Below are 57,671 nucleotides of genomic sequence, written 5' to 3' on the forward strand. Positions count from 1 at the left end.
AAAGAACGCTGTTGGAGGCAGCTTTAGCTCGCGACCGCGGTGTCGCCAAACCTTGGCGATGAGCACCAACGCGGCACTCCCCACCGCCGCTCCCCACGGCCATGACACGGCGTGAAAACGAAACGCCCCTGGCCGCCGTCCATCCACATAAGAAAAGAACGCTGTTGGAGGCAGCTTTAGCTCGCGACCACGGTGTCGCCAACCTTGGCGATGAACACCAACGGCCACGCTCCTCACTGAAGTTTCTTCATGAGCACGCTTCCACCGAGTAACCTTGAACCCACGCTGGCGAGGTCGGATTGTCACCTCCTGTCCCTACGGTAGGGTCATCCGTTGAGCCCGCCCCGATATTTCTGAGCTGCCTGAGCGGCAGTGCACGTGACGCCGCCGGCAACAGTGTCACTCTTGGTTTTCTGAGCTGCCTGGGCGGCAGCGCACTGGTTGAGCACGGAAGCGAGGTAGCGCTTGCTTTTCTGAGCTGCCTGGGCGGCAGCGCACCTGGCGACACTCTACGACCTGCTTCAAGAGAGTTTCTGAGCTGCCTGGGCGGCAGCGCACCTCGGCGGCGGGCTGTGGGACGTGGACAACTGTTTCTGAGCTGCCTGGGCGGCAGCGCACGATCTCGTTGAAGCGCAAGACCTCATCAACGATTTCTGAGCTGCCTGGGCGGCAGCGCACGGGGCGCCTCGCCGAACGGGTAGAGCCGGGTGTTTCTGAGCTGCCTGGGCGGCAGCGCACCTGGGTGTCGATGGTGGCGCCGGGGCCGGCGCTTTCTGAGCTGCCTGGGCGGCAGCGCACATGGGCAGGTTCTGCGCGGTCAGGTGCTCGGTTTTCTGAGCTGCCTGGGCGGCAGCGCACACCCCGACCCCCTGGCGATGGAGTTCAGCTACTTTCTGAGCTGCCTGGGCGGCAGCGCACTCAGAGATACAGGGTGTGGGCGCTGTCGGCTCTTTCTGAGCTGCCTGGGCGGCAGCGCACAACTAATCGCCGCCATCAGCCAGCGGTTGGGAGTTTCTGAGCTGCCTGGGCGGCAGCGCACCGCTGGAACGACCGCCTGCGCCACGCCTGGCATTTCTGAGCTGCCTGGGCGGCAGCGCACCAATGCACAGCCTCACGGCCAGCGGCCCTTGTTTTCTGAGCTGCCTGGGCGGCAGCGCACGGCTTTGGCGACAACAAGACGACGCTATGGCTTTTCTGAGCTGCCTGGGCGGCAGCGCACTAGTCCTTGATGGTTTCAAGATGGCGGTCTCATTTCTGAGCTGCCTGGGCGGCAGCGCACTTGGTCAGGGTGCTCGTCTGCTCGGCGTACTTTTTCTGAGCTGCCTGGGCGGCAGCGCACGCATAGATGAGTCGATGCGCACTACTGAGCAATTTCTGAGCTGCCTGGGCGGCAGCGCACATCGTCTCGGCGCCGTCGTCGCCGTTGCGTCCTTTCTGAGCTGCCTGGGCGGCAGCGCACAGGGTGCGTAGCACATTGGGGTCGAGCGACCATTTCTGAGCTGCCTGGGCGGCAGCGCACAAGTTGATGCGCGATCCGCGCACCACTGATGATTTCTGAGCTGCCTGGGCGGCAGCGCACCCGCCCAGCGCGCTACCGATGAACGAGCCGATTTTCTGAGCTGCCTGGGCGGCAGCGCACTTCCACGCCATGATTTCCGATATCCACTTCCATTTCTGAGCTGCCTGGGCGGCAGCGCACTCGAGCGTCAGGGTGCCCAGTGATCGACTCATTTTCTGAGCTGCCTGGGCGGCAGCGCACTACAAGCCTAGGTCAGGCGACCTGTTGCCGGTTTTCTGAGCTGCCTGGGCGGCAGCGCACAGAGTATGTCAATCTATTTTTGCTCGCATTGTTTTCTGAGCTGCCTGGGCGGCAGCGCACGATGCTGGAGGGCAGCCATCACGCAGCCAACTTTTCTGAGCTGCCTGGGCGGCAGCGCACTCACTCGCTTGTCTTGCCACTCGACGCGAATCTTTCTGAGCTGCCTGGGCGGCAGCGCACCACGAGCGCCGGTTCATGGCGCCAGCAGAGAGTTTCTGAGCTGCCTGGGCGGCAGCGCACCGGGCTTGCCATGGCGCAGCAGCGAATCAGAATTTCTGAGCTGCCTGGGCGGCAGCGCACTGGCCGAGGGTGCGACCACGATGGTGCTGGATTTTCTGAGCTGCCTGGGCGGCAGCGCACTCCCTCTGTTGAAACAGGGCTCTCGCCACCCATTTCTGAGCTGCCTGGGCGGCAGCGCACTTTCATGCAAAGCTCCTCCTTTAGCGATGACTGTTTCTGAGCTGCCTGGGCGGCAGCGCACGGTGACTACTGATACCTGAGCAGCCGCTTGCCTTTCTGAGCTGCCTGGGCGGCAGCGCACGCCGACTACAACGACGAGGTCGCACGCCTCCATTTCTGAGCTGCCTGGGCGGCAGCGCACGGCAGCGCACCCCACTCACCGCGCCCGCCGATTTTCTGAGCTGCCTGGGCGGCAGCGCACATTCCCCATCGACCCCTGCACGCCCAGCCATTTTTCTGAGCTGCCTGGGCGGCAGCGCACGCTGACGAATGCGACTGCGAATAGGAGAATGGTTTCTGAGCTGCCTGGGCGGCAGCGCACACTGTATTTGATGCTGAGACTCTTTCTATCCATTTCTGAGCTGCCTGGGCGGCAGCGCACACCCGCAAGATCGCCGACCAGGTCTTCCTCGATTTCTGAGCTGCCTGGGCGGCAGCGCACGCAGTATTCGGCCTGGGTTGCGAGCAGGTGCTTTTCTGAGCTGCCTGGGCGGCAGCGCACACCTTGAAGGACATCAAGTCCATCGAGGCCAATTTCTGAGCTGCCTGGGCGGCAGCGCACACTCCCCGTTTGTAACTATCTACAAGCGTGACTTTCTGAGCTGCCTGGGCGGCAGCGCACTTTCCATGAACGGACTGCGCCGCAACCTGAGTTTTCTGAGCTGCCTGGGCGGCAGCGCACGGGTTAGGTAATGAGTGATCGTTTCGATGGCTTTTCTGAGCTGCCTGGGCGGCAGCGCACAATGCTTTTGAGGATGCGCTATCTGTTGTGCATTTCTGAGCTGCCTGGGCGGCAGCGCACAGTCAGGGTGTCACGAAACGGCCCTTCGTCCTTTTCTGAGCTGCCTGGGCGGCAGCGCACCAGAGGCCAACGCCCTCACACCGGACGCTGACTTTCTGAGCTGCCTGGGCGGCAGCGCACGAGCTGGCGCCGGCGTTTGCTGAGACGACCCATTTCTGAGCTGCCTGGGCGGCAGCGCACCAGCGCTTCTACGAGAACTCGCACAAGGGTATTTTCTGAGCTGCCTGGGCGGCAGCGCACAGCACCCTGCTGCGCGAGCACGGATGGCCGAATTTCTGAGCTGCCTGGGCGGCAGCGCACATATTGACCGAGCATTTGTCGACGCTTTTGCGTTTCTGAGCTGCCTGGGCGGCAGCGCACGCGCGGAAGTCGTCAGCCGTCTCTGATCCATCTTTCTGAGCTGCCTGGGCGGCAGCGCACACATCAACGCACATGACGCCATGGGAGGCGCATTTCTGAGCTGCCTGGGCGGCAGCGCACGTTAAACTTCCTAACTTCTCCGTTTCCCGCAATTTCTGAGCTGCCTGGGCGGCAGCGCACGTCGAGCCCGGCCAGCGCAGCTCGAAATACTGTTTCTGAGCTGCCTGGGCGGCAGCGCACGCGACGGACATCAGCGCCGGGCGTGTCGAGCTTTTCTGAGCTGCCTGGGCGGCAGCGCACGAGGCCGACGAGCTGCTCGGCACCTTCAGCCATTTCTGAGCTGCCTGGGCGGCAGCGCACGTAAGGGCACGCCATCCATGCGCAAGGCGTCGTTTCTGAGCTGCCTGGGCGGCAGCGCACCCCAACGGCGTTTTCCACAATCACACTCTCGATTTCTGAGCTGCCTGGGCGGCAGCGCACGCCCAAAGGGAGCGGCGCTTGGCGGCATCATTTTTCTGAGCTGCCTGGGCGGCAGCGCACAACTGCACGGCCGAGAGGCTGTTATCCCACTGTTTCTGAGCTGCCTGGGCGGCAGCGCACCCATTGAGTCACTCGAGTACGTTGATCCGGACTTTCTGAGCTGCCTGGGCGGCAGCGCACGCTAGGCACTGGTACGCCACGCAGCCCCGCTATTTCTGAGCTGCCTGGGCGGCAGCGCACAAAACCTATCTGACATGCCCGCTGTTTTCATATTTCTGAGCTGCCTGGGCGGCAGCGCACTAGCGACTGCCTCCCTGTCAAAGCCGACTTTATTTCTGAGCTGCCTGGGCGGCAGCGCACGCGGCCGTAGGCTTCTGCAAGCCATCGAGGCATTTCTGAGCTGCCTGGGCGGCAGCGCACAATTCGTCAACCTCTCGACGGGCAGCCCGGATTTTCTGAGCTGCCTGGGCGGCAGCGCACAACCAGTACGCCCAGTAGCCGGTGATGCCGGCTTTCTGAGCTGCCTGGGCGGCAGCGCACATGACGACGCCCTCAGCCTCGGCCGCCTTGCGTTTCTGAGCTGCCTGGGCGGCAGCGCACACTACCTGCACGAGCTGGGATTGTCATATCAGTTTCTGAGCTGCCTGGGCGGCAGCGCACAGGCGGCGATGAACGGCCTCGCTGCTGTGTCATTTCTGAGCTGCCTGGGCGGCAGCGCACGATAGGGTAGCGAGGGAGGCGGCGAGGCGATTTTTCTGAGCTGCCTGGGCGGCAGCGCACTCAACGCAAAGAGAAATCAACGCCTTTGTGTGTTTCTGAGCTGCCTGGGCGGCAGCGCACTTCGTCATATATGCGGTTAATGCTGCGCCGAATTTCTGAGCTGCCTGGGCGGCAGCGCACTTGCAGAGACCTAAACGCCGGGCCGAGCCCCTTTTCTGAGCTGCCTGGGCGGCAGCGCACCAACATCATTCGTGACACCGATGGCGAGGACTTTTCTGAGCTGCCTGGGCGGCAGCGCACGGTATGAATAAACGAAAAGAAGGTTGGTATTGTTTCTGAGCTGCCTGGGCGGCAGCGCACTTGTGGTGGGCGATAGCGGCACTGTTATTTCTTTTCTGAGCTGCCTGGGCGGCAGCGCACCACTGTTATCACTAGCAGCGACGGCACTAATTTTTCTGAGCTGCCTGGGCGGCAGCGCACCTTCTGAGTACCCTGAGCTAGACGCCTTTGTGTTTCTGAGCTGCCTGGGCGGCAGCGCACCCATCCGTGACGATCTCTGGTCAGGTATCTCGTTTCTGAGCTGCCTGGGCGGCAGCGCACAGTAGTTCGGACACCTACGCGACTGGCGATGATTTCTGAGCTGCCTGGGCGGCAGCGCACTACAATCACTGATATCGGAGTTACAGATTTTTTTTCTGAGCTGCCTGGGCGGCAGCGCACCGTGTGCGCTGTCGGGCCGGTGCGCACCCTGGTTTCTGAGCTGCCTGGGCGGCAGCGCACGATCGGCCAGGCCTCTGGGCCGAATTGTTCGCTTTCTGAGCTGCCTGGGCGGCAGCGCACCCATTGGCAATCGAGCCTTCGTGTCGGCTTCCTTTCTGAGCTGCCTGGGCGGCAGCGCACGCCTCAATGACGCCACCAGCGCGGTGGCCATTTTTCTGAGCTGCCTGGGCGGCAGCGCACGAGCAGGCCACCCACGGCATGCCGGTTGGCCTTTTCTGAGCTGCCTGGGCGGCAGCGCACGTTATCGCGTCGACAATCCAGCGCCTCGAGCATTTCTGAGCTGCCTGGGCGGCAGCGCACGGTTCTCGGGACGGGATGGGTGGCGGGTGGTTTTTCTGAGCTGCCTGGGCGGCAGCGCACCAGTGGAAAGGCAGCCTGCTCACAACGCCCCTTTTCTGAGCTGCCTGGGCGGCAGCGCACATAGGGTGTCTAATGTACCCTCTACAATTTCTTTTCTGAGCTGCCTGGGCGGCAGCGCACTCGTAACGATCGATCAGGCTGCCCACCTTCTCTTTCTGAGCTGCCTGGGCGGCAGCGCACTCTTCGGCGATCAGCCGCTGCAGCGTCGACATTTTCTGAGCTGCCTGGGCGGCAGCGCACCGCCGTGCATACCGCCAACCACCCGGGTAGCGTTTCTGAGCTGCCTGGGCGGCAGCGCACCCCGGCCTGGCCCAGCAGGCTCGCGCCACCCTTTTCTGAGCTGCCTGGGCGGCAGCGCACTGTTGCCCGCGGTCGCCGTAGTGCTTGGCCAGTTTCTGAGCTGCCTGGGCGGCAGCGCACATGATCTGGTTCCACATCGCGTGCGGATTGACTTTCTGAGCTGCCTGGGCGGCAGCGCACGAAGCTCGAAGACTTCATCGGCAAGGCCTGCTTTTCTGAGCTGCCTGGGCGGCAGCGCACGCCATGGAGACATCAGCATCGCCGATCTCGCTTTTCTGAGCTGCCTGGGCGGCAGCGCACGTATTGGAGCAGAATTTTCAAGATGCGAGGCTTTTCTGAGCTGCCTGGGCGGCAGCGCACCGGCCAGCAGCACCGCCGCTATGCTGCTGCATTTTCTGAGCTGCCTGGGCGGCAGCGCACGTTATGACCCACCGACATATAACTGTTATCAGTTTCTGAGCTGCCTGGGCGGCAGCGCACGGCATCAGGAAGAGCGACTGCCTGCGAATCATTTTCTGAGCTGCCTGGGCGGCAGCGCACGGGTCAACAGTGGCGACCTGATCATCACCGATTTTCTGAGCTGCCTGGGCGGCAGCGCACCTTCAGTTCATCGAGACCCGGTTCAGCTACCTTTTCTGAGCTGCCTGGGCGGCAGCGCACGTTCCGTGATCTGGAGCGGTCTGGAGCTTTTCTTTCTGAGCTGCCTGGGCGGCAGCGCACTCTCGAGCAGCGCGATGTGGTCGGGCGATGCGTTTCTGAGCTGCCTGGGCGGCAGCGCACGGTCACGCGCACACGACCAATGATGTCGCTCTTTTCTGAGCTGCCTGGGCGGCAGCGCACGAGGATCGCGACCTCGAGGCGCTCGACGACTGTTTCTGAGCTGCCTGGGCGGCAGCGCACTACTCGGCATTGCCGCCCAGTGACCGCCTGCTTTTCTGAGCTGCCTGGGCGGCAGCGCACTTCTTGTCTGCCGATCTCGCGGGCTCCTTGCTTTTCTGAGCTGCCTGGGCGGCAGCGCACAGCAGATAGCCCGCGGCGGCGAGAAGCATCTTTTTCTGAGCTGCCTGGGCGGCAGCGCACGTGTTGAGGGCGTGGGCGATGTCGCCGGTGACTTTCTGAGCTGCCTGGGCGGCAGCGCACACCAGGTCCTCCAGGGCGGGGCTCAGGCTGATTTTCTGAGCTGCCTGGGCGGCAGCGCACCCGCTGAAACCCACGTGCGCAGATCCCTAGGATTTCTGAGCTGCCTGGGCGGCAGCGCACTAGAACGATATAAAGATAAGCGACTGATTGTTAAAGAGCAATGGCTTGATAGAACAACGCCTCCCTTTTCAGAGAGGCGTTAGTAACTACTTGATTTTGCCAAATCTAATGAATCTCCCAAAAAAAGGGTTAGAACCAGGGCACCGTTGCCTCATTGCTCAATCCATAATGATTGAAGCGCCCAGCGACTGATTCCGATTGGGCTTGGCCATGCTCGATGAATAGCGCGAAGCGCTGCCCGCTGGAGCGGCTGCTGACCTGCACGAAAGGCAGGGCGATCTGCCGCGCGGCAGGCGTTTCCATCAAGCGCTGAGCCTCTTCGATTTCGATGCCATGCCGCTTGGCATAACGCTTCGAACGGCTAGGACTCCCGGTATTGAACTGTCGACGACGAACGATCCGATGCTGTGCCTCGGCAGGTACTCGCTGAGCGGCTTCAAGCGTTACGTGATCACGCATGCCGGTGAGCCACGAAATCGCCATCAACTGCTCAAGCCGAGCCTGCTCGCCATGCAACCGAAGCCGGTCGCCTGGCGTGCGCGCACGTACTCCGGTCTTGTGGTCGGGGAAACTCACGCCAATGTCATTGGCCGATAGATCATGCAGTGCCCGATGCAGCTTGCTGTAGAGCGCTCCCATCAAAATGGACGCCGGAAAGTCCGGATCGGGCCGCAGACGAATATCGAGATAGTGATCCATGATGGCTTACCCCGCATCGCCGAAGACGCCACCGCGGATAAGGGTTGCCATGACAAAGTGCTGCTGTTCGGTAGAGGGCACCTGATCCTTGAGCAGCCAGTTATCAAGCAGGTTGTAGAAATCCACCTTCTGTTTCGGCTGTCGGTAGGCGCTACCCTGGGTGGTGACCGAGCCATAGGGCTCAACGGCGATTGGGCCGAGGTCACTGCCGTCTTCCGGTGCCGGATACCAGGTATCGATGGTGCGCAGGGCATTGCCCAACTTCTGAGAGTGAATGGCAGCGATTTTTTCATCTCCGATGCTGTATAGCGTCTTGCTCTTGTCACCTCGTGAGCGGTCGAGAATCAGCTCCTGTGAAGGGAACACCTCTTGACCGGCACCAACCCGGGCAAAGGCCACCACATCCAGCAGCAGATAACGCTCGCCAGACAGCGCCTCGTTCATGAGGCTGCCTAGCTCACGAGTGGCCTTGCTGCCTTCAAAGTCACGCAGCGAGTGCTCGAGAGCGTCGAAGGTCCACTGCTTTTCCGCTTGCCCATCCTTCATCTGGCTGATGACAACTTCGATCTCTTCAGCGCCGACACGATTGCGCCACAGGAAGCGACCATTGGCGAGATTACAGGCGTATCGGTGAGCAAGTTCGCCAAAGCCGTACTCGCTGATATAGCTCGCCACGGTTTGCTTCAGCTTGTGCTGATACTCGGCATTGTTACAGGCCGATGGCTTCCCAGCACCCGCCAGCACCCGCAAGGTAAAGTGCACCGCTAGGGTATCGACATCGTGGGGAAGCGCTGCAACATCGACCGTCTGCAGATTGGGGTTTTCGATGGCAGCATCTAGCTTGGCCGGATCCTGGTCCTTGGCCTTCAGCCGGTTAGAGATGGTTCCACGGACCGATTTTTCGCGCACCGGGATACCACTCCACTGTGTATATTGAGCTCGGTCATCCCAGGCACCGGTGCTAAACAGCGCGTCGGATGGGTCGAGCTTGCGCTCGAAGGCGAGGACGGAAGCAGTCTTGAGGGTATCGTTCTTGGCCATGATTGGTTTCCCTGTCGTTATGCGGTTGTTGAGCGATTGTGATAGTCGTTATTGAGTCGATAGAGGCCGGCATCGAGATCGTTGTCTACATACCAGAGCAGCTCTTCGGGACGCTGCAGCCGATGCGGACTGATCCACTGCCCGATGGAGTAAAGGCTTTCGACAAAGCGGAAAGGCGTTTCGGCATCGCGTGAATTGGCGACCGTACCCGGCTCGAAGACCTCGGACAGCGCGCCATAGCCGATCGGGATCGGCACGATCCAACCAGGCGGTCGGCGAATCTCCCAGCTCACTTCGTCATATATTTCACCCTGGGCGCTCTCCACCGGCTTGAGGTGGCATTCATGGTTAAGACGTGACAGATCTAGCCAGGCGTCCAATATGGTGGCAACGGGGCTGGCCTCACGCATTTCCTCAAAGCGCTGCGCCAGCAAGTCATCGCGGGACACCAGCGTGAAACCCGGTAGCCAGCGCCGCTTGAGTCGCCTGAACTGTTCATCGCGCTCCTCACCGGCTTCCCCCAGAGGAGTCAGTGCCGGGCGTGAACGGGAGATTCGGCCCGGCAGCGCCGGGATCACGCTCCCACCGGCGATACGCATGCCCGCGACGATCTCGGCCACCTCCTTGGCCAGAGCACCACGCTCGGCTTCGTTACCACCGCAGGCGTCCCCGCGAACGGCAAAGACCAGGGTAATATCGAGGTGAACTCGCCCCTCCTCGACAATGGCCGCAGTGCCACCGCTCCGGTCGACCGGGTTTCGTGTCAGATGGAAAGTGCGGGTAAAGCCTCCCTCTGTCGCCTGAGCCTCGAAGTCGTGACAAATGACACCGACACCGTCGAACAGCAAAGCAACTTCGCTGGCCGCCAGCTTGCGCTCCAGCGCATGCATCAGACCGACGAAGGCGCTCATGGCAGGGAAGCCCCAGGTCATCTGGCTGGAGATGGTATTGGCGTTCTGCACCCGCAGGCGGGGCAGTATCAGAAGATTTTGAACCTCACTCATGGCCAAGGCCTCCCTGCCAGTCATCCAGTTCGTGATCGAGCGACTCAGCCCAGCGGCGGTCACGTTCCAGCCAGCGCTGGTAGGTCTCATCGCGCTCCAGCTCCCGAGACCAGTGGCGATGCTCGGTATCACCCAGAGGCAACTTTCGACCGAGCGCATGATTTAGCCAGTTGGCGAAGCGCTGCCTGATGTCGCTCTCCCAGTCCGTCGACTCACGTGCCTCACGAAACGCCTCGTCGGCTTCCGCTCGGCCGGGGTCTAGCCAATAAGTCTCTTCAGCAGGCAGGCGGCATTTATCGTCATCGCTCCATCCAGGCGGCAGGCCATGGAGCTGCATGGTGAACAACATCAGCTCATCCATCAGCGCCGCGTTCAGGTCATCGCGTAGATCACGGGTCTGGTAATCGTTCGATGGGGTGGACTCAAGGAAGCGTCTTAGATCGCTAACCAAACGCTTGACCTCACGTCGCCGACCGAATCGTGGAAATACCGAATCGGTCAACAGCGGCGCCTTGATACCCTGAGAAGCCCAGCGCGGCGGCAGCGAGGCCAGCAGGTAGTTGTTACCGCCCCGCTCGCTATTCAACTGGGATATGTTCTGTGGCTTGGTTCCCCCCAGCTTCTGCACCGCCAGACTGGGGTAGTCGTGATATCCCGCCTCAGAAAATTCTCCTTCACGACGCGCCTTACGCGCCGCCTTGGCCGCTTCGCCAAAACGGTCCTCATTGATGACCAGGAACACCTTATGCGCCAAGGATGTGGCATAGAGCGGTGCCAGTAGGTGGTAATCGCCGTTATCGGCAGGGTCTTCGCCCACCAGCCAGTAGAGCTGCTTGGCTCGGGTATGCGAGGTCTCTCCGCCGCGTTGCTCAGTAATGGCAGCGAAAGCTTGCATCCAGCCTTGGGCCTGATCGGCATCGTCGCTTAGGGCAGCGGCAAGTTTGGCGTCGTTCTCCAGCACTCGCTCCAGAAGCGATTTCCCCTGGTATTCGAGCTTGAGAAACTTGTAGACATCCAGCGCGGCGGCATTGCCAACCACATCGCCCAGGAAATCCGCTGGTAGCACATGACTGCCCACCGCTGGATGAGCGGATAGCGACTCTGGAGGTACGTAGAGATTGGTGCCCTTGGCATCAGGATGGATCGGCTTCAGCGAGTGAGTGACAACCTGAAGCTGGCCGACTCGCCGCGCGGCATCGTTGATCCAGGTATCGAACTGAAATTGCGCGACCAGCTCATCACGCTTGGGGGCATCGGGCGCAAGCTTTTCGGCCTTGGCATCGAAGCGTTCCTGAAGGAAACCTTCGATCAAGGCGCGAAGGCCGGCGGGCGCCCCTGAAGGGGGAGAATCAGCAGGCATATCGCATCCTTCTTGATCCCCTCTTGGGAATCGGTACGGTTCATGTAGAATATGCCCCGAAGCAACGCTGCCTCGGGACGTAAGGTAGGACGGGCAAAGCCCGTCACTCGACTAATAACGTCACGTGGTAGCCAATCACGCTTCGCAACCTCCTATCTGCTCAGGCCTGGCAGATTCAGGTGACTCAGGACTACCCGAGGCCAACGCCTGTGGTGGTGTGGCACCACCACCACAGGCACCTTTATAAGGCTAGGCGCCTTCACTCATAAAGTCAACCCTAGCTGCTTGAAGCCATATCAATACAAACAAGCATTCAAAATGCACAGCAGAAAACTTCTGTCGAGAAAGCTTTCGGTTGTTACCATCACGTAGTTACCTACAAATACTGCAACTAACGGTTCTGCTGAATAAGCAGCTCAGAAACTAGCGGCTTGTAGCCAACGCAGTAGATATGCTGCTGAACAAGCAGCAGGTGGGCCGGCCTACGCCGGCCCACCTTACTTGCGCTTGGTGAACCCCAAGGCAGCGTGATAACGCCATCCTTGCCGGTTCTCGGGTACCGTCACGGTGCCGAACTTCCGCGCGGCTACCTCCAACGGCAATTCCAGTTTGTCGGCCAACTGCACCAATGCCTCCATATAGTCCGCTTCCCCCCACGGCTGGATGCGCTCGCCCCCCACGGTGTCCAGGTCGATGCGGGTCAGCAAGCTCTCTTCGACCGGCACATAGAGACTTTCGCCGCGTCTGGCTCCCTTGTGGACGCGGTGTAGAACCCACTCCTCACCGCTCTCGTCCGGCTTGAGTATGAGTTCCTCCTGGAGTGTGGTTTGCTCACGAAACGGCTGGCACTGCGGCATCACCCCCAGCAGGTGGACGCGTGGCATGGCGTACCAGGTATAGGCACCCAGTGATGGCGGCGGCGGCTCCTTCATGGCACGCAATTCACGCTTGCTCAGTACCTTGGCGGGAGGTTCGACCATGGCGGCCTGCAAGCGCGCATGCTCGAGATCAACAAGGCTTTCATGCGGCTTGAGTGCATCCTGTGTGACGATCCGCGGCCTGGCGTCGATGACCTGCCACTCCTCAGGCTGCAGCAGTTCCCGCAGGGAGTGGCTGCTGAGCGCCCACTCCTGAGACGTCTCGAAACCGGGGCGGCGAAATGCCAAGTCGCCCGGGCTCTCCAAGTGCTTCAGGTTGGTATCAAGCAGCAGGATATTGGGCGTGGCGCACTCACCCTCGCGATGGCGCCGCACCCGCCCGGCGAGCTGAATGATGGATCGCATGGAGGAGGGCTCGACGATGGCCCAGTCGTAGTCGTGGTCACGGCCAACCTCGGTCACCGGGGAGCCAAGCACGATAAAGATCTGGTCCGCTTCCACTGAAGCCTCGAGGCAACGGCGCACCTCCGGCAGATCGAACACGGCATCGGCATAACGGCGGTCGAGAGTACGGTCGAGGCGTCGTTCGATAGCCGAGCGAATCAGCAGCGGATGCTGGGAGTGGTAGACACACAGATGGATGCGCTGCCCTTCCATAGCGCCCAGACGATAGAGCGCCAGAGCCACATCGAAGATCGGCTCGATATTGGCCAGGCGAATCAACCCGAAACTGATACGCTTGCCGCTATGCGGGTCGATGCTGTGGTGGCGCTCATGCAAAGCCGTGGCATGCTCACGCAGCCGTTCGGCCAATGCTTGCCTTATCCCCTCTGGGGTCTTGCCCAATCCATCCATAGGCACCAGCTCGGCGCGGCGCCTTATAGCGTCTGAGGCCAAGCGCCCGTATCGCCGCACCGCGAACTGCCGATGCGCCTCAGCGAAGGCTTCACCGTTGGCACAGTCCGCATGCTGTCGATCATGCTCATCGAACCAGGCACAGCAGATATCCACCGGCAGACCGGGCACGCCTCGATTGCGCTGGTAGTGTTCGCGCCCATTGCGATAGGCCTCATACAGCCCCCGTACCAGCGCCGGCGGCAGAGTGGCTGAGGAGAGCAGTACCCGCGACCCCAGCAATCCCGCCCAGTGCACCAACCGGGTTAGCGCGGGCAGGTCGTTGACATCGAAATCGTCGATCTCATCCAGCACCAGATCGCTGCTCATCAACCGCAGCATCGGCGCAATCTGGCGACCACCTCGGGTACTCTCGGTGGCCGGCATCAGGTGGTCGACGGTGCATACCAGGATCGGGGCGGCAATCAGTGGCCGGGTGCCGAAATCATCGTTGAGCCGCCGCAGCACCGGGTGGCTCTCGAAATTGCCATCGAAAACCACATGTCCGTCCTCCTCGATCAACTGCTGCACGGAGGCCGATCCACTCTTCTCGGCCTCCCGTTCGTAGTGTTCAAACAGAGCACGGTTGGCGCTACCGCCGACCCGTACCGCCAGCTCGTCCTCGCCCAGATTGAGCCGCTCGCGGTAGGCCTGACCAGTCTGCAACGTCAAGGTGCGCAGGCCCAGTGCCACACTGAAACGCGCACCCTGTTGCGGGTCCGCCAGGGCATAGAGAATCCGCCCGTTGGCCAAGGTCTTGCCACAACCTGTCGAGGCCATGTTGATACCGAAGAACCCTTGCCGCTCACTGCGCTCACGTAGCCCCTGGGCGAGATCATAGGCTCGGTCCTGCCAGCGGAAGCGTGGGTGATCGCTGCGCTTGCGAAAACCCTTGTGGCGAGCCAGTCTCGGAAGGTGGCTGGTGAGGCTTGGCAGCGCCCTGGCGACGGCCGCGGCATGCTTCTCGACGCCCAATATATGTTCGTCGAGCGGCTGGTTGAGCTGGCCTGTCTTGCGAATGGTATTGGCGTGCAGAGGATACCCCGCTTCCCCTCTGACCCGGTGGCGCAGCTCTTCCAGGCTGGAATAGTAGTGATCAGCCAGCATCAGGCTAAGCCGAGCCAGGTGGATGGCATATGGATCATCCAGCCAGGATCGATCAGGCAATGGACGCTTCAGGAGTCGCTGTGCCAGATGCCGCGCACGCTCACGCCACTTGTCCGTGGTCACTGGCAGGCCGTGCTTGAAAGTCCAGTAGAGTGCCTGTTGCTTCTTGTCCTGGCTGTCGGCGATCTCGTTCCAGTCAGCAGAGATCGTGGCAGGCAGGTCTCGTAACTGGTCCGCCCGGAATACGGGCTTCTCTCTCCCCCAGCGAGCTGATTCAGGACCGGAATGGGACTTGTCCCCCGGCATCAAGGGTAAGCGGTGATGGGTGACGATCAGCCAACCAATGGCCGCGGCCAAAGGGGGTAGGCTTTGAAATGGCGACTTGGGGATGCCATCCAATCCATCGCGCTCCAGTCGCGCCAGCCAAGTCGATTCGTCCGCGGTTCTACCCTCCTCCGCCAAGCGAGTCAGCCAGCCCGTATCGTCATCATCACCTACGAAGGCCTGGAACAGGCGGAGTGAGATCCATTCATGGCGGTAGAGGTTACGTCCCTCAAGCTTGCCTAAGAGCCGACGCTGAAAGGCCTCGCATGCCTTACCCAGATCGTGCAGAAGCGCGGCCATGGCAGCCAGCAACAGGATGTCTTCGCCGGTATGCCAGTCGTTTTCATCGCTGCGGCGCAGGATATCCCGGGAAGTCGTGTTGGTGGGTACCGCTCCCTGTGGGTTGAAGCGGTTGGCATCACCGACGATCCAGATCAGTTCGCTATGGTCGCGCCCCCGAATCCAGTGGCAGGCCACGGCGGTATTCTTGCGCGCCTTCTTGCGGAGTAGCCTCCTGAGCGTATCTAGCCCTGCCTGGGTAATCGGCGTCTGCCATGTGCGATCGCCTCGCCGCTCGGCAAACTGATCGAGAATCCGACGCGTCTCCTTGAGCGCGTTCTTGCTGCACTGGGAGACCAACAATACATTCATGCGCCGGGCCCACCAAGATCGAGCGCAATGCCCTTGAGAGAATCGATCATGAAGTCGAGCGACTCAGTGCGCGTCAGCCGTTCGATACACGCCTGACGAAACTCCTGCTCCTCGTCTCCCTGCATGGCAGAGATAAACGCCTGGGGTAGGATCACGGCATCCTTGACCAGGTCGGCGACGTCAAACACGAGCCCACCTCGGCGTGTCTTGCCATGCAACACGGCCAGACCATGCGGAATGCCGAGAACCCAAGTGGCACTTGCCGCCAGGCCATAGGCCAGATAGTTACCGTGATCGAGGAAGCGGTTAGCGGGATCAGTGCCGCTTCCACGCTTAGCCCGAGTGAAATCGCCGTAGTTCACTGCACGAGTCGCCAGCTTGAAAAGAAACTTGGTCAGGCGCGCTTCCAGGGTAAGCAGATCAGTCGTGCTGGGCGACATGGCAATGGCATCGCGATGCGTTGCCAACGCCTGATGGAGCGCATCCGCCGAGACGGTAAAGCCGGCCTCCGTGAGAAAACGGTCCGCCCACAGCGCTTCGATCCTCTTCAAGCGCGCTAGTTGGAAGGCCTTCGCTGCCTCCAGGCGTTTTTCATCATCGAACCAGAAACGCACCCAGTGCTGCAGATATTCGGTGGGGCGATACTCGCTCTGCGGTGTCAACCAGGCAACATCGACATCTATCTCATTGGCGGCGAACAGGGGTGTACCGCCGCCGCCACAGAAGCCCACCAGCACACCCGCCTTGGACAGTTCCCGCATCGCCGCCTGGGTAATCGAGGTACCGGTTCCGAGCAGCAACGACGTCGTATTGGCTATCGGGATATTCCAGTAGCGCGACCGGCTGCCTTCATCGGTGACGTACTCGACACGCCCGCCGTTCACCAATACACGGCAATGTTGCAGGTAGTAGAGATTGGCGCGCTTCGAGTGGAGAATAGTTTTCAGGTCGGAAGGTGACAGATCATCCATGCGGGCTCCCTGCGCCTGTATATTGTTTCTAATTTGTATCTTATCTAAGCACCCTATCCTCACAGCCACCACCACTGTCCAGGAAACCAGCATCTTTTTCAGGCCGGTGTTGATAGAGATCACAGCTTCAAAGAGCAGCACGAGGAGTTGACATGCTCGATATTGCGCCACTGCCCTGGGACACTCTTGCCCGCTACCGATTGATCGAAATTCTGGCTCTTTGGGAGGGCCGAGTGGCCTCTTCACAGCTGGGAAAGGCCTTCGGCATCGGGCGCCAGCAGGCGCAGAAAGTTCTCAAGCAATATCGGGTACTTGCGCCGGACAACCTGACGTATGACGAATCCCGCAAGGGGTTTTTGCCGGCCGATGATTTCTCGCCCCAATTCACTCGTGGCCGGGTCGAAGAGTACCTACATCTACTGGGTTCGGATCACAATCTCGATTCGCCCTTTGCGGGGCTAGGGCTCGGCGCGGCCGATACCGAGTCGCTGCCTTTACCCAGCCGCGAGGTATCACCACAGGTTGTGCGTGAGCTGGTCAAGGCGTCACGGCAGGGCGTTCGTCTGGAAGTCAATTACGCCTCATTTTCCAGCCCGACTGGAGAGGACCATATTATCGTTCCCCACACCCTTGTATTCGCCTCAAGGCGTTGGCATGTAAGGGCTTTCTGCGAGAAAAATCTTGCGTTTCGGGATTTCGTGCTGAGCCGGTTTCGCGGCATTCCGGAACCCTGTGGCGACATGCTTGGTGAACATGGCGGCAATCAGGATTCGCAATGGCATGCCTATGTGGAGGTGAAGCTGATTCCGGACCGGCGTCTACCCCAGGCAGAGCGGGAGCTGGTGGCCAGAGATTATCGTATGGAGCATGGCGAGCTGCTGCTGCGCTGTCGCGGCCCGCTGGTGCTCTATGCGTTACGTGAGCTTGGCGTCAACCCGAACCACTCCGAAGTCGATCCCCGCGCTCAGCAGATCGAGATCGCCAATCGCGAGGCCTTGGCCAAGTGGATCCGATGGACCTAGCTCAGCGAACCGACCGACTCCCTACTTCGCTCTTACCTATGCAAGCCGTCCACACCAAGCCGCGGCAACCTCCGCCTGACGCGAGCTGAAGCTACCTCCAACAAGCGTCGATGCACTCGATGGTGGCTGTTTCGGCTCGTCTCCTGCCCTTCCCTCAACCCTAAGCAAGCGGCCGATCCCAAGCCGCTCCCACCGGCCCACGGCAACCTCCGCCCGTCGCGAGCTAAAGCTACCTCCAACAAGCATCGATGCACTCGATGGTGGCTGTCTTGGCTCCTCTCCTGCCCTTCGCTCAAACCTCCGGCAACTGCCGATACCGAGCTGCCTTCACCGGCCCGCGGCAACCTCCGCTTGTCGCGAGCTGAAGCTACCTCCAACAAGCGTCGATGCACTCGATGGTGGCTGTTTCGGCTCGTCTCCTGCCCTTCCCTCAACCCTAAGCAAGCGGCCGATCCCAAGCCGCTGGCAACCTCCGCCCGTCGCGAGCTGAAGCTACCTCCAACAAGCGTCGATGCAATCGATGGTGAGCTACCCCAGCAGTCGTTGATGCCACCGATGGTGACTGTTTCGGTTCACCACCTTGCGATGCCCCACCCGCCCTCGGCATGATGAGGCATTACCGCCGCCGGCCCTGCTGTGCGCCTTCCCCCTGCCACCCACAAGGATCACCATGTCGACTCTCTTTGATCGCCTCAAGGACGTTGCCTCGCCCCCCATTGGCCTGGGCTGCATGAACCTCTCCCATGGCTACGGCAGCCCCGTACCCGAGCCCGAGGCAATTCGTGCTCTGGAAGAGGCCTTCGACATGGGCTATCGACACTTCGATACCGCGACGCTTTACGGGGCAACGGCCAACGAGAAGGTGGTGGGCCAGGCCCTGGCGGGCAAGCGCGACCAGGTGATGCTGGCCAGCAAATGCGGCATGGCCATCGACCCGGAGCTGGGCAAGCGTGTGATCGACGGGCGTCCCGAGACGCTCAAGCGGCAGTGCGAGGCGAGCCTTAAGCGCCTGCGTACCGAACACCTGGACCTCTATTACCTCCACCGGCTGGACCCTCAGGTGCCCATCGAAGAGAGCGTCGGTGCGTTGGGTCGGCTGGTGGACGAGGGCAAGATAGGCGCCATCGGGCTCTCCGAGATATCTGCGGCCACCCTGCGCCGCGCGGTAGCCGAGCGCCCCATTGCGGCGGTGCAGTCGGAGTATTCCCTGTGGACCCGCAACCCCGAGATCGCGCTGATCGCGGCCTGCCGGGAGGCAGGCACGGCGCTGGTGGCTTTCAGCCCCCTGGGCAGGGGCTTTCTGGCAGGCGCCGTGACAGACCCCGCGCAGCTGCAGGAAAACGACGTTCGCCAAACCATGCCGCGCTTCAGCGCCGAGAACCTGCCACACAACCTGCGTCAGCTGGAACAGCTCCAGGCCGTCGCCAAGGCGCTGGACGTGACCTCCGGCCAGTTGGCTCTGGCCTGGCTCAGGGCAAAAGGAGAGGACGTGATTCCGATTCCCGGCTCCCGCTCGATAGCCCACATCCGCGAGAACCTGGCGGCGGGCACGCTCGACCTGGATGCGGCCACCGTCACCCGGCTGAACGCCATGCTGACCCCGGATCAGGTAGCCGGCGGCCGCTACGGCGCGGAGCAGCAGGCGGATATCGATACCGAGGAATTCGAACTCGAGAAGCCCTGAGTAGCGAGCGTGCATAGCCATACCTTGCTGCCAGCCGGACTGCCACCTAGCCTGATAGTTGCCACTGTCGTTTTTCAAGGAGGTAAAACGCCATGAAGCAACTGTTGATATCCGGTTTTCTCGTCGCCCTTATGGCAACGGCTGCCCACGCCGATGACCATGGGCAACAAGGAGCGGGCCAGGCAGCGACCGACCTGGAAACGGCCATGGACCTGCTGGTGCTGGAGAATGCCAGACTCGACGTGCTGCTGGAGAAGGAGCAACTGAGCGAAGAGGAACTCGCCCTTATCGAGCAGATGAGCATTAACCTGGCCAATGCCCTGGCGCTGATCCATGAGGAAGTGGGTGAGATGGCCACCCTGATGGAGGAAGTACAGAGCAGCGCCGCCGAAGGCGACGGCCAGCGTGTCCGTGAGAGCGGCCGAACCTACCTGAACGCCATCCAGCCACTGGTGAAAGAGCCGGTCGCACCGCGCTTCCACCTGGAAGACAATGGCGAAGAAGCCGCGCGGCAGGAGTAAGCCCAGGCCCGACTGGTCGGTCTCAGACCACGTAGGCCACTTCGTCGAACGCCAAGCGCGGGCCTCGGGGGCGCAGGCTCTCGGGGTCGCCAATACCCAGGTTGACCAGGAAGTTGCTCTTGTAGCGGCCGTCGGGGAAGAACTCGGCATCGACCATGGCGTTATCGAAGCCACTCATGGGTCCCACGTCCAGCCCCAGCATGCGGGCGGCGATTATCAGGTAGCCACCCTGCAAGGTGCCGTTGCGCCAGGCCGTTTCGCTGGCCGTCTCGGGATTGGCCGCGAAGCGATCCCGTGCGTTGGGTGAGCTGGGAAACAGCGTCGGCAGGTGTTCGTGAAAGCAGGTGTCGATGGCCACGATCACGGTAGTAGCGGCCTGGTAGGCCTTGTCCCGGTTAGCTTCGGAAAGTGCGGGCAGCAGCCGGGACTTGGCCTCCACGCTGGTCACGAAGACATAGCGCGACGGCTGGCAGTTCATGGAGGTCGGGCCCCACTTCAGCAGGTCGTAGAGACGGCGCAGAAGTGCCTCGTCAATGGGCTCATTGCGAAAGCCGTAGTGGGTACGCGCTTCACGGAAGGCAATATCCAGCGCGGTATCGTCGAGCGGCGGTCGCATTGGGTTCTCCAGATGACATATTCTCAGGCCTTGCCTAAAAACTGGCTGCGCTTGGCCATACGGCGTTAAAAATTGACTCAAAGTACTCATTTACACCGCGTAAACTCCGTCTTTTCGTCAATTTTTGCCTAGTCTGATCTTCGCTCGCCGCCTTTTTAGACAACGCCTAGACTCTACGGTATCGCTTCATGCCGGTCACTGTCGGTAGCTCCGCTTTGGTCGAAAAAAATAGCAACACTCGCCATTGGAGATGTCCATGTCCTCGTCACGCCTGCTTGCCTGCCTGGTCGCTGTGCTGTTGGCCGGTTTCGCCCCCTTCGCCGCCGCCCAGGAATTCCAGGCCTACGAAGACGCCCTGGCCCGGGGCGAGCGGCACGCCAACTACTGGCAATACGGCTGGGCGGGGGTGTATGCCACCACACTGGCGGTGAACGCCTATCAGGCCAGCGAATCGAGCAGCCGCGACGATCGCTACGATGCCCGGGTGGGCGTGGTGAAGTCGGCCCTGGCGCTGGGCGGCACCCTGATGGATCGACAGCCGCACCCACAGGCCTACCGTGAGCTGCGTGATGGCGATCAGGATATCGACCGGGCCCGGCAACTGATGCACTCGGTCGCCGATGAGGAGCGTCGTCGCCGCAGCCTGGAAGCCCGACTGGGCTCGCTGGCCGTGAACACGGCCTCGGGGCTGCTGATCGGCGTGGGTGATGGGCGCGGTCGCGACGGCGCGATCAACTTCGCGACCGGCATGTTGATCAGCGAACTGCAGCTGCAGAGCCAGCCGCGCCAGGCAACCGCGGCGATCAACCGCTTCCAGCCTGCCCGGGTGTCGGTGGGAGACATGCACCTGAACGGCGAATACGCCCTGCTGGTGACGCCGAACCAGGTCGGGGTAGCACTGCGCTACTGAATTCATGCCGAGCCAGGGCGAGACGGACCTTGCCCTCGGTTTGCCAATGCCCGGCCCCTTGCCTTGTAGACCCCTTGCCTTGTAGACCCCTTGCCTTGTAGACCCCTTGCACAATAGCCTCGCTCTCGTTATTGTTATGTTATAACATTTCTTGGAAATCCTGATGATCGATTCGCTCCTCTGGTGGGTCATCTCGCCGCTGGACTACACCTTCATGCGCCGGGCCCTGGTGGCCTGCATGGCGCTGTCACTGACCGCCCCCATCCTCGGCGTGCTGCTGATGCTGCGCGGCATGAGCCTGATGGGCGAGGCGCTCTCCCACGCGATTCTGCCCGGCGTCGCAGTAGCCTTCATGCTGGCCGGCTTTTCGCTGCCGCTGATGATGCTGGGTGGCGTGGCAGCGGGGCTTGTCACCGTGGCCACGGCCAGCAGCGTGACCCTGTTCAGCGGCCTGAAGGAGGACGCCGCCATGGCCAGCCTGTTTCTCGTGGCCATGGCCGCCGGGGTCATGATCATCTCGCTCTCGGGCAGCGCCCTGGACCTGGGGCATGTGCTGTTCGGTTCGATACTCGCTGTCGACGGCCGCACCCTGCTGCTGGTCTGCCTGGTCAGCAGCCTGGTCCTCGTTGGTCTCGCCATCAGCTTCCGGGCGCTGGTAATGGAGTGCCTGGACCCGCAGTTCCTGACGCTTCAGGGCAGGCATGCCGGCTGGACCCATGGGCTGTTCATGTGCCTGGTGGTGCTCAGCCTGGTGGTGGGCTTCCAGTCCCTGGGTACGCTGATGGCCGCCGGCCTGATGCTGCTGCCGGCGGCCACGGCGCGCTACTGGAGCCAGCGCCTGGAGGGAATGATCGCCATCGCCATCGGCTGGGCATTGGCCTGCAGCATCACGGGGCTGCTGGTCTCCTATCACGCCGGGCTGCCCAGCGGGCCCACCATCGTTCTGCTGACGGGCGCGGGCTATGCGCTCTCCGTGCTGTTCGGTCCCTGCAACGGCGTGCTGGTTCGCCGGCGCACGCCCCAACGGGTTTTGCGTCACGAAAAAGGGTGAGCCCCTCCCCGCCGGCCGTCTTATTTGTTATGTTATATCCTAGATTATCGCGCCGAGAGACCAACCCCATGGCACATAGTTCACGTTCACACCGACACCGCCAGGAAGGGCCTTGCCATTTCTCTCTGATGTCGCTTTCCGCCACGCGCCGACTGCTGCTGGCCGCCGCACCGCTGGCCGCACTCTGGCTAGCCGTCTCCTGGGCGGCAGGGTGGTGGGGCTGATGGAGCAGGAAGCCACTTCCCGACTGCAGTTGCACGACCTACAGCTGGCCCAGGCCAATCGCACCGTGCTCGAGCATGTGGACGGCCGCTTTCGCGACGGTGCCATCACTGCGCTGGTGGGTGCCAACGGCACCGGCAAGAGCACGCTGATCCAGGGGATCATGGGCATGCTCAAGCCGGTGGCCGGCCGCGTGGCGTGCTCGGTGCCCAAGGAGCGCCGCGCCTGGCTGCCACAGCAGCTGGCCCTTGACCTCACCTTCCCCATGAGCGTGGAAGAGCTGGTCATGACCGGCAGCTGGCCAAGCCACGGGGCGCTCGTCGGGTACTGCGCCCGCCACTATCGCCGCGGCCGCGAGGTCATGGCACGCCTGGGCATTTCGCACCTGGCGCACCGCCCACTGGGCGAGCTCTCCGGCGGCCAGCGCCAGCGCGCCCTGATCGGCCGAACCCTGATGCAGGAAGCGGAGCTGCTGCTGCTCGACGAACCCTTCGCCAATGTCGATAGCGAAACCGTGGATGTACTGATGACGGTGCTGCGTGACATGGCCGCCAGTGGCGCCACCCTGATTGTGGTGCTGCACGACATGGAGCAGCTCTCGCGGCTGGCCGACGAGGTCGTGGTACTGGCCAACGGCCACGCCCACTGGACCTCGCCTCAGGCGATTGTCGAGGGCCATGCACCCGTTGCCGGCACTGCCCGGCTGACGCTGGGCATCCCGGGAGTCAGTACATGCTAGCGCTGCTCTACGAGTGGCTGATCGCCCCCTTCGACTACGGCTTCATGCGGCGCGCTGCCGTGGGCAGCCTGGCCCTGTCGCTGGCGGCGCCCCCCATAGGGGTCTTCCTCATGTTGCGGGGCATGAGCCTGATCGGCGATGCCATGGCCCATGCCATTCTTCCCGGCGTGGCGCTGGGCTTCCTGCTCGCCGGCTTCTCGCTGCCGATCATGAGCCTTGGCGGCGTGCTCTCGGGGCTGCTGGTGGCCATGCTGGCGGGTAGCGTGTCGCAGATGACCGGCCATCGGGAAGACTCCGCCATGGCCAGCTTCTTCCTGATCTCGCTGGCAGCCGGGGTGATGCTCGTGTCACTGGGCGGCAGCAGCGTCGACCTGACCCATGTGCTGTTCGGCTCGATCCTTGCCGTTAACACCACCGCCCTGATCCTGATCGCGGCAATCAGCAGCGTGATCGTGATTACCCTGGCGCTCATCTTTCGCGCCCTGGTGGTGGAGTGCCTCGACCCGCTGTTCCTGCGCGGCCAGGGCATGCATGGCGGCCTGGTTCACGGGATCTTCCTCGGCCTGGTGGTACTCAACCTGACCGCCGGCTTCCAGACCCTGGGTACCTTGATGGCCGTGGGCCTGATGATGCTCCCGGCCACGACGGCGCGCTTCTGGAGCAAGCGCCTGGAGGGGCTGATCGGCACCGCCATACTGCTCGCCATGATCGCCAGTATCGGCGGACTGCTGCTGTCGTATCACCTGAGCATTCCTTCAGGCCCCGCCATCATCCTGCTGGCCGGTGTGGGCTACATGCTCTCCGCCCTGCTCGGCCGCCACCACAGCCTGACTGCGCGACTGCGCCGACGCGCGGCGCCGCTTGGCGCTCCCGAACCTCACTGATTGCTGCATAAACCCCGACAACAAGCCAAGGAGTTCTCGCATGCGTAATATCAAGCCCTCCGCCCTCATGATCGGCGCCACGGCCATGCTCGCCTTGCCTGCCGCCTTCGCCGCCGAACGCGTACAGGTCGTCACCAGCTTCAGCATCCTGGCCGATATGGTTGAAAACGTGGGTGGCGAACACGTCGAGGTGACCTCGCTGGTCGGCCCGGACAGCGATGCCCACGTCTTCTCGCCCAGCCCCCGTGACGCCCGTAACCTGGCCGATGCGGACCTGGTGGTTTTCAACGGCCTGCTCTTCGAAGGCTGGATGGAGCGCCTGATCGATTCCAGCGATTACGCCGGCCCGCTGGTGACGGCTACCGACGGTATCGACAAGCTCGACTACCATGGCCACGACCATGACAAGGCACATGGCCATGACGATCATGATGAGCATGGACACGATCACGGCCATGACGACCATGGACACGATCATGACGATCACGGCCACGACGACCATGGACACGATCATGACGATCACGGCCACGACGACCATGGGCACGATCATGACGATCACGGCCACGACGACCATGGACACGATCATGACGACCACGGCCACGATGACCATGGACACGATCATGACGACCACGGCCACGGCGATCATGACAACCATGACGACCACGGCCACGATGACCACGACCATGCGCATGGCGAACACGATCCCCATGCCTGGCAGGACCTCGCCATGGGCCAGGTCTATGTCGGCAATATCCTCGAAGGCCTGATCGAGGCCGACCCTGACAACGAAGCCGCCTACCGCGAGAATGCCGAGCGGTATATCAACGAGATTCAGGCCACCGATGACGAGATTCGGCAGCTGATCGGCGAGATTCCCGCCTCTACCAGCGTGATCACCGGCCACGACTCATTCGGCTACTTCTCCAATGCCTACGGCCTGCGCTTCCTCTCCCCGGTGGGGCTCTCCACCGAAGCCGAACCCAGCGCCGCCGACATGGCGCGGTTGATCGACGTGATTCGCGAGCAGAACGTCAAGGCACTGTTCCACGAGAACATGACCAGCCCGGCGATCATCAACCAGCTGTCGGAGGAGACCGGCCTGCCCATCGCCGGCACCCTCTACGCCGACGCCCTGGCCGCCGAAGGCGACGCGAGCACCTACCTCGGCATGATGCGTCACAATGCCCAGGTGCTGCATGACGCCCTTGCCGAAGAGGGCCATGATGATCATGGGCACGGCGACAGCCATGACGACCATGACCATGAACATGAACATGAACATGAACATGACGACGACCATGGGCATAGCCACTGACCGGCGATACCAAGCGCGCCGCTAGCGGCAGCGTAAACCACAGCGGGGGCGCCAACGGCGCCCCTGTTGCTTTCAAGGCTTGCCAGGCCATCCCTTCCTTTCAAACAGCAATTTCGCTCTTGCTACATGCCACGCGCTTTCAGAAAACTGGCATGTTTTGTAACGCTGCCTTTGCCATGGCATCGTACCCCTTCCCAAAAAATTCACTCAACATATTGATTCTCAATATCTTACTGAGCAGAAAGCCGCACGCAGCATGATGATCACCATTAAGACCAAAGTCTTAGCACTTCATGTTGCCGAAAAAAATGGCACGAAATGCAAAAAGAGTGGCGTGATGCGTAAAACCGCAGCGTGGGTTTCCTCCTACCATGAAACAGCGCCGGATCGGCCGGAATGGAGCCATCCACATCCAGCCAACACCTTACGCACAAAAGTTCACACGAAAATACACAGGTTATCCACAACTTGAATCCAGCACCGTCGATAACCGACGGCTCGTACAACAACAACTCACAAGGCAACAGAATGCACGCTACCCACCGCTTCGCCATGGGCGCACTCGCCGCCTCCGTCATGCTCGCCGGCCACGCCGGTGCTGCCGAGATCACCGACAACGAGATTCGCATCGGCTACCTGGCCGACATGTCGGGCCCGTACCGCGACCCCATCGGCCCCCAGGGGCTGGATGCCATCGAAATGGCCATCGAGGACGTCGGCGGCAGCGTAGCCGGTGCCGATGTCGTGGTATTCAGCGCCGACGACCGCAACAGCCCCGACGTGGGCTCGAGCATCGTGCGCGAATGGATCGACGAGCGAAACATCGACATGGTCACCGGGCTGGTCGCCTCATCGGTCACACTTGCCGCGGTCAAGCTGCTGGAGGAACAGAACCGCCTCGGGCTGGTCAACGGTGCCGTCTCCTCCGGGGTCACCAACGAGAGCTGTTCGCCCAACCATATCCACTGGGTCTACGACACCTGGGCCATGTCCAACGGTACCGCCAAGGCGATCACCCAGGAGGGCAACGCCAGCTGGTACCTGCTCAGCGCCGATTACTCCTTCGGCCACGCCCTGGAGGGTGACGTGGAGCGCGTCGTCACTGAGAACGGCGGCACCATCGTGGGCAAGGCGCGACACCCCTTCCCCACCAGCGATTTCTCGTCGTTCCTGCTGCAGGCCCAGGCATCGGGCGCCGACGTGATCGCGCTCAACAACGCCGGCGCCGACACCGTCAACGCCATCGCCACCGCCGGTGAATTCGGCATCACCCAGGCGGGGCAGATACTCGCCGGCATGGTGCTGTTCAGTACCGACGTGCGCAGCATCGGGCTCGAGGCCGCCCAGGGGCTTCAGTTCACCAAGGCGTGGTATTACGACCTGAATGACGAGACCCGCGCCTGGGCCGAGCGTTTCCGCGAACGCACCGGCAGCATGCCGACCATGGTTCATGCCGGGCTCTACTCCAGCACGCTGCACTATCTCCAGGCCATCGACGCCATCGGCACCGACGAGGCCCAGGCGGTGCGCCAGCAGATGGCCGAAACCCCGATCAACGATATCTTCGCCACCGATGGCTATATCCGCGAGGACGGCCGCATGGTCCACGACATGTACCTGGTGGAGGTGAAGTCGCCGGAAGAGTCGCAGGACGAGGACGACCTGTTCCGGATCGTGCGTACCATCCCGGCCGAGGAAGCCTTCCGCCCGCTGTCAGCGAGCCAGTGCCACCTGGTTAACAACGATGCCTGAGCGCCGTGACCGGAGACGTGACATGAGCGTTTCTCGCCCTGGTTCACCATCGCGTGCCAGCGCCTCCCTGCTGTGGGTGCTCTGCGCCGATGAATCTCCCATGCCCCCGGCTGAAGCCGGGGGAAGCGCCGAGGCATCGTCACGACGGCCGAGTCGGCCAGCCCCAGCCGACGTTTCGATACGACCCACGATGCCTGATAGCTCCAGGAACCGATCAACATGACAACGACAACATCATCACGCATCCAGCAGAACACCATCGGTGCCGCCCTGAGCCGCAGCGCCCGCAAGCACCCCACCAGGCTGGCGCTGGCCTTCGATGAGCGCCGCTGGCACTACGCCGAACTCGACCGGGCGGTGAACCGGGTCGCCAACCGGCTCCTCGCGGCGGGCCTTTCTCCCGGCGATCGCCTGGCGGTGTACGGCAAGAATTCCGACGCCTACGTGATCGCCTGGCTGGCGGCCACCCGCGCCGGCCTGGTGCACGTGCCGATCAACTTCGCCCTGAGCGCCGACGAGCTGCGCTATATCCTCGAGCAGTCCGGCGCGGCCGGGCTGCTCAGCGACCTGAGCCTGGCCGACACCGTGACAAGCGCGAGCGAAGGGCTCGGACTCACGCTTTCGGGCACCCTGCATGCCGATGAGGCACAAGGCTTCGACGTGCTGCAGCTGGCCCTCGACAGAGACAGTGCCGAGAGCGACGACAGCGAGCCGAACGTGGCCGTGGAAGGGGCCAGCCTGGCCCAGTTGCTCTATACCTCGGGCACCACCGCGGCACCCAAGGCGGCGATGATGACCCACCAGGCGCTGCTCGCCGAGTACATGGCCTGCATGGTGGAGCTCGACATCAAGGGCGACGAGCCGATGCTGGCGGCGCTGCCGCTCTATCACTCGGCGCAGATGCATGTGTTCCTGATGCCGGCCCTGCTGCTCGGCGCCCCGGTGCACCTGCGCGAAGCGCCGCTGCCCGACGACTGCCTGACGCAGATCGCCAGTGAAGGCATCGTCTCCTTCTTCGCCCCGCCCACGGTGTGGATCAGCCTGCTGCGCCACCCCGACTTCGACAGCCACGACCTGAGCCGACTGAAGAAGGCGTATTACGGAGCCTCGATCATGCCGGTATCGGTGGTGGAAGAACTGCAGCAGCGCATTCCCGGTGTGGGGCTCTACAACTGCTACGGCCAGAGCGAGATCGCCCCGCTGGCCACCGTGCTGCGCCCCGAGGAGCATGCGGCACGGCCGGCCTCGGCGGGTCGCCCCATCCTCACGGTGGAGACGCGCATCGTCGACCTGGAGATGAACGACGTGGCACCCGGCGAGCACGGCGAGATCGTGCACCGCTCGCCCCAGCTGCTCACCGGTTACTGGGACAAGCCGGAGATGACCGAGGAGGCCTTCGCCGGCGGCTGGTTCCACTCCGGCGACGTGGGCTACTTCGACGAGGGGGGCTATCTCTACATCGTCGACCGCATCAAGGACGTCATCAATACCGGCGGGATCGTGGTGGCCAGCCGCGAGGTCGAGGAAGCCCTCTTCAAGCATGACGCCGTCTCCGAAGTGGCCGTGGTGGGCCTGCCCGATGCCAAGTGGATCGAGGCGATCACCGCCGTGGTGGTGCTCAAGGAGGGCCGCGAGACAAGCGAGGAGGCGCTGATCGCCCACGCCAGGGGCCTGATGGCGCCCTACAAGGTGCCCAAACGAATCCTCTTCGCCGACGCCCTGCCCAAGAGCACCGCGGGCAAGATCCTCAAGCGCCAACTGAGAAAGGAGCTTCACGCCTGACCATGAGCACACCCGATGACGACATGACCGCCCTGTTCCACGACATGATCCGGCGCTGCCTGGAGCAGGAGGTCGCCCCCTGCTACGAGGCGTGGGAAGAGCTGGGCGAGATGCCGCGCTCGCTGTGGCACAAGCTCGGCGAGGCCGGGCTGCTGGGCATCGACCTGCCGGAGGAAGTCGGCGGCAGCGGCGCCGACTTCGCCATCACGCAGTTCGCCCTGGAGGAGATCTCGCGGCAGGGGTTCGGCGGGCTGGCTAGCGCCTACAACATCCACGCCAATATCGTCATGCCCTACCTGCTGCATGTGGGTACCCCGGCGCAGCAGGAGAGGTGGCTGCCGGCCATGGCCCGGGGCGAGGCCATCGGCGCCATCGCCATGACCGAGCCCAATGCGGGCAGCGACCTGGCGGCGATGAAGACCCGGGCCCAACGCACCGACGAGGGCTGGCAGCTCGACGGCGCCAAGATCTTCATCACCAACGGCCAGGTGGCGGATATGGTGATCGTCTGCGCCAAGACCGACACCGCCGCCGGGGCCAAGGGGGTGTCGCTGTTCCTGGTCGACACCTCGCTGCCGGGGTTTTCCCGTGGCAAGTCGATCAAGAAGATCGGCCAGCACGCCAGCGATACCGCCGAGCTCTTCTTCGACGGGCTGCAACTTCCCGCCGACGCCCTGCTCGGCGACGAGGGCGCCGGCTTCCGCTACCTGATGCAGGAACTGCCCCGCGAACGCCTGGGGGTTGGCGCCCAGGCGCTCGGCGCCATGGAGGGCGCCCTGGCGCTGACCCTGGACTACGTCAAGGAGCGCCGCGCCTTCGGCCAGGCCGTGGGGGACTTCCAGAACACCCGCTTCACCCTGGCCGAGGTGCGCGCCAAGATCGACATGGGCCGCGCCTACTTCGAACACTGCGTGGCCAAGTATCGCCGCGGCGAGATGAGCAGCACCGATGCCGCCATCCTCAAGCTCGAGCTCAGCGAGATGCAGTGCCGCAATATCGATGCCTGCCTGCAGCTCTTCGGCGGCTACGGTTATACCCGGGAGTATCCGATCTCGCGCTTCTATGTGGATGCGCGGATCCAGACCATCTACGCCGGCACCTCCGAAATCATGAAGGAGGTGATCGCGCGCTCGCTGCTCGGCAGGGGTGCCACGCCGGGCTGACGCCAGGCTCGGAATCCGTCATTCAGGAGACAGACCATGCTATTCGACTCAGTCGTCATTCTCGACGGGGGCCGCACCGCCATCGGCAGCTTCGGTGGCAGCCTGGCCGGCCTCGCCCCCCATGAGATGGGCAGCATCACCGCCCGCGAAGCCATCCGCCGTGCCGGCATCGAGGCCGGTGCCATCGACCACTCGGTCTATGGCCATATCATCACCACCGGCCCCCAGGATGCCTATCTGGCCCGTCATATCGCCCTGGAGGCCGGGGTGCCCGAGGGTGCCGCGGCATTCAACGTCAATCGCCTGTGCGGCTCCGGCGTGCAGGCGCTGCTCTCCGCCGCCCAGCAGATCGCCCTGGGCGACAGCCATTTCGCCCTGGCCGGGGGTGCCGAATCGATGAGCCGCGGCGCCTACCTGCTGCCGCCACAGGCCCGCAACGGCCTGCGTATGGGCCACGCCAGCGTCACCGACCTGACCCTGGGCATCCTCAGCGACCCCTTCGGCAGCGGCCACATGGGCGTCACCGCCGAGAACATCGCCAGCCGCTTCGGCCTGACCCGCGAGGAGGTCGACCGATTCGCCCTGGAGAGCCACCACAAGGCCGCCCACGCCATTGCCGAGGGTCGCTTCGACGGCCAGATCGTGCCGGTCACGGTGCGCGAGGGTAAGGCCGAGCGCCAGTTCGACCGCGACGAGCACGTGCGCGACGGCGTGACCCTGGCCGACCTGGGCAAGCTCAAGCCCGCCTTCCAGAAGGAGGGGCTGGTCACCGCCGGCAACGCCTCGGGCCTCAACGACGGCGCCGCCAGCCTGGTGCTGGCACAGTCCGACGAGGCCAGCCGACGTGGCCTGACGCCCCGGGCGCGGATCGTCGCCGGCACGGTCGCGGGGGTCGAGCCCTCGCTGATGGGCCTCGGGCCGATCCCCGCGGTGAAGCGCTGCCTGGCCCAGGCCGGGCTCACCATCGGCGACATCGACGTGATCGAATCCAACGAAGCCTTCGCCGCCCAGGCCTTGGCGGTGGCCCGGGAGCTCGACTTCCCCCTCGAACGCCTCAATCCCAACGGCGGCGCCGTGGGCCTCGGCCATCCGGTCGGCGCCACCGGGGCGATCCTGGTGCTCAAGGCGCTGGCCGAGCTGGAGCGCACCGGCGGCCGCTACGGGCTGATTACCCTGTGCATCGGCGGCGGCCAGGGCATTGCGCTACTCATCGAGCGCCAACGCTGAGCGACAGGCGAAGCCTGGACGGAAACAACGACAAGGAGCCGCACATGAACAGCGTCACACCCAAGATCCTGCCCGCCACGCCTTCGGCCACCAACCCGCCGCTGCTGATCGGCGACCTGCTCGACTCCGGCGTGCGCATGGCCGGGGACAACCAGATCGTCTACCGCGACCTCTCCCGCCACGACTATCGCCGCTTCCGCGAGCGGGTCCATCAGCTCGCCCACCTGCTGTCGGCCCAGGGCGTCAAGGCCGGCGACGTGGTGGCGGTGCTCGACTGGGACAGCCATCGCTACCTGGAGGCGTTCTTCGCCATCCCCATGATCGGCGCGGTGCTGCATACCGTGAACGTGCGCCTGGCGCCGGAGCAGATCCACTACACCATGGAGCACGCCGAGGACGACTTCGTGCTGGTGCATGAGGACTTCGTGGCACTGCTCGAGCCGCTGGCCGACAAACTGCCGCGCATTCGTGGCTACCTGCTGTGCCAGGATGCCCCCTCGTCGGTGGAGAGCTCGCTGAACCTGGCCGGAGAGTACGAGGCGCTGCTGGCCGAGCAGCCAGGCCACTACGACTTCCCCACCTTCGACGAAAACGCCATCGCCACGCTGTTCTACACCACCGGCACCACCGGCAACCCCAAGGGCGTGTTCTTCACCCATCGCCAGCTGGTTCTGCATACCCTGGCCGAGGCCAGCACCTTCCAGACCCCGGGCTTCGAGCTGCTCAACTGCGACAAGGTGTACATGCCGATCACCCCCATGTTCCACGTCCACGCCTGGGGTGTGCCCTATACCGCCACGCTGATGGGCGCCACCCAGGTCTACCCCGGGCGCTACGAGCCGGAGATGCTGGTCAAGCTGCTGGTCGGCGAGAAGGTCGACTTCTCACACTGCGTGCCCACCCTGCTCAACATGGTGGTCAGTGCCGATGCCATCGCTTCGGGCAAGGTCGACCTCAGTGGCTGGAAGGTGCTGGTGGGCGGCAGCCCCTTGACCCAGCCGCTGTGCCGCAAGGCGTGGGAGCTGGGCATCGATACCCGCAGCGCCTACGGCATGTCCGAGACCTGCCCGCTGCTTACCGCCGACATCCTGCCCCGGGACATCGACCAGGCCGACTTCGAGACCCAGCTGCCCTGGCGCTGCAAGGCGGGTGTCGCGGTGCCGCTGGTGAGTCTCGAAGTGGTCGACGAGGACGGCAACCCGCTGCCCCAGGACGGCGAGAGCATCGGCGAGGTGCGGGTGCGGGCGCCCTGGCTGACCCAGAGCTACTACAAGGAGGAGACCCGCAGCGAGGAGCTGTGGCGCGATGGCTGGCTGCACACCGGCGACGTGGCGGCCCTGGACGAGCGCGGCTTCCTGCAGATCCGCGACCGCATCAAGGACGTGATCAAGACCGGAGGTGAGTGGGTGTCGTCGCTGGACCTGGAGAACCTGATCGGACAGTACCCCGGGATCTCCGAGGTCGCGGTGATCGGTGTCGCCGACGACCAGTGGGGGGAGCGCCCCGCGGCCCTGGTGGTGGCCAGCGACCTCAACCACCCCCCCGAGGCGGAGCAGGTGCAGGCGTTTCTCCAGCAGTTCGTCGACCAGGGCAAGATCAACCGCTGGGCGATTCCCTCGTTCATCCGCTTCGTCGACGAGATTCCCAAGACCAGCGTGGGCAAGCTCGACAAGAAGCGCATTCGCCAGGAGGTGTGAGCCAGGCAGGCAGTGGCAGGAAGGGGGCGCCCAGCGACCTGGACTGCTGCTGTTCAACTGTTGTTCAGCCGCAGAGCTGGTTACTGTATGCATGAAGGCAATAAAACAGGCCTGAGTCGCCGTGCCGGCAGATAGAACCGCCTTGTGCAACAGCCAGGCCCTTCCCCAGAGGGCATTCACGAGAGGCCATTCATGTCGAATGTTCATTATTACAATAACAAGTCCTGGGCAAGTCACTACCGGGCCGCCCGTTCCGAAACGGGTGAAGCATCTGCCAGCCATCACCTGCATGACAACCTGCCTGCGCTCATTCAGGCGGCGGGAAACACCTACAGCCAACAGCTCGCCTTCACCACCTGCATGCCCAATGGCATGAATGGTCGCCTGACCTACGGCGAAGTCGAAGAAATGTCGGATGCCTTCGCCGTTTATTTACGCGAATGCGTCAAGCTGGAGCCCGGCACCCGCGTGGCCGTACAGATGCCCAACTGCCTGACGCTACCCGTTGTAGCCTTCGGCATCCTCAAGGCCGGCTGTATTCTGGTCAACGTCAATCCGCTCTACACCAAGCGGGAAATGGAACACCAGTTCAACGACAGCGGTGCGCAGGCCCTGGTCATTGTCGATATGTTCATCGACAAGCTGGAATCTATCCTCGAGCGGACCGAGATCAAGCAGGTGGTGGTCACTTCTATAGCCCAGTGGTTCCCCCCTGCCGTGAAGGGCGTATTGCAGCTGGTGCTCAAATACTGGAACCGGGTGCTCCCCAGGCACTCATTGGACGTCGACACCATCGATCAGGCACTGAGCAGAGGACGAGAAGCGAAGGCCGCCCACAGCATCGATGTAAGCCAGTACTGGCAGCATCTGGACCGCTCGGATACCGCCTTGCTGCAATATACCGGGGGCACCACCGGGGTCAGCAAGGGCGCCGAGCTTACCCACGGCAACCTGATCAGCAACCTGGAGCAGGTGGACTCCGTCGCCGGTGATCACATCGAACCGGGCAAGGAGTGCATCCTCACGGCGTTGCCGATCTACCACATCTTTGCCTTCACCGTTAACCTGCTGGCGTTTTATCACAAAGGGGCGCACAACGTTCTGGTGCCCAGCCCGCGACCCATCCAGAACTGCCAGCGCGCTTTCGACAACTACCCCATCTCGTGGATCTCTGGCGTCAATACGCTTTATAACGCCCTGCTGAACGAGGAGTGGTTCACCGTCTATCCCCCTCCCTCCATGAAGGTGGCACTGGCCGGTGGCACCGCGCTGCACAAGGCTGTCGCCGAGCGCTGGCGTGCGGTGGTCGGCAGTCCAATTGCCGAGGGCTATGGGCTGACGGAAACCTCCCCGGTCATCTGTTTCAACCCCATCGGCCAGGAGCGCCCAGACTGCATCGGTATACCGGCACCGCAAACCGATGTGCGCCTTGTCGATGAGCAGGGCGAGCCGGTGCCGGTCGGTGAGCCGGGCGAAATCATCGTGCGTGGTCCTCAGGTCATGAAAGGGTACTGGAATCGTCCCGAGGAAACCGCCAGTGCCATCAAGGATGGCTGGTTCTACACGGGCGATATCGGTGTCATGGCTGAAGACGGCTATTTCAAGATTGTCGATCGCAAGAAAGACATGATTCTTGTCAGCGGCTTCAACGTCTACCCCAATGAAGTCGAGGATTGTATCGCCCGTATTCCACAGGTGCAGGAGTCAGCGGTCATTGGTGTCGCCAATGAGCAGACCGGCGAAGCCGTCCATGCCTATGTGGTTCTGCGCGAGGAGGGCATCACCGAGAAGGACGTAATCGCGCACTGCAAGCAGGAGCTGGCTGCCTACAAGGTGCCCAGGAAAGTCGTGTTCTGGGGCGAGCTGCCCAAGACACCGGTCGGCAAGGTCTTGCGTAAAGAAGTGCGAGCCACAGTCACGAGTGACTGATCGGTTGATTTGTCAGAGAGTTGATAACAACAAAGCTGGAGCATAAAGAATGCTGAGCCCATTGGAAGAGAGCTTACTGTCCATCATGATGGTGATCATCATGTTTGGCATGGGGTCATCGCTGACCTTCAAGGATTTCAGGCTGGCCATGCGCCACCCTCAAGCCGTTGGGGTCGGTTTTGCTTCCCAGTACATGCTGATGCCGTTGATCGCCTTCCTGCTCTCTCGCGTGCTGAATCTGACGCCTGAGCAAACAGTGGGCCTGGTGCTGATCGGCTGCATGCCCGGCGGTACGACATCGAATATATTCGCCTACTTTTCGAAAAGCCTGCTCAGTCTGAGCATCATGATGACCATCTGCTCCACCCTGGCCGGTTTTGTCATGGTGCCTTTGCTGATGGAGTTCTACACCCAGGGCATTGATGATGCCTTCCGTATCCCGCCGGATCAGATCGCCCGGCTACTCTTTGTGCTGCTGATTCCCACGCTTATCGGCATGTGGCTGCGTCGCAAGAACTCGAATATCGGCGCCGTGATAGAGCTGATGGGCGGAATTCTCGGCGCCATCGTCATCCTCTTCCTGGTGGTTACCTGGGTGCCAAGAAACTGGCGTCTGCTAGTGGAAACCGGCTGGGAAGTCTACGCCGCTGTCATCCTGATCGGCCTCATCGGTTTCGCTTTCGGCTACCTTTTCTCCCGCGTGCTGCGGCTGAACCCCCAGAAAGCCAGAACGGTGTCGCTGGAAACAGGTATTCAGAATGGTCCGCTGGCAGCGCTGATTGTCATCATGACTTTTGCCGATGAAACCCAGCAGCTCATCCTGCTGATACCTGTCATGTATTCGCTGTTCATCGTCATCAATTCCACCTTTGCCACCGTCTTCTATCGCCGCTGGACCCGGCGTGAGGAGCTGGCACGGGATCAGGCCAAGGTCGAGCCGACCTGAAGCAGCGCATTCGCCAGGCGACCGGACTCATGAGAGGCGTATCAGGCCTGCTGAGGCAAGGACGCGATCGCCCGTCGATAGGCGGCGGGCGAGTTGCCGGTCCATGCCTTGAAGGCACGGCTGAAGCAGGCCAGGTCCTCAAAGCCCAGGTCATCGGATATACCCAGCAGCGGCCGCTCGGTGCGGGTCAGCGCCTGGATGGCGAAGTCGCGCCGGAACTCGTCCTTGACCGCCTGGAAATGGGTACCCTCGGCGGCAAGTCGCCGGGAAAGGGTCCTGACCGACATGTGGAGCGCGGCAGCCACGTCCTGCACTGAGCCCGAGGAAGCCAGGTGTTGCGAGAGATGCTCCCGCACCCGATGCGAGACCAGCCGATCGGCAAGGGAGACGTAGAACCAGTCGGCGGGTGCCCGACGCAGAAAGGCGCCCAGGTGCTTCTTGGTCTGGCGTATCGGCTGTTCCAGCAGGGACCGATCGAAGTACATGGCAGTCTCGGGACGGTCGAACAGGACCTTGCCCGGGTAGAAATAGAGATAGTCAGCGCTGTGAGCCGGCTGGGCATAGGCGCACTCCATCATGATCGGCGGGATCTTGCGCGCGATCATCCACGAGGCGATGCCGTGGAACAGCTTGAGCATCAGCTCATGGACGAGAATACGGCTGCCCGCCGGCGGCCGATGCTCCACCAGCGCGACCCGGACCAGGTCGTCCTCGACGCTGTATTCGTAGCCGAAGTCGTCCAGCACGATCCGAAAAAACAGCGTATAGCGATGCAGGGCCACCTTCAGCGTCGGCGCTTCCAGTACGCTCAAACAAAGCAGCTTGAGGGTGCCGCTGCGCAACGGCCGGGCGAAGAAACCCGGTGTCTCGTCGTCAAAGTCGTTCACCAGCAGCCGGTAGAGCGTGGCGAACTGCTCAACCGTGACACGCCCGTGGGGTGCCGCGAGCAGAAACGGCGAGATCCCCGCACGCTCGAGATAGCTCCCACGGGCACGTTCCACGACGGGCACGCCGTGAAACAGCTCGTTGACGAAATGCATGGATACCGTGACGGTCACGCCGGGCCTCGCTCGACGACTGCTCGTGAAAAAATGCTAGACTCATCATGCCATTGATGGGGTGAGTAGCAATGCGCGTAACACACGATCAGATCCATATCATCCTTTCGACAGTCCGCAGCATCGCTGGAGCGGACGTCGAGGTGCGGCTGTTCGGTTCCCGCCTGGACGACACCCGAAAGGGCGGTGATCTCGATCTTCTGCTCATTTCGCCCAACCCCCTGCCACGCCTCGCTCTGGCCGAGATCAAAGGTAAGCTTGAAGCGAAACTCTACCTGCCAGTGGATCTTCTGTCTTATTCCCGGGATAGGGTTCCATCTCCTTTCCAGGCCATTGCTCTCTCCCAAGGCCACCCATTGGACGATGCGGCATGACGCACGATCTGCTTGAAGAACAGCGCCGACACCTGGCCAGGCTGCTCGAAGCCATTCAGCGCTGTGCATGGTTCCTTCACCAGTCAGATGGCAAGCTCGAATGGCCCATCAATGCTGACGAACTGGAATCACGCAAGAAGGATGTCGACCTTTACGAAACCCTGGCCGCCATCAACGAGCGATTCGCCAAGCTTCAAGATTCCTTGGCTTCCGCCATGCGACACAGTGCCCTGCTGATGGGGGAACCTACCGACAGCTTCCTGAAGGTTCTCGCCTTCTTCGAGAAACAGGGCGTGATCGACTCCATGGACGACTGGCAGCGCTGCCGCATGGTTCGCAACATGGCAGCACATGACTATGCCACGGATTACCGAGACGTCGCCGAGCATTTCAATCTGCTCCACGACCTCAGCGACATGTTATTTCAGACCGCACGCAAGCTGCTCGAACTTTGCCGTACTCTGATCAAGATTCAGCCCGCGTCCGCTGACTTCACGGATGAATTCGAGCGTATCTTCGCCTAGCAGCCAGCCTGTGGGACGATAAGCGTTTTCCCGGGAAAGGCTCAGCCATGCTCGAATTCCGCCAGGTCCACAAGTCCTACGCGACACCCCAGGGTCCGCTTCAGGTGCTGGACGGCATCGACCTGCGGCTCGACGCCGGAGAGAGCCTGGCGCTGATGGGCGAATCCGGCAGCGGCAAGTCGACCCTGCTGCACCTGGCGGCGGGCCTCGACCTCCCCGAGACCGGCGACGTGACGGTCGCCGGCCAGGCTGTCTCTTCACTGGACGAGCCCGCCCGGGCCCGGCTGCGCCGTGACACGCTGGGCCTGGTGTTCCAGCAGTTTCACCTGGTGCCCAGCCTGAACGTTGGCGACAACCTGCGCCTGCAGGCCAGGCTCGCGCGGCGAGACGATGCCGAGTGGGCGGCCCACCTGATCGAACGGCTCGGCCTTGCCGGCATGGAGAAGCGCTATCCGGAACAGCTCTCCGGTGGCCAGCAGCAACGCCTTGCCATCGGTCGCGCCCTCGCTCCTCGCCCCGCCCTGCTGCTGGCCGATGAGCCCACCGGCAACCTGGACGAGACCAGTGCCGGCGAGGTACTCGACCTGCTGCTCTCGCTGGTGAGCGAAGCCGGTAGCGCCCTGCTGATGGTGACCCACAGCCCCCAGGTGGCCGCACCGCTGGACCGCTGCCTGCGGCTGACCCACGGCCGGCTCGTCCCGGTCGATGAACGGGAGGCGAGCCGCCGCTGATGTTCACTGCCCTGGCGACACTGCTTTCCCACTACAAGCGCCATCCGGGCCAGCTCGCCATGCTGCTGCTGGGCCTGTGGGTGGCCAGCGCCCTGTGGAGCGGCGTACAGGCGATCAACGCCTCGGCCCGGGACAGCTACGCCCGCGCCGAGGCGTTGTTCACCACCGGGCTCGACCGCCTGGAGCGTCGCGACGGCCAACCCTTGACCCGGGACGACTACCTGCGCCTGCGCCGCGCCGGGCTGCCGGTGTCGCCGCTGCTGGAGGGCACGCTGGAGGCCCCCGACGGCACCCGGCTGACAGTGATCGGCATCGAGCCATTCACCCTGCCCGGCGACAGTGCCTTCGCCACCGCCGGAAGCACCAGCGAACTGGCGGCGTTCCTCACCCCGCCGTGGCAGACCCGCGTGGCCCCGGACACCCTGCCCGCCCTGGGTGTGGCGGATCGCCAGGCGCCAGGCGACGAACCGCGCCTGGCCGACGGACGGCGGCTGCCACCGCTGGTGCTGGCGCCTTCGCTACCGCCCGATACCCTGGTGATGGATATCGCCGCGGCCGCGATGCTGCTCGACAGCGGCGAACGAATCTCACGGCTGGTCACCGCCTCCAATGCCCTGAACGAAGCGCCTCCTGGCCTGGTGCTGACCCGTGCGGCGACGCTGGCCTCGCCGGGCCAGCTCACGGAGAGCTTCCACCTCAACCTCACCGCCATGGCGCTGTTGGCGCTGGTGGTGGGCCTGTTCATCGTCCAGGCGGCCCTCGGCCTGGCACTGGAGCAGCGCCTGGCCATGCTGCGCACGCTGCGGGCGCTGGGTGTCTCGGGGCGCCGCCTGGTGGGGCTGCTGGCTCTGGAGCTGCTGCTGCTGGGCGTCCTTGGTGCCCTGGCCGGCATCGTCAGCGGTGTGTGGCTGGCACGAGCCCTGCTGCCGGACGTGGCCGCTACCCTGGGCAGCCTCTATGGCGCCGGCGTCACCGCCGAACTCAGCCTGCCCTGGCACTATTGGGTCGGCGGGATCCTTGTCACCCTGGGCGGGCTCTTCCTGGCCGGCGCCGGGGTGCTGTGGCGTGCCGCCCGGCTCAGCGTGCTGGGGCTCGGCCAGGCCCAGGCCTGGCGAGCCGGTTTCCGCCGCCAGCTAAGGTTCATGACCCTGGCCGGCGCTCTGGTGGCCTCGATCGGCCTGGCGCTGTGGACCTGGCTAGCCCGGCAGCCGCCGGGGGAAGGCCTCCTGGCCGGCTTCGGACTGATGGCGGCGCTGCTGCTGGCCAGCGCCCTGTGGCTGCCGCCGCTGCTGGCGGCCCTGCTCGCCGGCCTGGAACGGCTGGCGCGCCGCCGGCCCCTGGCCCAGTGGGCCTTGGCCGACCTGCAGCTCCAGCTGCCGCGGCTGTCGCTGGCCATGATGGCACTATTGATCGCGCTCTCCGCCAACCTGGGCGTGAGCAGCATGGTCGGCGGCTTCCGCCTCACCTTCCTCGACTGGCTGGACCAGCGCCTGGTCGCCGACCTCTACCTGCGCCCGCCGGCGGAGCAGTTCGAGGAGATCGAGACCTGGCTCGACGAACGCCCCGAGGTGGCCGAGCTACTTCCCACCCGCCGCACCGACTCGACCCTTTATGCGATCGAGCGCGACGGCAGCTCCCGGGAGCTGGCGTTGCCGACCAGCCTCTACGGCATCACCCCCGGCGACGCCTTGATGCCGAGCTGGCCGCTGCTGGATACCCTGGCGGGGCGTGACGTCGCCTGGCAGGCCTTCCGCGACGGCGAGGCCTTCATCAACGAGCAGTTGGCGATCGGCGAGGGGCTGGCCCCTGGCGACCGGCTGACCCTGGGCGCCCCTCGCGGCCGGGAGCAGGTCACCGTGGCAGCGGTCTATCCCGACTACGGCAACACCCGGGGGGAGGTGCTTTTTGCCACTGCTCAGCTGGCCAGCCGCTTCGGCGCACCGCCAGGCTCCATCGGCATCGTGCTGGCGGCCGGCGCCGACGAGGCGGCGCTGGGCCAGGCGCTGACCCGGCGCTTCGGCCTGGGCAGCGACAGCCTGGTGGACCAGCGTGAGGTGAAACGCATCGCCACCGGCATCTTCGAGCGTACCTTCACCATCACCCGGGCGCTGAGTGCGCTGACCCTGGGGGTGGCGGCCCTGGCGCTGCTGGCCAGCCTGCTGGCCCAGGCCCGGGAGCGACGGCGCCAGCTGGCGCCGCTCTGGGCACTGGGGATCCCGCGAGCCCAACTGGTCCGGATACAGCTGGGCCAGCTCGGCGCCGCCGCCCTGGTGACCGGCGCCCTGGCGATACCCCTGGGTATCGTCCTTGCCCTGGGCCTGGTGGCGGTGATCAATGTCGCCGCCTTCGGCTGGCGCCTGCCGCTGTTCCTGTTCCCGAACGAGATCGCGCTGACCCTGGCCACCGCCGTGGCCGTTGCCCTGCTGGCGACCGCCCTGCCCGCCATCACCCTATGGCGCACCCCACCCCGGGCGCTGCTGGCCGAGGAGGCGAACACATGAGTGCCACCAGGCTGGTCGCGATACTACTGATGCTGCTGTGGCTTACCGGCTGCGACACCGATCGGGATGACGCCGCCCCCGGCGAGCCCGCCGGCTTCGCCGGGCTGGGCGAGGAGGCCGGCGACTTCGCCCAGGCCCATGAGGGAATCACCCTGCGCTTCCCCGAGGATCACGCCGCCCACCCGGACTACCGCATCGAGTGGTGGTACCTCACCGCCAACCTGGAGGACGACAGCGGCGAACCGCTGGGCCTGCAGTGGACCCTGTTTCGTCAAGCGATCACGTCACCGGAGGAGCGCCCCGCCCACACGCCCTGGGCCGCCGATCAGCTATGGATGGCGCATATGGCGGTCTCCCGGGGCGAGACCCATCGGGTGGCGGAGCGCTTCGCCCGCAGCCACTCCGCCGACAACCTCGATGACCGGGATGGCCAGGCGGGCGCACGGGCCGAGCCTTTTCGGGCCTGGATCGACCACTGGCAGTTGGCCAGCCGTATAGAAACATCAGACGAAACGACAGGCGATGAGCCAGACACCGACACCTTCGCCGAACTGGAACTGATGGCACATCAGGACGACGAGCACGGCGGCTTCGGCTACGCCCTGACCCTTACCGCCGAGGGGCCGCTGGTGCTGCACGGCGAGGCCGGCTTCAGCCAGAAATCCGCCGACGGCCAGGGCTCGATGTACTACAGCCAGCCGTTCTGGCGCGTCGAAGGGGAGGTCACCCTCGACGGCGAAACCCGCGCGGTAAGCGGGCGCGGCTGGCTCGACCGGGAGTGGAGCAGCCAGTTGCTTGGACCCGAACAGCAGGGCTGGGACTGGTTCTCGCTGCATCTGGCGAGCGGCCACAAGCTGATGGCCTTCCAGCTGCGTGGCGGCGGCGCTGACGGCGGTGACTACCGCTCCGGCACCTGGATCGCCCCCGACGGCGAGCCCACCGCGCTGGCGCCGGACGAGATCGACATGACGCCGCTGGAAACCCGCCGCGTGGCGGGGCGCGACGTGCCGACCCACTGGCGCCTGGCAATCCCCCGCGCCGGGCTGGACCTGGTCGTCGAGGCCCCCCATGCCGAGCGCTGGATGGACACCTCCGTGCCCTACTGGGAAGGGGAGGTCATCGCTTTCGACGCAGAGAGCGGTGAGGCATTGGGCGAGGGATACCTGGAAATGACGGGCTATTGACAGGCGATTATTTCATAAGCCTGCTATCGATATTTTCGACTTGAGCCGCTATCCTGAAGACAACCTATCAGGAGCTTTCCATGCAACCCAGCCTCTTTATTTCCCACGGCTCCCCCATGCTGGCCCTGACCAAGACGCCGGCCCACGACTTTCTCCGCGAGCTCGGCCAAGCGCTGCGTCCCAAGGCGGTGGTGGTAGTCTCGGCCCACTGGGAGAGTGACCGGCTGCTGGTGAGCACCAGCGCCCACCCCGAAACCATCCACGACTTCGGCGGCTTTCCGCGGGCACTCTACGAGTGCCAGTATCCCGCCCCCGGCGAGCCGGAGCTGGCCAGGCGCCTGGCCAGGGAGCTCAACGCCGTGCCCACCGAACGTGGCCTCGATCACGGCGCCTGGGTGCCGCTCTCGCTGATGCTCCCGGAGGCAAACGTGCCGGTGGTCTCGCTGTCGCTGCCGGTGCAGTGGTCAAACGCCGAGCTGGTGGCACTCGGAGGGAAACTTGCCGCGCTGCGGGAGGAGAACATCCTGGTGATCGGCTCCGGCAGCCTGACCCACAATCTGATGGAGCTGCAGGCCCAAGGCTCCGAGATGCCCGCCTGGGTGGGCGAATTCGCTGACTGGGTGCATAAGCGTCTGGATGCCGACGACCGCACGGCGCTGCTTGACTGGGAACAGGCACGCTACGCCCGAGAGAACCACCCCACATCGGAGCACTTCCAGCCGCTGCTGGTAGCCATGGGCACCGGCGGCCAGGCAGAGCGCCTGCACCACAGCGTGGAGCACGGCGTGCTGGCCATGGACGTCTACGCCTTCGCCTGAGTAGACCCCGGCAACCCCCCGATGCCGCCCCGTGAGGTGGCAGCACCGGAGCCCGTCGACGGCAGGATCAGTCGCCCAGCGCAGCCAGCCGGTCGGCCTGGACCACCTCGATCCAGTAGCCGTCCGTGTCCTTGACGAAGACCACGTCCTTCATCTTGCCCTGATCGGCGCGCTTGATGAACTCGACGTCGTTGGCATCGAACCAGGCCTCGGCGGCGTCGAGGTTGGGCACCGAAAAGCAGATATGCCCGAAGCCCTGGGGTTCGGCATTGCCGTCGTGGTAGGCGAAATCGGCCTGATCCTCGGTGCCCCAGTTATGGGTCAGTTCCAGCAGGCCCTTCTGGCTGAAGGTCCAGACGGTACGCTCGCCTTTCTCCTCCGGCACCTGCTCCTCCTCTTCCAGCCTGGCCAGGAAGTAGAGCGAGAAGCCAAGCTCCTCGAAGTCGAGGCGGCGCAATACGCTCATGCCGAAGACACGCGTATAGAAAGCCAATGCCCGTTCAGGATCCTTGACCCGCAGCATGGTGTGATTGAGACGAAAACCGAGGGTGTCCCCCGTGGGCATCTTTACGCCGGGGTGCTGCTCGCCCTTGAAGTTCATGGCCACTCTCCCTTGTCGCTGCCTGATCACTGGGTTGTAAAGAAGATGATGATGCGCCGCCCGGGATATTTCCAGCCTCTCGCTGCATGGAACCACTGTGTTGCGCGCTCTGACCGGCATTCACCCGGCACTTTCACGGATTCTCGCCAAGCACGTACGGTTCGAGCTAAAGTAGGAAACAGGATTGGCGAAGAGTAGCTGGACGATGGCTCGAGTGGCGTGGTTCGAACCGGTGGCACTACCAGGCAGGTCCCGGCCGCTTCATGGCCAGGGGCGACTTGTCCTTCTTTTGATTGCGCTGATGCTGCTGGCTGGATGCGCCAGCCGCGACATGGCGACCCAGGACCCACGCGCTGGCGAAGGCTTGTCCATCGAGCGGGCACTTATCCTGGCCACGGCCGAAGGTGCCCTGGGGACCCCCTATCGCTTCGGTGGCAACTCTCCGGAAGGGCTCGACTGCTCCGGGCTAGTCGAACTCAGCTATCGTGCCGCCGGGATCCCGGTACCGCGTACCGCAGACGATCAATACCGCACGCTTCCCGAAGCCCGCCAGGCGCGCCCGGGGGACCTGCTGTTCTTCGGCGATCGCCGCAAGGCCACTCATGTGGGAATCTACCGGGGTAACGGGCAGATGATTCACGCCCCGGGGCGGGGACGCCAGGTTGTCAGCGTGCCGCTGGACGTCGACTATTGGCAGGACCGCTTTCTGGGTGCGGCAAGCCCCGCCCCCTGACTTCGCTTTATCCGAAAAGTGCCTGCGCTTGGCCATACTGCGTTAAAAATCGACTCAATATACTCATTTACCCCGTGTAAACTCGCACGCGAGCCCGGTCCGTCTTCTCGCCCATTTTTGCCTTGTCTGGCCTGCGCTCGCCGACTTTTCGGACAAAGCTCTCAATTTTTGAGGTTTCTCATGCGCCTAGACCTGACCCTCTATTTGGTAACCGACCCCCGGCTTTGCGCCCGGCACGGCTTGGTGGAAACCGTCGTGGCGGCGGTACGCGGTGGCGTGACACTGGTGCAACTGCGTGACAAGCAGGCCAGCGACGAGGAGCTGATTGACCAGGCGCGGCGCCTCAAGGCGGCACTCGCCGGTAGCGGCGTACCGCTGATCATCAATGACCGGCTGGATGTGGCGCTAGCCAGCGAAGCGGACGGGCTCCACCTGGGTCAGGATGATGGTGAAGTGGCCGCAGCGCGCCAAGCGCTGGGCGAACACGCCATCCTCGGCCTCTCGGTGCAGAACCTGGATCAGATGTCACGACTGGACCCGGAACCGCTGGACTACCTGGGTCTGGGGCCGATCTTCGCCACCGCGACGAAGCCGAACCATGCCCGGCCGCTGGGCTTCGATGGCCTGGCCACCCTTGTCGCCGCCAGCCCACTGCCGGCGGTAGCCATCGGCGGTCTGCAGGCCGAGCATGTGGGCCGGGTGCGCACAGCCGGCGCAAAGGGACCGGCGGTGGTGTCGGCTATCTGCGGCCAGCCGGACCCGGAAGCCGCTGCGCAAGCGTTCTTCAACGTTTGAAAACCGTGAATCAGGTGCTGTCAGGCTGAAAAGCTCCCCGCAACGATTCAGGAGCTTCCGCGTTCCTTTTCGCGCGTAAAGCGCTGCATGATATCCAGGGTTTCCTGGCTGACATGGTGCTCCATACCCTCGGCATCAATTCGCGCCGTGTGATCGCTGACGCCCAGGGCACGCAGAAACCTCAGCACGATGGCATGACGCTGATGCGACATGGCTGCCATGGCCTCACCCTTCTCGGTCAGAAACAGCGAGCGATAAGGCTTGCTTGAGACCAGTCCCAGGCTCTTCAACCGGGCCACCGTCTTTGACACCGTGGCCTGACTGACCCCCATTCGCGCCGCGATATCCGTCGAGCGCGCCTCGCCATGATGCTGCAGCAGGTCGGCGATCAGCTCCACGTAGTCTTCGAGCAGCTCGGTTTCATGGGCATTGCGCACGGCAGCGTACTGCTTCGCATGCTGATCGCTGGGCGGCAGGGCATCCGCCTTGCACAGGCGATCCGGTGTTACTTTTTTCGGGGAGTCGGTCATCGCGCCAATATAGCCAATCTGCTCATAGGGCAGCAACAGAAGCCCGATAGAGATTTCCTACTACCCAACAAGTTAACCTTGGCTAAAATAGTAGCCATACGCTCATAAACTCACGGCAATGTAACAACTGGCTATCAACGGCCAGAGGTGGAGGAGAGTACCCGATGTCAGCCCCCAGAAGCTTCATGCCGTGCGATATCCTGGGTGGTGGATATGACTGATCCCGCCCCCGCACTTCAAGCAAGCCGCCTCTACGCGGCCTACCACCAGCAGCCCGTGCTGGAGGATATCTCCCTGTCGCTGCCGCAAGGCCAGTGGACAGCCATCGTCGGCCCCAACGGCGCTGGTAAATCGAGCCTGCTGAACCTGGTCATCGGCAGTCTCGCTCCGCTGCGCGGCGAACTTCGGATCCTCGGCAATAGCCCCGCCGCGCAGCGCCGTGCCGGCAATATCGCCTATATGGCCCAGCAGGAGAACATGGAGTGGGACTTTCCCATTTCGGTGCGTGAAACGGTGCTGACCGGCCGCTACGGCATGATGCGCCACGACCCACTATGGCGGCGCCTGCTGCCTCGCTACTGGGCCAATCCCAGCCACCGGCAGGCCGTCGAGGCCGCTCTGGAAGCCGTCGACATGGCCGACCATGCCGCACGCCCCATTGGTGAACTCTCCGGCGGCCAGAAGAAGCGCGTGATGCTGGCTCGCGCCCTGGCTCAACAGGCAAAAATACTGCTGCTCGACGAACCCCTGGCCGGGGTCGACCCTCCCAGCGAAGCATTGATTCTCGAGACGCTCGAGCGCGAGCGCGCCGCCGGGCGCACCGTCATCATGGTGACCCATGACATGCAGGGGGCTCGCCGCCACGCTGATAATGTCATGTTGATCAACCGCACCCTGATCGGCATGGGTCCCCCGGAAGAGATGCTAAGCGATGCCATGCTGGCTCGCCTGGCGGTGGGGACGCCCTCCACCGAGCACGGGAGGGTGCCTGTTGCCGCTTGAAGCCTTCGCCATCAGCGTCATCGACGCCTTGATCGTGCTACTGATGATGGCGGTCAACCTGCTGCCAGAGAGCCTGGCCGCTCCCTTCGAATACCGCTTCATGCAGCGAGCGCTGCTCACCTCGGTGCTGGTGGGCGCCATCTGCGGGCTGCTCTCCTGCTACGTGGTGCTAAAGCGCTGGTCGCTGCTGGGTGATGCCATCTCCCATGCCGTGCTGCCTGGCGTGGCCATCGCTTACCTGCTGGGCTGGCCGTTCTTCATCGGCGCCTTCGTCACCGGCGCGCTGACGTCGCTGGGTATTGGCGCCCTGGAGCGCCATACCCGAATCAAGGCGGACGCCGCCATGGGCCTGATGTTCACCGCCGCCTTTGCGCTGGGCATCGTGATCATCAGCAAGATCGCCACCAGCACTCACCTGATGCATATCCTCTTCGGCAACGTGCTGGGGGTACAGACTTCGGCGCTGATGCTGACACTGGCAGCCAGCCTGGTGGCCGTACTGGCGATCTGGCTGGCCTATCGGCCACTGCTGCTTTACACCTTCGATCCACAGCAGGCCCAGGCGCTGGGCTTCAATACCAGCATCATCCACTACGGACTGATCCTGCTGCTGACATTGACCATCGTAGCCAGCCTGGAAACCGTGGGCATCATCCTGGTCGTGGCGATGCTGATCACCCCCGGCGCCACGGCCCACCTGCTCACCGACCGCTTCCCCACGATGCTGGCCCTCTCGGTCGGCGTCGGCGTGACATCAGCCGTGGTGGGGCTGATGCTCTCGGTAGCTCTGGATGTCGCCTCGGGTGGTGCCATCGTGCTGGTGGCCTCGGGCCTGTTCCTTATCGCCCTGCTGGCAGCTCCCAAGCATGGGCTGGTGGGACGCCACTGGCGGCGCTGGCGGCTGAATCGCGCTTAAGCCGTCGGACGTCTTTTCAAGGTCGTCCGGCGGTCATGATAGGCAATTGCCAGGCCGCTGCCGATGATCAATGTACTGCCCACGAAGACCCAGACATCCGGCATTTCACCCCAGAACCACCAGCCCAGAATCACCGCCCAGAGCATGGCCGTGTAGTCGAAAGGCGCGGCAATGGCCGCCGGGGCGAAACGGAATGCCAACGTAATGAAGGCCGTCGCCCCCACGCCGATGATCCCGGCCCCCAGGAAGCCCAGCCAATGCCAGGGGTGCGGGGTCTGCCATACCCAGGGTAGCGCCACCGCCGTGAGCAGCAGCGGCACCAGGGTCATGTAGAAGACCATCGCCCAGAGGTGCTCGCGGGCACCGTACCGCCGCGCGGTGATCATCATCAGCGCATAGAAGACGGCCGCCGCCAACAGCGCCAGCGCTCCCGGATGAAAGGCGTCGCCGCCGGGGCGCACCACCACCAGAACCCCCACGAAGCCCAACAGGGACGCTGCCAGCACGGGAGGATCGATCTTCTCGCCCAGCAGCGGCACCGAGAGCAGGGTGACGAACAGCGGGGCAACGAAGGCGATGGCGGTCGCCTCGGCCAAGGGCAGCAGCGTCAGGCCGAGCACGAAGAAGAACATGGTGCCGGTATAGATCAGGCCGCGCACCAGGTGCACCCCGGGGCGCTGGGTACGCAGCTTGGTGAGCCCGCCACCAAAGTGGGCCAGCAAGGCGATCAACGGTAGCGAAACCAGGGTGCGGAAGAAGATGATCTGCAGGGGCGAGTGTACCTCGCCCAGCCACTTGGCGATGGCATCGCCAATGGCCAGGCACAGCACACCCATACACATGCACAGAATGCCCTTCAACGACGGCGTCATGGCGACCTCCCCTCTTGCCGAACCCTGGCGACCCAAAAAACCACCCCGCCGACCGTAAGGGTCGGCGGGGCTTATTGATTAACAACCTAATGGCTGGCGCAGACCACGGCAAGTGCGGCGCCCCAAAATGGCGCATTCGACCATGAAGAGGTCGAGGTGTGACTGGAACGGTGTAACGGGGCAAAACCATGTCGCGGAGAGAGCCGCGGAGAGAATAGTCATGCCCAATACGTTATGTTATAACGAATCATTCTCAGCGTTCAGCCAGCTACCATAACCGTTACTTCAGCCCCATTACTTCAAACCCGTCACTTCAGACATTGCTTCGATCCCCCTGCGGTTCCACATCAGGGGGTCATTCGCAGCACAAATGATATGTTATATAGTTACAAAAGGAGGCGACATGCTGCCCCGTACCACCGCTGACATCTCCACGCACTGGGCATTCGGCCAGGACATCGAGGTACTGCCCCGCATATTCGACGATGACATCACCCTGGCGGTGATGGAGCGTCCGCTCGACTCGGCCCTGATCCTGGCCGTGCGGGCTCAGCTCGGCCACCAGCGCGGCCTCGAATGGCACTGGCGCGGCGCCCCCGGCCAGGCAATGCAGGAGGACCTGGCACGGCGACTGCCCGCCCCCCAGGCCGGTGATGCGCTGGTAAAGGATATCGGCACCATCGCCGAAGCCATGGCCTATCTGTTCTCGACCGAGACCATCGGCATTCGCCTGCGCACGCTCGACGGCGCCATGTGCCCGCGCTTCCACGTCGACAACCTGCCGGTGCGTCTGGTGAGCACCTATGCCGGCCCGGCCAGCGAGTGGCTACCCGAACATGCCGTCAACCGTGCGAGGCTCGGTGCCCCGCGTCCGGACAAGCCCGATATCGTTGCCGACCCTGGTGCCATTCAACAGATTGGCGTGGGCGACCTGGCCCTGATGAAAGGCTGCGGCTGGGTCGGCAACGAGGAACGCGGCCTAGTGCACCGCAGCCCTCAGCCCGCGTCGGGTGAGCGCCGCCTGCTGCTGGCGCTGGACCCGGGCTGAAACGCCTGCGCCGCCCATCGTCTTTTACCTCAAACCTTTCAAGGAAGATTCTGCAATGCCACTACTCCCTGGCTCCCTGGTCTCTTGCTCCCTGCTGCTGAGCCTTGCCCTGCTGCCGCTGTCGGCCGCCGCCGACCGCCCGCTCTCCGTGGTTGCCCCCTGGGAGATCACCGGCGCCGACCCATCGACCTCGGGCTATGTCTACGCCCGCATGCGTGTCGCCGAGACGCTGGTCGACACCGACGCCGACGGCCAGCCCGCGCCGGGGCTGGCTGCCTCCTGGCAGGCCAGCGACGATGGCCTGACCTGGCGCTTCAGCCTGCGTGAGGACGTCAGCTTCCACGACAGCAGCCCGCTGACGGCGGAAGCGGCAGCCACGAGCCTTCAGCACGCCCTGGCCAAGCCGGGCATCCTCGACTCGGCGCCCATCACTGCCATCGAGGCCGAGGGCAACGAGGTGGTGATCCGGCTCGAGACCCTCTTTGCGCCGCTGCCGGCACTGCTGTCCCACTCCACCACCCTGATCCTCGCCCCGGGTGCCTTTGACGACGACGGGCGGATCACCCAGGTGATCGGCACCGGCCCCTATCGAGTGGAAAGCGTGGCTCCCCCGCAGCGTCTCGCCGTGGAGCGCTTTGAGGACTATTGGGGCGAGGCACCCGCCATCGAGAGGGCCAGCTATCTGGCGGTAGGCCGCGGCGAGACCCGTGCGCTGATGGCCGAGAGCGGCGATGCCGACGTGGTCTTCACCCTCGACCCGGCGAGCCGCGCACGGCTGGCGCGCCATGATCGTCTCACGCTGCATGCAGAACCGCTGCCGCGCACCATCGTGTTCAAGGTCAATGCCTCTCATCCGCTGCTCGAGGACGAGCGCGCCCGGCAGGCGCTGAGCCTGTCCATCGATCGGGAAGGCATCGCCGCCGGCCTGCTGCGGGACCCCGAAGCCGCCGCCGCTGAGCTGTTTCCGGCCAGCCTCGGCCCCTGGCACCTCGGCCTCGACGCCGGCGAGGCGCAGGACGTGGAGCGCGCCCGTGAGCTGCTCGCCGAGCTGGGCTGGGCAGCCAATGGCAGCGGCATGCTCGAGCGCGACGGAGCGCCTTTCGAGTTGACCCTGCGCACCTTCTCCGACCGCCCCGAGCTGCCGCTGGTGGCCACCGCCCTGCAGGATCAGTGGCGCGAGATCGGCGTCGCACTCGAGGTCGACGTGGGCAATGCCAGCGCGATCCCCTCCGGCCACCAGGACGGTAGCCTGGAACTGGGCCTGATGGCGCGCAACTACGGCCTGGTGCCCGACCCGCTCGGCACCCTGCTCGATGACTTCGGCACCGACCCCGAAGCCATGGGCGGCGACTGGGGCGCCATGGGCTGGCGCGACGACGATCTAGCTGCCTGGCTCGACACCCTGCGCCAGGAGGCCGATCCCGAAGCCCGCACCGAGCTGGCGGCCCAGGTGGCACGGCGCCTGAACGAGGCCATGCCGGTCGTGCCCGTGGCTTGGTACCAGCAGACTGCCGCGGTCAATGTCGAGCTGGAAGGCTTCTCCATCGACCCGCTGGAGCGCAGCTATCGCATCGATGAGCTGAGGTGGAGCGAATGAGTGTAGCGCTGGCCTCACGGACGACCCCGCGCTGGACGGCAGGCCTGGGCGGCCTGCTGCTGCAACGCCTGTTCCAGGCCGGGCTGGTAGCGTGGCTGGTCGGCACCCTGACCTTCGTGCTGACCCGCTCGCTGCCCGGCGACATGGCCTACCGCATCGCCGCCGGTCGCTACGGTCACGACATGGTCAATACGGCCGCCGCCGAGGCGGTACGTGCCGAGCTCGCCCTGGACCAGCCCGCCGTGACGGCCTACTTCGGCTGGCTGTGGGACCTGGTGCAGTTCGACCTGGGCCGCTCGCTGGTCAGCGGCCAGCCGGTGATAACCGAACTGTGGCACCAGCTCGGCCACTCCCTGGGCCTGGCGGCCATGGCCGTGCTGCTCTCGCTGCTGCTGGGCCCGCCGCTGGGGCTGATCGCCGGGCTCAAGCCCAATGGCATGCTGGATCGCGTGAGCGAAGTGGCGGCCAGCGTGCTGCGTGCCCTGCCCCCTTTCGCCGTGGGCCTGCTGCTGATCCTGATCTTCTCGGTGTCGCTGGGCTGGCTGCCTGCCGCCGGCCATGGCCGCACCGCCCATGGCGTGCTTCCGGCGCTGACCCTGGCGCTGGCACTGGCCGCCATCTCCAGCCGGGTGGCGCGTAACGCCATGGCCGACGTATCGCAGTCTGCCTACTACGCCTTCTCGCGCACCAAGGGGCTGAACGAGCGCCTGAGTTTCCTGCGCCACGGCCTGCGCAACGCCGCGGTGCCGGTGGTCGCCTACCTCGGGGTGCAGTTCGTCTACCTGATCGAGGGCGTGGTGGTGGTCGAAACGCTGTTCGCCTGGCCCGGCATCGGCCACGCCCTGGTGCATGCCATCGTCGCCCGCGACGTGCCGATGATCCAGGGCACCGCCCTGGTCATGGGACTGATGTTCGTCGCGCTCAATACCGTGGTGGACCTGCTCTGCCACTGGCTCGACCCCAGGAGGCGCAGCGCATGAAAGCATTTGCCCTGACTACCGTTCGCCGCTGGACGCTGCCGACCCTCAACGGCCGCCAGCGGCTCGGCGCCACGCTGCTCGCCCTGCTGCTCGCCTTCGCCTGGTTGGTGCCCTGGCTCTTCGATGCCGACCCCGCGCGCCAGCAGCTCACCCGCATCCTGCAGCTCCCGTCGCTTGCCGAACCGCTCGGCAACGACCACCTGGGCCGTAGCCTGCTGGCCCGGCTGGCATCCGCCATACAGCTCTCGTTCGGCATGGCGCTGCTCAGCGTGACTACCGCTGCCATTCCGGGCGTGCTGTTGGGTGTGATTGCCGGCTGGCGAGGCGGCTGGACCGATCGCGTGCTGGGCAGCCTGGCCGATGCCTGCCTGGCCCTGCCCGGCCTGCTGCTGGTGCTGCTGCTGGTGGCCATCGCCCCGGGCAACTTCTGGGCGCTCTATGTGGGTATCTCGCTGGTGCTGTGGATCGAGTACTTCCGCGTGGTACGCGCCCGCACCCGGGTACTGGTGGCCTCGCCGCAGCTCGAGGCGAGCCGGCTGCTCGGCTTCGGCCCGTTCTACCTGTTCCGTCGCCATTTATGGCCGGAGCTCGCCCCGCAGGTACTCACGCTGGCCGCCTTCGGCGCCGCCAGCGCCATTCTTGCCATGGCCGCGCTGGGCTTCGTCAGCGTTGGCCTGCGCCCGCCCACCGCCGAGCTGGGGCTGATGATGATCGAACTGCTGCCCTACTACCACGAGGCGCCCTGGGCCATGGCCCAGCCCATCGTGGTGCTGTTCGTGCTGGTATTGAGCCTGAACCTGCTGGCCGGAAGAGATCCACGATGAGTCCATACTTACTTCAGGCCGAAGGCGTGACGATCCAGGGCGAGGGCGTCACGATCGCGCCCTTCTCCTGCTTGCTCGAAGCCGGCGGCCGCCTGACCCTGCTCGGTGAAACCGGCTCGGGCAAGAGCCTGATCGCCCAGGCCATCATGGGCACGCTGCCGAGGGGGCTTGCCGCCCGTGGCCGACTGGTCATCGATGGCAAGGCGTTCGACGCCGCCGATGGCACGTCGCGCCGCGCACTCTGGGGCCACCGCCTGGCGCTGCTGCCCCAGGAGCCCTGGCATGCCCTGGACCCCACCATGCGATCCATTTCCCAGGTCGCCGAGAGCCACCGCCACGTGGCCGGACGCGACCGCCGCGCCGCCCTCCAGGCCGCCTGGGCCGACCTGGCCGAGCTGGGTCTGGTTGACGCGGGCAGCAAGCTGCCCGGCGAGCTCTCCGGCGGCATGGCGCAGCGGGTGGCTTTCGCGGCCGCCTGTGCCGGCGGCGCGCCCATCGTGATCGCCGATGAGCCTACCAAGGGGCTCGATGCACTGCGTCGGGACGCGGTGGTCGAACTGCTGGCGCGCACGCCCGAGGCCGGGGGCGCCCTGCTCACCATCACCCATGACATCGACGTGGCCCGCCGGCTGGGCGGCGAGGTGGTCATCCTGCGCCAGGGCCAGGTGGTCGAGCGCGGCCCGGCCCAGCAAGTACTCACACACCCTCACAGCGAGTACGGCCAACGGCTGCTGGCTGCCGAGCCCAGCCGCTGGCCGCGGCCGCAGCCGCTGGGCGAACGCCAGGCGCCTGTCGTGAGTACCAGAGGCCTGGCCAAGAGTCGCGGCGGGCGCGAGCTGTTCCGCGACCTTTGGCTCGCGGTCAGCCCCGGCGAGATCGTCGGCGTGGTCGGCCCCTCCGGCTGTGGCAAGAGCACCCTGGGCGACATGCTGCTGGGCGTGACGTGTGCCGACGATGGTGAGATTCATCGGGCACCGGGGCATCCGCTGGGCTTCCAGAAGCTCTACCAGGATCCGCCGACGGCCTTCTCGCCGCACTGGCGGCTGGCTCGCCTGCTCGACGACCTGGTACGCCGCCACCGCCTGGATCGTGCCGCCATCGCGCCGCTGATGGCGCGCCTGGGGCTCGACGAGAATCTGCTGGGGCGGCGCCCCGGCGAGATCTCGGGCGGCGAGCTGCAGCGCTTCGCCATCCTTCGCGTGCTGCTGCTGGAGCCGCGCTTCCTGTTCGCCGACGAGCCCACCTCGCGCCTCGACCCCATCACCCAGCGACAAACGCTCGAGCTGCTGGTGGAGCTGGCCCGCGAGCGGCGCTGTGGAGTCATGCTGGTGAGCCACGACCCGGCGCTGATCGAGCGAATCTGCGACAAGCGGATAGCACTGGGGGGCGCTGCAAGCGTGACAACTCGGGAGCGGGACCCCGCCGTGGCCTGAAGCGTCATGCCATAACTACGCCAGGCCATAACTACGCCAGGCTCAAACGACCGACGCCCCGCAAGAGCGGGGCGTCGGTACGATCGGCCAGCGGTGACGGCTCAGTAGTGGGCGACTACCATGCAGTCCATGCCGGTGGCGCGCAGGCTACGGCAGGCGCTGTGTGCGTCGTTCTCCTGCAGGTCGACCAGCCGGGCACGGAAGACGCGCTTCTCGTCCTGGGTCTCGGCCACCGAAACGCGCACGTCGCGCAGCTGGCTGGCCAGTTGGTCGGCTGCCCGTGACGCCAGGCTGCGGGCCTGGTCGGCGTTATTGAACGCACCCACTTGCACGGCCCAGGTACCGCTCGCCTGCGGCGAATCGGCCCGTGCGATCAGGTCACGGATCGGATCGTCGGCGGAGCCCATCTCGGCACCCATCTCGGACTGGAAGGTCGAACGCGTGCCGGATTCGGACCGGCTTGCCTGCAGGCTACCGCTCGACGACGCCGGCTCCACCGAAGCCAGCTGCGTTGCGGGTGCCGCCGAGGCGGGCTGAGCAGCCGGCAGATCCATGTTGTCGCCGAAGACATCGGCCTGGGCGATCCAATCTCCCCGCTGCAGCATGTTGAGGCGTGCATAGCCGCGGTCGAGCAGGTCCGACATGTGGGCATCACGGGAAGCCGCAGTGAACCCACCCATCACGACCGAGACCACCCGACGGTTATCACGGATCGCCGATGTCGCCACGTTGAAGCCGGAAGCCCGGATGAAACCCGTCTTGAGCCCGTCGGCACCGGGATAGTTGCGCACCAGCCGGTTATGGCTGGTGTGGGTCGTACCCCGATACGTAAAACTCTGGGTCGAGAAGTAGTGGTAGTACTGCGGGAAATCCTGCATCACGCGAATCGACAGGGTCGCCATGTCGCGAGCGGTGGTGACCTGCTCGTTGTTGGGCAGCCCCGATGCGTTGCGGAACTGGGTGGCATTCATGCCCAGCTCGCGGGCCCGCTGCGTCATCATGTTGCCAAAATTGCGCTCGCTGCCACCCAGTGCCTCGGCCACCACCACCGCAACATCATTGGCGGAGCGCACCACCAGGGCAAGGATCGCCTCTTCCACGGTGATACTGCTACCGGCGGAGAGCCACAGCTTGGAAGCCGGCATCGCAGCTGCCTGGGCGGATACCGGCAGCGGCTGATGCAGATGCATGCTGCCGTCCTCGATGGCCTCGAACAGCATGTAGAGCGTCATCATCTTGGTCAGCGAGGCCGGATAGCGGGTCGCATCGGGGTTCGCGGCATGCAGTACATCTCCGCTTTCGACATCGATCACAATAGCCGCATAGCGGGGGTTGGCCTGAGCCGTTTTCGCCGTTAGCAGCAACAAGCTGGCCAGCAGCACAAAGACGGCTACCCCGAGGTAGTGTCGGTAGGAGGAGGACATGGCAGACACCTCTAGTTCCCTTGGTTATTCCCTGCGGCCGTTTTGTCATCAGGCCTTGCCCCAGTATGGACAGGAATCGTCCGCTTTACAGCCAGAAAAGCGATGTTTCCAGGCGGCATACCGTTTTATGATTCAACGCAAGCAGGTCCGGCCATTACCGCCGCCCCTGCCGAATTCACTCCCAGACAGGAAAAGGGTCCGGCAGGGATGCCCAGGCCTGCTTGCCAGCCAGCAGCTCTGCCTCGCTGACAAGGCACTCATCCAGGGCCTGGCGGATACGCGCTTCGTCGAGATGCTGGCCGATGAAGACCAGCTCCTGGCGCATGTCACCGAAGGGCTCCTGCCACTTTTCCATGATATAACCGCGGTATTCCGGGCCGTCCGGCCAACGTGACTCGGGAACGGCCTTCCAGAACATGCCGGCGTAACCGTAGTGGGCAATGCCCCCCGCCTGGCTCCACTGGCCGGCAAACTGTGGTCGGGTCGCCAGCCAGAAGAAGCCCTTCGAGCGCAGCAGCTTGCCGCCGAACCAGTCGCCATGCAATAGCTCGTGGAACTTCTGCGGGTGAAAGGGCCGCCGGGCATGGTAGGAAAAGCTCGAGATACCATACTCCTCGGTTTCCGGCACATGATCCCCGCGCATCTCCTTGAGCCAGCCCGGAGCAAGCTGCGCCCGCTCGAAGCTGAAGCGGCCGGTGTCGAGCACCTTGTCGAGCGACACCTGGCCATTGGCCATGGCAATCAGCTCCGCATCGGGGTTGAGCGTACGCAGCACCGCCTTCAGCTCACCCATCTGCTCGTCATCGACCAGGTCGGCCTTGCTGATCAGCAGGACGTCGCAGAACTCGATCTGATCGACCAGCAGGTCGGCCACGTTGCGATCGTCCTCCTCGCCCAGGCTTTCGCCGGCTTCGATCAGCGATTTCGCCTCACGGTATTGCGTCAGGAAGTTGGCTCCGTCGACCACCGTCACCAGGGTATCCAGCCGCGCAACGCTGGAAAGGCTCTGCCCTGACTCGTCCTCGAAGGTGAAGGTCTCGGCCACCGGCAGCGGCTCGGAAATGCCCGTTGACTCGATCACCAGGTAGTCAAAGCGGCCTTCGGCGGCCAAGCGCCCGACCTCGATCAACAGATCCTCTCGCAGAGTACAGCAGATGCAGCCGTTGCTCATCTCGACCAGCCGCTCCTCGGAGCGATTGAGCGCCACGTCTCCCTCGCTGCCCGGTGTGCCACGCACCAGGGCGGCATCGATGTTGACCTCGCTCATGTCATTGACGATCACCGCCACCCGACGCCCTTCGCGATTGGCCAGGATATGATTGAGCAGGGTCGTCTTGCCTGCGCCGAGAAAGCCGGAAAGTACGGTGACGGGCAGGGTCGCTGAAGGGGCTTGCATCACGCTTCTCCTCGGGATTTGCTGAAATGGTGCTCGCGTTTCTCCTGTCGCTCCTTGGCCTCGAGACAGAGATCCGCGGTAGGACGCAGCAATAGCCGCCCGAGCCCGATGGGCTGGCCGGTCTCCTCGCAATAGCCGTAGTCGCCCTCCTCGATGCGTCGCAGCGCCTTGGCGATCTTGCGCAGCAGCCGCGTCTCTCGGTCCGCCTGGCGAAGCAGCAGCCGCAGCTCTTCCTCTACCGCGGCACGGTCGAGGTCGTCGCCGCTGCGCTCGTTGTCGGCAATGGCCTTGCGCACTTCTTCCAGGTGCGTTTCCACCTCGGCTCGCTCAGCCAGCAAGCGGCCTTGGAAGAAGGCCAACTGCTCATCGTTCATATATGACGTTTCTGGCATGTCCAGCATTCGCTGTGCCTCTGGGTCGGCCTGCATGAGCACTCTCTCCATCAAAACACATGTTATAACATAACAATATTGCCGACACACAGCCAGATGGGCCCAACCAGCCAGGCCGCGCCGAAGAACAATTAGGCAACATCTTGCCCGCCGGGCAATATCTTGCTCGACTCAGGCAACATATTGCCTAATTTTGATTAGTCTCCGTT

44 protein-coding genes and 1 CRISPR repeat array are annotated in these 57,671 nt (G+C 63.9%); of the genes, 30 read left to right on the forward strand and 14 right to left on the reverse strand.

Annotated elements, in window-relative coordinates; translation table 11 throughout:
• The first annotated feature begins 350 nt into the window (after window positions 1-350).
• A CRISPR array of direct repeats spans window positions 351-7,340; the repeat unit is 28 nt; unit sequence TTTCTGAGCTGCCTGGGCGGCAGCGCAC.
• Window positions 7,341-7,469: 129 nt separating this feature from the next.
• From cas6f to cas1f, 6 genes are all read right to left on the reverse strand, one after another.
• Window positions 7,470-8,039 carry a type I-F CRISPR-associated endoribonuclease Cas6/Csy4 gene (gene cas6f / locus KZO25_RS10790; RefSeq protein WP_223136971.1) on the reverse strand — a complete coding sequence of 190 codons (570 nt, stop codon included), beginning with the start codon at window positions 8,037-8,039 and terminating at the stop codon, window positions 7,470-7,472.
• Between the two features lie 6 nt (window positions 8,040-8,045).
• Window positions 8,046-9,080 (reverse strand): type I-F CRISPR-associated protein Csy3, encoded by a 1,035-nt coding sequence (gene csy3, locus KZO25_RS10795; protein ID WP_223136972.1) that lies wholly within the window; start codon window positions 9,078-9,080, stop codon window positions 8,046-8,048.
• A gap of 17 nt (window positions 9,081-9,097) precedes the next feature.
• Window positions 9,098-10,084 carry a type I-F CRISPR-associated protein Csy2 gene (gene csy2, locus KZO25_RS10800; RefSeq protein WP_223136973.1) on the reverse strand — a complete coding sequence of 329 codons (987 nt, stop codon included), beginning with the start codon at window positions 10,082-10,084 and terminating at the stop codon, window positions 9,098-9,100.
• Window positions 10,077-11,444 (reverse strand): type I-F CRISPR-associated protein Csy1, encoded by a 1,368-nt coding sequence (gene csy1, locus KZO25_RS10805; RefSeq protein ID WP_223136974.1) that lies wholly within the window; start codon window positions 11,442-11,444, stop codon window positions 10,077-10,079. The genes csy2 and csy1 overlap by 8 nt, the downstream gene beginning before the upstream one ends.
• A gap of 497 nt (window positions 11,445-11,941) precedes the next feature.
• A complete protein-coding gene (cas3f, locus tag KZO25_RS10810; RefSeq protein ID WP_223136975.1) occupies window positions 11,942-15,298 on the reverse strand; it encodes a type I-F CRISPR-associated helicase Cas3f in 3,357 nt (1,118 codons plus the stop codon).
• Window positions 15,295-16,269, reverse strand: a complete 975-nt coding sequence (gene cas1f, locus KZO25_RS10815; protein WP_223137096.1) for a type I-F CRISPR-associated endonuclease Cas1f — start codon at window positions 16,267-16,269, stop codon at window positions 15,295-15,297. Before cas1f ends, cas3f begins: the two co-directional genes overlap by 4 nt.
• Window positions 16,270-16,421: 152 nt before the next feature.
• Between cas1f and KZO25_RS10820 the strand changes: the two genes are divergently transcribed.
• The 3 genes from KZO25_RS10820 to KZO25_RS10830 all read left to right on the forward strand — a co-directional run bounded on the left by KZO25_RS10820 (window position 16,422) and on the right by KZO25_RS10830 (window position 19,496).
• Window positions 16,422-17,291, forward strand: coding sequence for a WYL domain-containing protein (locus tag KZO25_RS10820; RefSeq protein ID WP_223136976.1), 870 nt, complete (start codon window positions 16,422-16,424; stop codon window positions 17,289-17,291).
• A 670-nt stretch (window positions 17,292-17,961) separates the two neighbouring features.
• A complete protein-coding gene (locus KZO25_RS10825) occupies window positions 17,962-18,975 on the forward strand; it encodes an aldo/keto reductase (protein ID WP_223136977.1) in 1,014 nt (337 codons plus the stop codon).
• A gap of 92 nt (window positions 18,976-19,067) precedes the next feature.
• Window positions 19,068-19,496, forward strand: coding sequence for a DUF6746 family protein (locus KZO25_RS10830; protein ID WP_223136978.1), 429 nt, complete (start codon window positions 19,068-19,070; stop codon window positions 19,494-19,496).
• 22 nt (window positions 19,497-19,518) lie between these two features.
• Here the strand turns inward: KZO25_RS10830 and KZO25_RS10835 are convergent, their stop codons facing one another.
• Window positions 19,519-20,112, reverse strand: a complete 594-nt coding sequence (locus tag KZO25_RS10835) for a malonic semialdehyde reductase (protein ID WP_223136979.1) — start codon at window positions 20,110-20,112, stop codon at window positions 19,519-19,521.
• A gap of 256 nt (window positions 20,113-20,368) precedes the next feature.
• On the opposite strand from KZO25_RS10835, the gene KZO25_RS10840 reads away from it, so the two are divergent.
• The 12 genes from KZO25_RS10840 (at window position 20,369) to KZO25_RS10895 (ending at window position 35,729) form a co-directional block, all read left to right on the forward strand.
• Window positions 20,369-21,022: a hypothetical protein gene (locus KZO25_RS10840; protein ID WP_066452039.1), complete on the forward strand. Its 654-nt coding sequence runs from the start codon at window positions 20,369-20,371 to the stop codon at window positions 21,020-21,022.
• Window positions 21,023-21,185: 163 nt separating this feature from the next.
• Window positions 21,186-22,073: a metal ABC transporter permease gene (locus KZO25_RS10845; RefSeq protein ID WP_223136980.1), complete on the forward strand. Its 888-nt coding sequence runs from the start codon at window positions 21,186-21,188 to the stop codon at window positions 22,071-22,073.
• 223 nt (window positions 22,074-22,296) lie between these two features.
• Window positions 22,297-23,034: a metal ABC transporter ATP-binding protein gene (locus KZO25_RS10850; RefSeq protein WP_223137097.1), complete on the forward strand. Its 738-nt coding sequence runs from the start codon at window positions 22,297-22,299 to the stop codon at window positions 23,032-23,034.
• On the forward strand, window positions 23,028-23,918 hold the full coding sequence (locus KZO25_RS10855) for a metal ABC transporter permease (protein WP_066452042.1): 891 nt from the start codon (window positions 23,028-23,030) through the stop codon (window positions 23,916-23,918). Before KZO25_RS10850 ends, KZO25_RS10855 begins: the two co-directional genes overlap by 7 nt.
• A 40-nt stretch (window positions 23,919-23,958) precedes the next feature.
• Complete coding sequence (locus KZO25_RS10860) at window positions 23,959-25,233, forward strand: metal ABC transporter solute-binding protein, Zn/Mn family (protein ID WP_223136981.1); 1,275 nt, start codon at window positions 23,959-23,961, stop codon at window positions 25,231-25,233.
• Window positions 25,234-25,761: 528 nt separating this feature from the next.
• Window positions 25,762-26,985 (forward strand): ABC transporter substrate-binding protein, encoded by a 1,224-nt coding sequence (locus KZO25_RS10865; protein WP_223136982.1) that lies wholly within the window; start codon window positions 25,762-25,764, stop codon window positions 26,983-26,985.
• Window positions 26,986-27,204: 219 nt separating this feature from the next.
• Window positions 27,205-28,767 carry a fatty acyl-CoA synthetase gene (locus tag KZO25_RS10870; RefSeq protein ID WP_223136983.1) on the forward strand — a complete coding sequence of 521 codons (1,563 nt, stop codon included), beginning with the start codon at window positions 27,205-27,207 and terminating at the stop codon, window positions 28,765-28,767.
• Window positions 28,768-28,769: 2 nt separating this feature from the next.
• A complete protein-coding gene (locus KZO25_RS10875; RefSeq protein ID WP_223136984.1) occupies window positions 28,770-29,930 on the forward strand; it encodes an acyl-CoA dehydrogenase family protein in 1,161 nt (386 codons plus the stop codon).
• Between the two features lie 36 nt (window positions 29,931-29,966).
• A complete protein-coding gene (gene bktB / locus KZO25_RS10880; RefSeq protein ID WP_223136985.1) occupies window positions 29,967-31,157 on the forward strand; it encodes a beta-ketothiolase BktB in 1,191 nt (396 codons plus the stop codon).
• 44 nt (window positions 31,158-31,201) lie between these two features.
• A complete protein-coding gene (locus KZO25_RS10885; protein WP_223136986.1) occupies window positions 31,202-32,854 on the forward strand; it encodes a fatty acid--CoA ligase in 1,653 nt (550 codons plus the stop codon).
• 192 nt (window positions 32,855-33,046) lie between these two features.
• The gene (locus KZO25_RS10890; RefSeq protein WP_223136987.1) at window positions 33,047-34,783 is read left to right on the forward strand and encodes an AMP-binding protein; all 1,737 of its coding nucleotides are present in this window, start codon (window positions 33,047-33,049) and stop codon (window positions 34,781-34,783) included.
• Window positions 34,784-34,832: 49 nt separating this feature from the next.
• Complete coding sequence (locus KZO25_RS10895) at window positions 34,833-35,729, forward strand: bile acid:sodium symporter (protein WP_066452047.1); 897 nt, start codon at window positions 34,833-34,835, stop codon at window positions 35,727-35,729.
• A 41-nt stretch (window positions 35,730-35,770) separates the two neighbouring features.
• Here KZO25_RS10895 and KZO25_RS10900 read toward each other — a convergent pair whose 3' ends face one another.
• Window positions 35,771-36,787: an AraC family transcriptional regulator gene (locus tag KZO25_RS10900; RefSeq protein ID WP_223136988.1), complete on the reverse strand. Its 1,017-nt coding sequence runs from the start codon at window positions 36,785-36,787 to the stop codon at window positions 35,771-35,773.
• A gap of 71 nt (window positions 36,788-36,858) precedes the next feature.
• Here KZO25_RS10900 and KZO25_RS10905 point away from each other — a divergent pair, with 71 nt between their 5' ends.
• The 6 genes from KZO25_RS10905 to KZO25_RS10930 all read left to right on the forward strand — a co-directional run bounded on the left by KZO25_RS10905 (window position 36,859) and on the right by KZO25_RS10930 (window position 42,919).
• Window positions 36,859-37,161 carry a nucleotidyltransferase domain-containing protein gene (locus KZO25_RS10905; RefSeq protein ID WP_066452048.1) on the forward strand — a complete coding sequence of 101 codons (303 nt, stop codon included), beginning with the start codon at window positions 36,859-36,861 and terminating at the stop codon, window positions 37,159-37,161.
• The gene (locus tag KZO25_RS10910; RefSeq protein ID WP_223136989.1) at window positions 37,158-37,685 is read left to right on the forward strand and encodes a hypothetical protein; all 528 of its coding nucleotides are present in this window, start codon (window positions 37,158-37,160) and stop codon (window positions 37,683-37,685) included. Before KZO25_RS10905 ends, KZO25_RS10910 begins: the two co-directional genes overlap by 4 nt.
• Before the next feature lie 47 nt (window positions 37,686-37,732).
• Window positions 37,733-38,416, forward strand: coding sequence for an ABC transporter ATP-binding protein (locus tag KZO25_RS10915; protein WP_223136990.1), 684 nt, complete (start codon window positions 37,733-37,735; stop codon window positions 38,414-38,416).
• Window positions 38,416-40,917: an FtsX-like permease family protein gene (locus KZO25_RS10920; RefSeq protein ID WP_223136991.1), complete on the forward strand. Its 2,502-nt coding sequence runs from the start codon at window positions 38,416-38,418 to the stop codon at window positions 40,915-40,917. The genes KZO25_RS10915 and KZO25_RS10920 overlap by 1 nt, the downstream gene beginning before the upstream one ends.
• The gene (locus KZO25_RS10925; protein WP_223136992.1) at window positions 40,914-42,101 is read left to right on the forward strand and encodes a lipocalin-like domain-containing protein; all 1,188 of its coding nucleotides are present in this window, start codon (window positions 40,914-40,916) and stop codon (window positions 42,099-42,101) included. The genes KZO25_RS10920 and KZO25_RS10925 overlap by 4 nt, the downstream gene beginning before the upstream one ends.
• A gap of 80 nt (window positions 42,102-42,181) precedes the next feature.
• Window positions 42,182-42,919 (forward strand): DODA-type extradiol aromatic ring-opening family dioxygenase, encoded by a 738-nt coding sequence (locus tag KZO25_RS10930; RefSeq protein ID WP_223136993.1) that lies wholly within the window; start codon window positions 42,182-42,184, stop codon window positions 42,917-42,919.
• Between the two features lie 67 nt (window positions 42,920-42,986).
• Here KZO25_RS10930 and gloA read toward each other — a convergent pair whose 3' ends face one another.
• The gene (gene gloA, locus KZO25_RS10935) at window positions 42,987-43,520 is read right to left on the reverse strand and encodes a lactoylglutathione lyase (protein ID WP_223136994.1); all 534 of its coding nucleotides are present in this window, start codon (window positions 43,518-43,520) and stop codon (window positions 42,987-42,989) included.
• 301 nt (window positions 43,521-43,821) lie between these two features.
• Here gloA and KZO25_RS10940 point away from each other — a divergent pair, with 301 nt between their 5' ends.
• Both KZO25_RS10940 and thiE read left to right on the forward strand, forming a co-directional pair.
• Window positions 43,822-44,253 carry a C40 family peptidase gene (locus KZO25_RS10940; protein WP_066448422.1) on the forward strand — a complete coding sequence of 144 codons (432 nt, stop codon included), beginning with the start codon at window positions 43,822-43,824 and terminating at the stop codon, window positions 44,251-44,253.
• 180 nt (window positions 44,254-44,433) lie between these two features.
• Complete coding sequence (gene thiE / locus KZO25_RS10945) at window positions 44,434-45,048, forward strand: thiamine phosphate synthase (RefSeq protein WP_223136995.1); 615 nt, start codon at window positions 44,434-44,436, stop codon at window positions 45,046-45,048.
• Between the two features lie 47 nt (window positions 45,049-45,095).
• On the opposite strand, the gene mntR is transcribed toward thiE, so the two are convergent.
• Window positions 45,096-45,578, reverse strand: coding sequence for a manganese-binding transcriptional regulator MntR (gene mntR, locus KZO25_RS10950; RefSeq protein ID WP_066452314.1), 483 nt, complete (start codon window positions 45,576-45,578; stop codon window positions 45,096-45,098).
• A gap of 213 nt (window positions 45,579-45,791) precedes the next feature.
• On the opposite strand from mntR, the gene KZO25_RS10955 reads away from it, so the two are divergent.
• Both KZO25_RS10955 and KZO25_RS10960 read left to right on the forward strand, forming a co-directional pair.
• A complete protein-coding gene (locus KZO25_RS10955) occupies window positions 45,792-46,580 on the forward strand; it encodes a metal ABC transporter ATP-binding protein (RefSeq protein ID WP_066448412.1) in 789 nt (262 codons plus the stop codon).
• On the forward strand, window positions 46,567-47,496 hold the full coding sequence (locus tag KZO25_RS10960) for a metal ABC transporter permease (RefSeq protein WP_083517717.1): 930 nt from the start codon (window positions 46,567-46,569) through the stop codon (window positions 47,494-47,496). The genes KZO25_RS10955 and KZO25_RS10960 overlap by 14 nt, the downstream gene beginning before the upstream one ends.
• On the opposite strand, the gene KZO25_RS10965 is transcribed toward KZO25_RS10960, so the two are convergent.
• Complete coding sequence (locus tag KZO25_RS10965) at window positions 47,493-48,368, reverse strand: DMT family transporter (protein ID WP_223136996.1); 876 nt, start codon at window positions 48,366-48,368, stop codon at window positions 47,493-47,495. The two genes, KZO25_RS10960 and KZO25_RS10965, sit on opposite strands and share 4 nt — an antisense overlap.
• A gap of 403 nt (window positions 48,369-48,771) precedes the next feature.
• Between KZO25_RS10965 and KZO25_RS10970 the strand changes: the two genes are divergently transcribed.
• From KZO25_RS10970 to KZO25_RS10990, 5 genes are read left to right on the forward strand one after another with little or no spacing between them, the layout of a single operon-like run.
• Window positions 48,772-49,416 (forward strand): DUF1826 domain-containing protein, encoded by a 645-nt coding sequence (locus KZO25_RS10970; RefSeq protein WP_223136997.1) that lies wholly within the window; start codon window positions 48,772-48,774, stop codon window positions 49,414-49,416.
• A gap of 55 nt (window positions 49,417-49,471) precedes the next feature.
• Window positions 49,472-51,013, forward strand: a complete 1,542-nt coding sequence (locus KZO25_RS10975; protein ID WP_223136998.1) for an ABC transporter substrate-binding protein — start codon at window positions 49,472-49,474, stop codon at window positions 51,011-51,013.
• Window positions 51,010-51,993, forward strand: coding sequence for an ABC transporter permease (locus KZO25_RS10980; RefSeq protein WP_223136999.1), 984 nt, complete (start codon window positions 51,010-51,012; stop codon window positions 51,991-51,993). The genes KZO25_RS10975 and KZO25_RS10980 overlap by 4 nt, the downstream gene beginning before the upstream one ends.
• Window positions 51,990-52,817 (forward strand): ABC transporter permease, encoded by an 828-nt coding sequence (locus tag KZO25_RS10985; protein WP_223137000.1) that lies wholly within the window; start codon window positions 51,990-51,992, stop codon window positions 52,815-52,817. The genes KZO25_RS10980 and KZO25_RS10985 overlap by 4 nt, the downstream gene beginning before the upstream one ends.
• The gene (locus tag KZO25_RS10990) at window positions 52,814-54,250 is read left to right on the forward strand and encodes an ABC transporter ATP-binding protein (RefSeq protein WP_223137001.1); all 1,437 of its coding nucleotides are present in this window, start codon (window positions 52,814-52,816) and stop codon (window positions 54,248-54,250) included. The genes KZO25_RS10985 and KZO25_RS10990 overlap by 4 nt, the downstream gene beginning before the upstream one ends.
• 101 nt (window positions 54,251-54,351) lie before the next feature.
• Here the strand turns inward: KZO25_RS10990 and KZO25_RS10995 are convergent, their stop codons facing one another.
• From KZO25_RS10995 to dksA, 3 genes are all read right to left on the reverse strand, one after another.
• A complete protein-coding gene (locus KZO25_RS10995; RefSeq protein ID WP_223137002.1) occupies window positions 54,352-55,674 on the reverse strand; it encodes a D-alanyl-D-alanine carboxypeptidase in 1,323 nt (440 codons plus the stop codon).
• A 175-nt stretch (window positions 55,675-55,849) separates the two neighbouring features.
• Window positions 55,850-57,070, reverse strand: a complete 1,221-nt coding sequence (gene zigA / locus KZO25_RS11000) for a zinc metallochaperone GTPase ZigA (protein WP_223137003.1) — start codon at window positions 57,068-57,070, stop codon at window positions 55,850-55,852.
• Entirely contained in the window at window positions 57,070-57,498 is a 429-nt protein-coding gene (gene dksA / locus KZO25_RS11005) for an RNA polymerase-binding protein DksA (RefSeq protein WP_223137004.1), read from the reverse strand. Before dksA ends, zigA begins: the two co-directional genes overlap by 1 nt.
• Between the last annotated feature and the right edge of the window lie 173 nt (window positions 57,499-57,671).

The sequence above is a fragment of the Halomonas sp. ANAO-440 genome (assembly GCF_019915905.1).
Taxonomy (GTDB): domain Bacteria; phylum Pseudomonadota; class Gammaproteobacteria; order Pseudomonadales; family Halomonadaceae; genus Halomonas; species Halomonas chromatireducens.

Coding starts and splice junctions, on each gene's coding strand:
- KZO25_RS10885 (WP_223136986.1), top strand. CDS start 31,202: ATGAACAGCGTCACACCCAAGATCCTGCCCGCCACGCCTTCGGCCACC.
- csy3 (WP_223136972.1), bottom strand. CDS start 9,080: ATGGCCAAGAACGATACCCTCAAGACTGCTTCCGTCCTCGCCTTCGAG.
- csy2 (WP_223136973.1), bottom strand. CDS start 10,084: ATGAGTGAGGTTCAAAATCTTCTGATACTGCCCCGCCTGCGGGTGCAG.
- KZO25_RS10855 (WP_066452042.1), top strand. CDS start 23,028: ATGCTAGCGCTGCTCTACGAGTGGCTGATCGCCCCCTTCGACTACGGC.
- KZO25_RS10830 (WP_223136978.1), top strand. CDS start 19,068: ATGAAGCAACTGTTGATATCCGGTTTTCTCGTCGCCCTTATGGCAACG.
- KZO25_RS10895 (WP_066452047.1), top strand. CDS start 34,833: ATGCTGAGCCCATTGGAAGAGAGCTTACTGTCCATCATGATGGTGATC.
- KZO25_RS10930 (WP_223136993.1), top strand. CDS start 42,182: ATGCAACCCAGCCTCTTTATTTCCCACGGCTCCCCCATGCTGGCCCTG.
- KZO25_RS10915 (WP_223136990.1), top strand. CDS start 37,733: ATGCTCGAATTCCGCCAGGTCCACAAGTCCTACGCGACACCCCAGGGT.
- cas3f (WP_223136975.1), bottom strand. CDS start 15,298: ATGAATGTATTGTTGGTCTCCCAGTGCAGCAAGAACGCGCTCAAGGAG.
- cas1f (WP_223137096.1), bottom strand. CDS start 16,269: ATGGATGATCTGTCACCTTCCGACCTGAAAACTATTCTCCACTCGAAG.
- KZO25_RS10920 (WP_223136991.1), top strand. CDS start 38,416: ATGTTCACTGCCCTGGCGACACTGCTTTCCCACTACAAGCGCCATCCG.
- cas6f (WP_223136971.1), bottom strand. CDS start 8,039: ATGGATCACTATCTCGATATTCGTCTGCGGCCCGATCCGGACTTTCCG.
- KZO25_RS10835 (WP_223136979.1), bottom strand. CDS start 20,112: ATGCGACCGCCGCTCGACGATACCGCGCTGGATATTGCCTTCCGTGAA.
- KZO25_RS10905 (WP_066452048.1), top strand. CDS start 36,859: ATGCGCGTAACACACGATCAGATCCATATCATCCTTTCGACAGTCCGC.
- KZO25_RS10995 (WP_223137002.1), bottom strand. CDS start 55,674: ATGTCCTCCTCCTACCGACACTACCTCGGGGTAGCCGTCTTTGTGCTG.
- KZO25_RS10865 (WP_223136982.1), top strand. CDS start 25,762: ATGCACGCTACCCACCGCTTCGCCATGGGCGCACTCGCCGCCTCCGTC.
- KZO25_RS10940 (WP_066448422.1), top strand. CDS start 43,822: ATGCTGCTGGCTGGATGCGCCAGCCGCGACATGGCGACCCAGGACCCA.
- KZO25_RS10975 (WP_223136998.1), top strand. CDS start 49,472: ATGCCACTACTCCCTGGCTCCCTGGTCTCTTGCTCCCTGCTGCTGAGC.
- bktB (WP_223136985.1), top strand. CDS start 29,967: ATGCTATTCGACTCAGTCGTCATTCTCGACGGGGGCCGCACCGCCATC.
- KZO25_RS10875 (WP_223136984.1), top strand. CDS start 28,770: ATGAGCACACCCGATGACGACATGACCGCCCTGTTCCACGACATGATC.
- KZO25_RS10825 (WP_223136977.1), top strand. CDS start 17,962: ATGTCGACTCTCTTTGATCGCCTCAAGGACGTTGCCTCGCCCCCCATT.
- KZO25_RS10925 (WP_223136992.1), top strand. CDS start 40,914: ATGAGTGCCACCAGGCTGGTCGCGATACTACTGATGCTGCTGTGGCTT.
- KZO25_RS10970 (WP_223136997.1), top strand. CDS start 48,772: ATGCTGCCCCGTACCACCGCTGACATCTCCACGCACTGGGCATTCGGC.
- dksA (WP_223137004.1), bottom strand. CDS start 57,498: ATGCAGGCCGACCCAGAGGCACAGCGAATGCTGGACATGCCAGAAACG.
- KZO25_RS10870 (WP_223136983.1), top strand. CDS start 27,205: ATGACAACGACAACATCATCACGCATCCAGCAGAACACCATCGGTGCC.
- KZO25_RS10820 (WP_223136976.1), top strand. CDS start 16,422: ATGCTCGATATTGCGCCACTGCCCTGGGACACTCTTGCCCGCTACCGA.
- KZO25_RS10840 (WP_066452039.1), top strand. CDS start 20,369: ATGTCCTCGTCACGCCTGCTTGCCTGCCTGGTCGCTGTGCTGTTGGCC.
- KZO25_RS10980 (WP_223136999.1), top strand. CDS start 51,010: ATGAGTGTAGCGCTGGCCTCACGGACGACCCCGCGCTGGACGGCAGGC.
- KZO25_RS10910 (WP_223136989.1), top strand. CDS start 37,158: ATGACGCACGATCTGCTTGAAGAACAGCGCCGACACCTGGCCAGGCTG.
- KZO25_RS10965 (WP_223136996.1), bottom strand. CDS start 48,368: ATGACGCCGTCGTTGAAGGGCATTCTGTGCATGTGTATGGGTGTGCTG.
- mntR (WP_066452314.1), bottom strand. CDS start 45,578: ATGACCGACTCCCCGAAAAAAGTAACACCGGATCGCCTGTGCAAGGCG.
- KZO25_RS10955 (WP_066448412.1), top strand. CDS start 45,792: ATGACTGATCCCGCCCCCGCACTTCAAGCAAGCCGCCTCTACGCGGCC.
- KZO25_RS10845 (WP_223136980.1), top strand. CDS start 21,186: ATGATCGATTCGCTCCTCTGGTGGGTCATCTCGCCGCTGGACTACACC.
- KZO25_RS10990 (WP_223137001.1), top strand. CDS start 52,814: ATGAGTCCATACTTACTTCAGGCCGAAGGCGTGACGATCCAGGGCGAG.
- KZO25_RS10860 (WP_223136981.1), top strand. CDS start 23,959: ATGCGTAATATCAAGCCCTCCGCCCTCATGATCGGCGCCACGGCCATG.
- csy1 (WP_223136974.1), bottom strand. CDS start 11,444: ATGCCTGCTGATTCTCCCCCTTCAGGGGCGCCCGCCGGCCTTCGCGCC.
- KZO25_RS10890 (WP_223136987.1), top strand. CDS start 33,047: ATGTCGAATGTTCATTATTACAATAACAAGTCCTGGGCAAGTCACTAC.
- KZO25_RS10985 (WP_223137000.1), top strand. CDS start 51,990: ATGAAAGCATTTGCCCTGACTACCGTTCGCCGCTGGACGCTGCCGACC.
- gloA (WP_223136994.1), bottom strand. CDS start 43,520: ATGAACTTCAAGGGCGAGCAGCACCCCGGCGTAAAGATGCCCACGGGG.
- thiE (WP_223136995.1), top strand. CDS start 44,434: ATGCGCCTAGACCTGACCCTCTATTTGGTAACCGACCCCCGGCTTTGC.
- KZO25_RS10850 (WP_223137097.1), top strand. CDS start 22,297: ATGGAGCAGGAAGCCACTTCCCGACTGCAGTTGCACGACCTACAGCTG.
- zigA (WP_223137003.1), bottom strand. CDS start 57,070: ATGCAAGCCCCTTCAGCGACCCTGCCCGTCACCGTACTTTCCGGCTTT.